We start from the raw sequence: 57,112 nt of genomic DNA on the forward strand, positions 1-57,112 counted from the left end.
TGAATCTCGCCATGGCGGATGTGCAGTTGCTTGCAAGGGCGCTGAAGGATTATTATGCCGCCGGCAATACAGAGCGGCTGACGCGATATTCAGCCGCATGTCTCCGCCGCGTTTGGAAAGCGGAGCGCTTTTCCTGGTATATGACTTCTCTGCTTCACCGCCGCCATGAAGACACGCCTTTTGATTACCAAATCCAGCTGGCGGAACTGGATCATGTGACGACATCAAAAGCGGCCGCACAAAGTCTGGCGGAAAATTATGTCGGACTGCCGCTGGAATTTGAAGAGCCGTCTAAAGGAACGCTTTTCGTATAAGAAGTTTTTGCGTGCGGAAAATGTCCGCATCGCTTTTCTCAAAATGGTATAATGGGTACTTGAGATGTATGACGAAAGGGTTTGCAATTAAAATGGCAAAGCAACTGATAGATCTACTGATCCAGCCGAAATGGAGAATCATTGACCAATCCAGTCTCGGCCCGTATTTTGACGCAAAACAATCATTTGCGATCGATGACACACTGTGCGCCTCTGTCGGAAAGGAAAAGTCTCCGGCGACGGCCCGTTCCTGGGTGCACCATGACACGATCGTGCTCGGAATTCAGGATACGAGGCTTCCGTATGTAGAGGAGGGCATTTCGTTTCTTGAGCAAGAGGGTTTCAAAGTCATCGTCCGCAATTCAGGCGGACTCGCCGTCGTTCTGGACAGCGGGGTATTAAATGTATCGCTGATTTTCCGGGACAAGAAAAACGGCATCGACATCGACCGCGGCTATGAGGCAATGTATGAGCTGATCAAAAGAATGCTGGCGCCTTACGATGCGGAAATCAAAGCCTATGAAATCGAAGGCTCCTATTGTCCGGGCAGCTATGATTTGAGCATAGGCGGAAGGAAATTCGCCGGCATTTCACAAAGGCGTTTGAGAGGCGGAGTGGCGGTGCAGATTTATCTGTGTGCCGATGGAAGCGGAAGCGAGCGCGCAGAGCTTATCAGACGCTTTTACAATATTGCTTTAAAAGAACAGCGCGGCCAGACGAAAGCCGTTTATCCGGATATCCGTCCGGAAACGATGGCGTCGCTCTCAGAGCTTCTCGCCCAAGAGGTCTCGGTACAGGACCTGATGCTTGCGCTTTTGACGGAGCTGAAAGAGCTCAGCGGAGATATTTTTCAGGCGCCGCTCTCCGCTGAAGAAGAGATCGAGTATGAGAAAAATCTGCTCCGCATGATCGAGCGGAATGAAAAGCTGGCACCGCGCTCTTAGCCGTTGAATAGAGCGGCAAGCGAACCGCTTCGGAGGGAATCCGAGGCGGTTTTATAGTGTGTGCAAAGACCTTTTTCGTTTGAGATATGTTTTGATGAGAAGATATGCTGCCAAGGCTGTGATATAAGCCAGGCTTACAGCCATTAAAATGATTGAGGCGGGCGCGTGTTTTGCCGCGTAAACGAAAAAATCAAGCTGTGAAATGTCGCTCGCGTCTTTGATCGAATCCGCTCCATGCAGCAGCTTTGTGAATCTTGCTGAATAATTCCATTCCCACCGGTCTCTTAAAAGCTCGCTGCCCTCATACCAGCTTGCCAATGCGGAAAATAAAAATAAAAGGGCTGCCGTTCCGAACTGGACGGCATATAAAACAAATCTCATCAGTCATACCGCCTTTAATGTTGGACTAGCTTTATTATGAAATTTTTCCCGGTTGAAATCAAGGTCTTAAAAAGGGGAAATCCCCCATTGAAAAGGGGGAGAATTCTGTTATTCAGCCATTTTTTCTAAATTCCCATTCCGGTCCATTTTGAATGCCGGAGCGGCGTGCTCGTCATCCTCGAATAAAACTAGTTTTCTTGCACGGTTCATGATTTTGACGAGCGTTTCGTAGTCTTCCTGGATGGTCGTTTGGTCTTTTTCCAGCTTTTTGACTTCCGCTTCAAGCTTTTCCACTTTTTTCGTCAATTCTTCATTTTCCCTTTTTAAACGCTCGTTTTCCATTTTTAATGCATCAGATTGTTCCTGGCTTCCCGTATATTGCTGCAAAAAGCGGATGACATCATCCATCGTCATCTTTGCGGCCGTTTCGGCAGGCTTGGCGGCCTGCGGCTGATTTGGCGATAGCAGGTGAGACAAACTAGCTAACTCTTCTTTAAAGCTTTCATCAACATAAGGCAGATTTTCGCTTGAGATCGGAGCTTGTTCTTTGCTTGCTTCCTCCTCTTTCGGCTTCTCTTGAACAACAGCTGTTTCGGCAGCCTCAATCGCCTCTGTTTCGACAGGCGGTTTGTAGAGCAGGCGCTTCTTCGCCGGCTGGCCTTTTCCGAGGGCGCGCATTCTCTGCTTGCGCTGTTTTTTCGCCAGCTGCAAGGCTTTTTCATATTGGTGGCGGACAACCGCGTTCCATCTAAAACCGCAGGCGGCTGAAGTCCGGTTCAGTCTGTCTCCGACTTCTTCAAAGGCGTTCAGCTGTGTGCTCCCTTCTCTGACATGCCGCAAAACGGTTTCAGCCAGCAATAAATCATTTTCCTCAGACCAGGCGTCTTGTCTTTGTTTCATCACTTCTCAACTCCCAATGTAAGTTTGGTATTAGATTGTCCAATTTGGAAAATATTTATACAAGTTTGCTAAAAGAATAGGAAGTGATTTTTTTAGCGCGCTTCTTGCAGGAATGAAAGAATCCTTGTAAAATGAAGGATGGTGTCATTTTTAAAGCTCGGCAAAATTGAATGCCTTCCATAGAGACAGATGAACAAAACGAAAGGAAGCGTATGAAATGGCTAATGAATTTCGAGTGTGCGACGATTGTCAGGCCACGAATTTAAAGACGCTTTTGCCCCGCCTGAAGGAAATTGATCCGGATGCGAAAGTGGAAATCGGCTGTCAGTCTTATTGCGGGCCGGGACGGAAAAAATCGTTTGCATTTGTCAATAATCGTCCGCTGTCAGCTCCTACCGAAGATGAGCTGATCGAAAAAGTGAAAAAGAAAGTCAAAAAATAACCGCCTCCCGCATGGGTCAGGCGTTTTTGCATTTTGGAACAAATTCGCCGGCAAATTCAAGAATGTTTTCAAAAAACAGACCCGATATAATAGAAACAGACCTTAAAGAAAACAGAAGATCGGGCAATACTTCCAATATAGAGATGCAGTTTTCCGAAAAAGAGACGTATTGGCAGCAATCTGTTTGCCTCACGTTTAAAAAAAGAGGGACAAAAATGGCGTATCCAAACGGAAAATTATCAGAAGAAAAAGTGTTTAAAGACCCTGTTCACCGCTATGTCCATGTGCGGGACAAGCTGATATGGGATTTGATCGGAACCCGTGAATTTCAAAGGCTTCGCAGAATCAAGCAGCTGGGAACGACCTATTTGACATTTCACGGAGCCGAACACAGCCGCTTCAACCATTCACTCGGTGTCTATGAGATTGTCAGAAGAATGGTTGACGACGTTTTTAAAGGCAGGAAGGAGTGGGATGACAGCGAACGCGATTTGTGCCTGTGCGCTGCATTGCTGCACGATTTGGGACACGGTCCGTTTTCCCACTCGTTTGAGAAAGTGTTCCGGCTTGACCATGAAGATTTTACGAGAGCGATCATTCTAGGCGATACAGAGGTGAATAAGGTGCTGGGAAAAGTGGGCCCGGGATTTGCCAAGGACGTCGCAGAGGTCATCGCCAAAACCTATCCAAACAAACAGGTCGTCAGCCTTATTTCAAGTCAGATCGATGCTGACCGGATGGACTATCTCCAGCGCGATGCCTACTATACCGGCGTCAGCTACGGCCATTTTGATATGGAGCGGATTCTCCGCGTCATGCGTCCGCGCGAAGAGCAAATCGTCATCAAGCAGACCGGCATGCACGCTGTCGAAGATTATATTATGAGCCGCTACCAGATGTACTGGCAAGTCTACTTTCATCCGGTGACAAGAAGCGCGGAAGTCATTTTGACGAAGATCCTCCACCGCGCGAAACAGCTTCATCAGGAAGGCTATATTTTCGCGCACGCTCCTGTCCACTTCTATTCGATTTTTGAAGGAAGCGTCACACTGGAGGATTATTTGAGCCTTGATGAATCGATTATTCTCTATTACTTCCAGGCATGGGAGCATGAAGAGGATGAGATTTTGTCCGATTTGTGCCGCCGTTTTATCAACCGCAGATTGTTCCAGTATGCGGAATTTAATCCGAATGAGGAGATGGCGACCTATTTTGAACTCACCGCTTTGTTTCAAGAATCAGGAATCGATCCCGATTATTATCTTGTGGTGGATTCCTCTTCAGACCTACCGTATGACTTCTACAGGCCGGGAGAGGAAGAAGAGCGCCTCCCGATCCAATTGCTGACCCATAACGGCCAGATTAAGGAGCTGTCGCGGCAGTCCGACATTGTCGACGCGATTTCCGGCAAGCGGAGAACGGACCATAAATTGTATTTCCCGCTTGACCTGATTGAAGAACTGCCGGACGGATTGAAAGCAAAAAGAATGAAAGAACTGCTCGGACTGACATAGATAGAAAAGGATGAAGGAGATGTCGGGGATTTGTTAAAAGAACACGCAAAACTGATGAAGGTCTTCTCAGATTCGGGAGAAATTATCGGGCGAAAAAAGCTGCAGAAAATCATTTATATTTTGAAGAAATTGGAGCTCCCCTTTTATGAGAAGTATGATTTTCATTTTTACGGGCCGTACTCAGAGGAACTGACGCTTCAGGTAGAAGAACTTTGCAATCTCGGATTTCTCCATGAAGTCAAAGAAAAAAAAGGCGGGTATTATCAATACCGTTATTCTCCAACTGAGGCGGGAAGTCAATTTCTTAAGCAATGCGAGCTGGACATGCGCGATATCAAACCGTATATAGAAGATGTCAACCGCCAATCTTCGCGGTTTCTGGAGCTGGTTTCCACCATTCTTTATTTTGAAGGATTGGACCAGAAAGAGATTAGGGAAAAAGTGTTTACGATCAAAAGCAAACAGCGGTATACAGACGAAGAATTTGATGAGGCTGTCGCCTACATAAAGAAACTTAGAGATCTTTGTTGAGAAGGCCTGTCCAAGGGACAGGTTTTTTGTTTTGCTTTTTTGTAAGAAAATTGGAATGGATAGGGGGATCGAAGGGCACGGGTAGAAAGAATATGTGTAATTTTTCCTCTTTTTGGATGAAATAAAGGGTTTTTTAGTTAACTAGAAGAATATTTATTTCGTTCATAAACAAGGAGGGGCTTCATATGAAAAAACGTTCTTTATTCTTAACTCTATTACTGTCTGCAAGTTTAATTCCCGGTGCGGCCGCCAGCGCTGTCGATAGCAGCGGCCATGAACACAGAGCAGCGGGAACGAAGGTCGAAGCATTGCCGAGAGCAAAAGGCTTCAAAGATCTAAAAGGAAGCGTTCAAATCGAAAGAACGACTAAAACTAAGATATTGGATGAAAAAGGAAATGTCACAGGGGCAAAAACCTTTAAAAAGAATACAAGTACATTTTCTACCCAAGCGAGCACAGGAACGCAAAAGATCAGCGTGCTTGCCGTGGCTGACAAGCAATACCGGAAAAAACATAAAGATTGGAAGACGAGAATCGTTCAAACCGTCGAGCAGGCCGATGTGATGTTCAATCGCGATCATCAAATTGATTTTGTTGTCGAAGCCGTCGGGCCGTGGACGTCATCAGGAAAAAACAGCGAACAGATTCTCGACAATTTGGCCGAGAAGTACAGTGATGCAGATTATCAATTCGTTGTCGGCTTTACGGACAATCAAAACTTTGAAGCCGGAGGCATCGCATTCCAATACGGCAGCAAGCCGGCTGGCCCCGCGTTCAGCGTGACCTTTGATATGGGAACCGAATATACCGCACAAGCGGCTACACACGAATTATCCCATAATTTCGGGCTGGAGCACGATCCGCAGGGGAGCGGGATCCGCTGCATTATGAACTATGATTTCGCATACACCGTCGATGTTTGGGATGAAGAGCATAATCAACAGATCGAGAGAAACAAAGCTTGGTATCAATAATTGAAAAAGGCGTCCCCAGACGCCTTTTTTATTACATGTCGCTGATTCGTTTGCCTGCGACGCCATAGTGTTCTTTTTTCATTTCTTCAATCATGACCGCGATTTTTTCCGCCGGTGCCCCTGTCGTCTCAGAGACGGCTTCCGTTACTTTTTTCACAAGGTTTCTTTTCTGCTCGTCGGTGCGGCCTTCCAGCATTTTTACGGTTACGTATGGCATGTTGGTTCCTCCTTTTAAAAAATACTTGCTCACTTTAGGATCGGTTGCTCTTATAGTATACTGAAGTTAGTAAATCTTTGTATATGAGAAAGAGGGAAATTCCAATTTTAGAACGGTTTCTAATTTATCCGCTGGACATGATTCCATATGTTGTGTTGACGCTTGCCGCTGCGTTTACGGTGCATGAGGTCGCCCATGCGTATGTGGCGTACAAATTCGGTGATGAGACGGCCAAACGCCAGGGACGGCTGACTTTGAATCCTCTCAAACACCTTGATCCGTTTGGGACGATTTTAATTTTTTTGATGGGATTTGGCTGGGCGAAGCCTGTCCCCGTCAACCGCTTTTATTTTAAAAAGCCGAGGCTTGCCGGGTTTCTCGTTTCGATAGCCGGCCCGATCAGCAACCTGATTCTTGCTTTGCTCGGTTTTATTTTGTTACTGTTATCTGCAAAGCTGTCATCAGTGCTGCCCTTGAGTTTTTATACGGGGCTGCTTCAATTCTTTACGCTTTGGGTCAATTTAAATCTGCTTTTATTTCTTTTTAATCTGATGCCGTTTCCGCCGCTTGACGGATTTCGGATCATCCAGGACGTTGTCGCGCCTGATGTCCGGGCGAAGCTGACGAAGTATGAAGCTTACGGTGCGCTCGTTTTTCTGATTATCGTCATCACGCCGCTCGGTCAATACGTATTCTGGCCTTTTCTGAATGAGGGGCGGGAATTCATCATATTGATATTCAACAGCGTTTTCCGGCCGCTGATGTAGGAGGTATTTTTGATGGAACAAGGGAAAAAGAAGAAAACAATCGGTTTCAACATCATTAAAAAAACCGATCCGACGGACGGACACGGGGGATTTGGCGCAGGGGCTTTGAGCCTTGACAACATCTCTCCGGTCATCGTCGATGTTGAGGAGAAAGAAGCATTCGTCGATATCGGTGCCATGCACGCCCGCAGCACCGTGGAAAAAGGGATTAAATTTCTCCCGAATAAAGACGAAGTGCCAAACGGAAAGCCTTACTGGCTCGTCTGGGTGACGATCGACCGCAGGGAAGAAGGCCCTTATTATGCGGGTGTGACGGCTTGTGAAATGACCGTTGACAGAAGCATCCGCCGCGGTTATAAATCGCTTCCGGAGCATGTCAATTTAATGGATAAGTCGATGAAGCGGAAGATTATCGTCGAGCATATGGATGATGGCTCAAAGCGGGTCCTGGCCGACTTTCTGAAACATCATGATCAAGCGCTGTGGGAGCGTTCCTCAGAAGAACTGAAAAAAGGATTGCTGCAGGAATAGAAGAAATCCCCCGGACATATCGGTCCGGGGGATTTCAGCGTGTCGACAAACCCTCGCATTCGTTGTCAGGCCTGCTAAGTCGGTGCTCATGCAGAAAGTAAGACGGCGGCTAACTGCTCAGGCGTCCTGCCTGAACGCCGCCGTCATCACATCCTGTGAAAGTCCGCTCCGATGCTCGGCCTTCCTAGACTGCAAGGGTTGAGGGTCACGCTGAAAAGATGACAAAATCCCAAAACTAAAAGCTGTTTTGGGATTTTTGCTTCCGCCGTCTTTATTCTACTTTTTTAAGCCACTTTTCCCACCATTTCATCCGCTTGTGGGGTTTGGCCGGCTTTTCCGGTTCTTTCTTGTCTTGATAGGTTTCCTTTCCATAGCATACCTGGTCAGGCTCGGTTCCGTCGACAAAATAAGCGACATGTTTGGCCGGACAGCCGGGAGCGGCGGCATAGCCTGTAGCCGGGTCAATATTTATGGCTGTCACACCTTCAGGCGGCATCAGCGCCGCGTGAGGCTGGCCTTCAAGCGCTTTTTCCATAAATTTGGCCCAGATTTGTTTGGCGTAGTTTTTTTCGGCCACGGCGTCAATGGTCCGTGCTTTATCGTATCCGGTCCAAACACCTGAAGCAAGGCCCGGATAAAAGCCGATCATCCAGCTGTCTGTGCTGGTCGTCCCTGATTTTCCGGCATATGTGCGCGTCAGTTGATCGGCGATCGTCCGGCCGGTAACCGATGTATAGCCGTTAAGCGACTTGTCAAACATGCCGGTCATCATGTCTGCCGTAATAAAAGCGGCTTTTGGATCGAGCGCCTGCTTGTGCCGCTTCGGTTTTTCATAAAGCACTTTGCCGCTTGGGTCCGTGATTTTCGTAATGAAAGACGGTTCGATTTTTTTCCCGCCGTTGGCAAACATCGCGTATCCGTTCACCATTTCAATCGGTTTGACGGGAGACGTTCCGAGAGCGAGTGACGGCACTTTTTGCAGCGGGCTTTTGATGCCGAACTGTTTTGCCGCATCAATTAGTTTGTCCATGCCGAGAAAGAGGTGTGTTTTCACCGCGTAAATATTGTCGGACAGGGCCAAGGCCTGCAAAAGGGTAATGGGGCCGTCAGCGTAATAGCCGTGGTAATTGCCCGGGGAATAGGCGTTTCCCTGTCCAAGCTCAAATGTCGTTTCCGCGCTCCTCAGCCGTGTTGCCGGTGTAAAGCCGTTTTGTATGGCCGAATAGTAAAGGAAAGGCTTCATCGTTGAACCCGGCTGCCGCCTTGCTTGTGTGACGCGGTTGAATGGGCTTTTTTGATAGTCGCGTCCGCCTACAAGGGCAAGAACGCTGCCGTCATAAGGGTCGACCGCGGCAAACCCGATCTGGATGCCTGACTTTGAGTCGATCGTTTTCTTGATTGTGTTTTCGGCGATTTTTTGCAGGCGGGGGTTGAGCGTCGTGTAGACCTTGAAGCCGCCGGTTTCCGCCTCCTCCGGTGTCAGGTGCAGCAGCCGAGCCATTTCTTTTACGGCTTCGTCATAAAAGTATGGGGCTTTCTTTTCCGCTTCCTGCTCCGCTTGTTTTCGATATGTCAAAGGCTCCTTTTTCAAAGTTTCCGCCTGCTTTTTCGTCAGCTTTTGTTCTTTGGCCATCATCGTCAGGATCATTTCCTGCCGCTCTTTTGCTTTTTTTTCATTCACTAAAGGAGAATAAACAGACGGCCCCTTGGGGATGCCGGCGAGCATGGCGGCTTCCGCCGTGTTTAAATCTTTGGCCCGCTTGCCGAAATACAAGCGGGAAGCGGCCTCAATCCCGTAAGCTCCGTGTCCGTAATAAATGGTATTTAAATAGCCTTCCAGGATTTCTTTTTTTGAATAGTTTTGCTCGAGGCGTATCGTATAAAAAGCTTCATTCCACTTTCTTTTCCACGTTTTATCATGGCCGAGATAAAGGTTTCTTGCGTACTGCTGGGTAATGGTGCTCGCTCCCTGAACCTTGGACATCGCTTTCAGATCGGCGATGACGGCTCCGGCCATTCGCACAAAGTCAAAACCGTGATGTCGGAAGAAATTCCGGTCTTCAACAGTAAGCGTCGCATCAATGACTGCTGGATTTATATTGTCGAGTGAAACCCAATACCGTTTTTGCCCATAATGGGTTTCGCCCATCTGTTTTCCATTTCCGTCGTAAAGCACAGTGGATCTTGGCACCTGAACGGAAGGAGCCCCTTGCCATTTAGCGGCCAGTACCACCGTCATGACGATGATTGAAAGGAAGATCAGCAACAATGCTCCCATGAACAAAAAAGCCCGTATCGTCTTGATGGTTAAACGGACCCGCTTGTCCGTCATCATGTCCATGCCTAAATCTCCTCCCGGAAAAATAAAATGTTCTTATCATTATGAGGAAAAAGAGGAGGATTTAAACAAACGAAAAAAGAAAAAACGCATGAAATACATGCGTCTCAGCGTTCCCAGGCAGAAACTACGGTTTTAGTGCACGGCCGTCCTGTTTCCGCGCGCAATGACCGCGTATAATAGGCACCACAAGATCAAAACCGCGCCTTCATTTACTGACGTGATCAAGAAAGGCGAAGCCCCGTTTGCATGGACGGACAGCAGCATGCCTTCCGCAGGCAGCAGCCCTTTGAAGGAGATGTTGAATGTAGACAGGACGATTAAGCCGATCGTCCAGATCAGCGGCAGCCATACAAAGGCTCGGCTTTTTTTGACGGCCGCTGCCGCCGCCAGTCCCAGAAAGATCAGAAAACAAAGCGACCACCAGTCAATAAACAAGCGCGCAGCAACAAATAAAGAAGGAGAGTCTGCCAGTTCAAAAAAGGGATGAATATGTTCCGGACCATATCCGTTAAATTTAAACCAGCCGATGATCACGCTCCACAGCAAGATGCTGACCATAACAAAAGCGGCGACGGCCGTTCCGAGGATGATATAAGCAAAAAAGACGCCGCGCTCAGGAAGCGCAAACCCGGATGTCGACAGCCATTGGATGGCGCCAAAACATAAAAACATCGCAGCTGAAACGGCAATCACATGGTTCAAAAAGAGAGAGCCGCTGACTTCCAGCAGCCAATCGGGCAATGACGGGGCAGCTGAATCCCGGATATAGACCGGGCGAAAAAAACAAATGCTTGCGCCGATCAGCAGAAAGGCGATGAAAAACCTTTTGCGCCGGCCGGCTATGTACTGGGTTAACATTCGATTGATCATGAAAGCAATACCTCCAAGGCGCACGCGAATATAAGCTTAGCCATTATAATAGAAATGCCGACCTATGGGAATATTTTTATCTCAGAAACGGCACTTTTAAAATGGATCGATCTGTCTTTACAATTACCCTCAATTCCTCTATACTTTTTCCTTAGGCAAAAGCCGATTTTAACGGGCAGAATAATCGTCGCAACAGGCGAGAAAAATAGATGGGAATACAGCTCATAATGAAAGGAAGATGACGCTTTGAGCGGACTTTGGTATACAGAGAAGCAAACGAAAAATTTCGGCATTACAATGAAAATCAATAAGACTTTACATACAGAGCAGACAGATTTCCAAAAACTAGAAATGGCGGAAACCGAAGAATTCGGCAACATGCTGTTTTTGGACGGCATGGTGATGACATCTGAAAAAGATGAATTCGTTTACCACGAAATGGTGGCGCACGTGCCCCTGTTTACACATCCGAATCCTGAGCGGGTGCTCGTTGTCGGCGGCGGTGACGGCGGCGTCATCAGAGAAATTTTAAAACATCCAAGCGTAAAAAAGGCGACGCTTGTCGATATCGACGGCAAGGTCATTGAATACTCCAAAAAGTATTTGCCTTCCATTGCCGGCAAGCTTGACGATCCGCGCGTCGAAGTGAAGGTTGATGACGGCTTCATGCACATCGCCAAATCGGAAAACGAATACGATGTGATCATGGTTGATTCAACAGAGCCGGTAGGGCCTGCTGTTAACCTGTTTACAAAAGGATTTTACGCGGGGATTGCAAAAGCGCTGAAAGAAGACGGCATTTTCGTCGCTCAGACGGACAACCCTTGGTTTACACCGGAGCTGATCACAAACGTTCAGCGCGATGTAAAGGAAATCTTCCCGATCACCAAGCTGTATTTGGCCAACATTCCGACATACCCAAGCGGACTGTGGACGTTTACGATCGGTTCGAAAAAATACGATCCTCTCGAAGTGGAGGAGAGCCGTTTCTTTGATATCGAGACGAAATACTATACAAAAGAGATTCATAAAGCGGCATTTGTCCTTCCGAAATTCGTCAGCGATTTAATCAAATAAAACAGTTTGGCGCAGGATGAGATTCTGCGCTTTTTTTCAGGGAGGTTTTTGAAGATGAGATTTGATGAAGCATATTCCGGAAAAGTATTTATTGCAAGCCGTCCCGACTGGGAAAAGGCGGACGCCATTCTTTACGGCATGCCGATGGATTGGACGGTCAGCTACCGCCCCGGCTCCCGCTTCGGTCCGGCAAGAATCCGCGAGGTATCCATCGGACTTGAAGAATACAGTCCATATTTGGACAGGGAACTTGACGAGGTTCATTTCTTTGACGCAGGCGACATTCCCCTGCCTTTTGGAAATCCGCAGAAGAGCCTCGATATGATTGAACAATATGTGGACGGCATTTTGGAAAAAGGAAAATTTCCGCTCGGTATGGGTGGAGAGCACCTTGTTTCCTGGCCGGTCATAAAAGCGATGTACAAAAAATATCCGGACCTGGCCATCATCCATATGGATGCGCACACAGATCTGCGCGTCGAATACGAAGGTGAGCCGCTTTCCCATTCAACTCCGATTCGCAAGGCGGCGGAATTGATCGGGCCGGAAAATGTGTTTTCATTCGGAATCCGCTCCGGGATGAAAGAGGAATTTGAATGGGCAAAAGAAAACGGCATGCACATTTCCAAGTTCGAAGTGCTTGAGCCGCTCAAAACAATCCTTCCAAAGCTCGCCGGACGTCCGGTCTATGTAACGATTGACATCGATGTGTTGGATCCGGCCCATGCGCCTGGAACGGGAACGGTGGACGCCGGAGGCATCACTTCCAAAGAGCTGCTTGCTTCGATTCACGAAATCGCCCGTTCGGATGTTAAGGTCGCCGGCGCGGACCTGGTGGAAGTGGCGCCGATCTATGACCATTCGGAGCAAACGGCCAATACGGCAAGCAAGCTGATCCGCGAAATGCTGCTCGGCTGGGTAAAATAAGGCAGGCCCAGCGCGTCGACAAACCCTCGCATTCGTTATCAGGCCTCACCAAAGGCGGAGCTTGCGAATAGAAAAAGGAACGGCGGCTAATGGCTCAGGCGTCCTGCCTGAACGCACGCCTATCACATGGAACGACGGTTAAACGCGACCGGACGTCCTGTCCGAACACCGTCGTCATCACATCCTGTGAAAGTCCGCTGCTCGGCCTTCCCAGACTGCAAGGGGGTTCGGGTCTGCTAAAGGCTGACAAAAAACTTTGTCAACAATCTGAGCTGTCCCATAATGGGACGGCTTTTTTCTTAGAAAAATTGTTTATCTTCCGTGCCGTTCTGTTAAGATGGTATAAAGGGGCTGCGGTTGAACTTTTTTCTTTGAATGATTATACTAATCAAGTCAAATCGGATCAAAAAAGGAAGTGTCGGAATGGATCAGGAGACACCCGTAGACATTCATGTGAAATCTGTAATCCGCGAAGGATCGGAAACCGAAACGATTGAATTCCGGACAACGGGATTTTATTATACGAAAAAAGATAAAATCTATCTTTCCTATCATGAAGAGCATGAGGCGGGAAAGGTGAAAACGATTGTCAAAGCAAGCGACAGCGAAGTTCTGGTCATGCGTTCCGGCGCCATTGAAATGAAGCAGCGCTTCAGGCCGGGCAGACGAACCGTCACCCATTATAAAATGCCTTTCGGAGAGCTCGAGCTGGGTGTTGACACAAAGGAGATATCAGTCAATCACGAGTCCCGGGAAGGAAAGATCAGCATAGAGTACGATATGATTGTAAGAGATGATCAAAAGCATTTACATAAGATGTCGATTTCGTATAGAGGAGGACAAGAGTCATGAACATAGTCGAACAGATGAAAGATGTGCTGAAGCAGGAAATCAAAGAGGCCGTCATCAAAGCAGGGCTCGCTGAGGAAAAGGATATTCCTGAAGTCGTTTTGGAACTGCCGAAAGATAAAGCTCACGGGGACTATTCCACTAACATGGCGATGCAGCTGGCGCGAATCGCGAAAAAGGCGCCGCGCATGATTGCCGAGGATATTGTCTCATCATTCGATAAAGGAAAAGCATCGATTGATAAACTTGATATTGCGGGCCCTGGCTTCATCAATTTTTATATGGATAATCAATATTTAACAAAGCTGATTCCCGCTGTCATTAAAGCGGGGGAGGCTTATGGCGAAACGAATACCGGCGGCGGAGAACGCGTTCAGGTCGAATTCGTCTCTGCAAACCCGACGGGGAACCTCCATCTCGGTCACGCCCGCGGTGCGGCGGTCGGCGACTCCCTTTGCAATGTGCTTGAAAAAGCCGGCTATGAAGTAAGCCGCGAATATTACATTAATGATGCCGGCAATCAAATCAACAACCTTGCCTTATCTGTCGAAGCCCGCTATTTTGAAGCGCTCGGTCAGGAAAAGCCGATGCCTGAAGATGGATACCGCGGCGAGGATATTAAAGAAATCGGCAAAAAGCTCGCCGAAGAGTACGGCGACCGTTTTATCCATGATGAAGAGAGCGAACGCCTTGCATTTTTCCGTGAGTATGGTTTGAAATACGAGCTGGGGAAACTCCGCGAGGATCTGGAAAACTTCCGTGTACCGTTTGATGTATGGTATTCGGAGACATCGCTTTATCAAAACGGCAAAATCGATCAGGCGCTTGAAACCCTCCGGGAAAAAGGGCACATCTATGAAGAGGACGGTGCGACATGGTTCCGTTCGACTGCATTCGGCGATGACAAAGACCGCGTGCTGATCAAAAAAGACGGATCATATACCTATCTTCTGCCTGATATCGCCTATCACAAAGACAAGCTTGACCGCGGCTTTGATAAATTGATCAACGTGTGGGGAGCCGATCACCACGGCTATATCCCGCGGATGAAAGCGGCCATTGAAGCGCTCGGCTATGACAAGGAAACGCTTGAGGTCGAGATCATCCAGCTCGTCCATCTTTATAAAAACGGCGAAAAAATGAAGATGAGCAAACGTACCGGAAAAGCCGTCACCATGCGCGATCTCATTGATGAGGTCGGCCTTGACGCGGTTCGCTATTTCTTTGCGATGCGCAGCGCCGACACACACATGGACTTTGACCTTGACCTTGCCGTTTCGACATCAAATGAAAACCCGGTTTACTACGCGCAATACGCCCATGCGAGAATTTGCAGCATGCTCCGCCAAGGCGAAGAAAAAGGCATTTCATTTGAAGGCAGCCTTGATCTGACGAAAATCGGATCTGAGAAAGAGTATGACCTGCTGAAAGTGATCGGCGCGTTCCCTGAAGCTGTCGCCGATGCTGCGGAGAAGCGGATTCCGCACCGCATCACAAACTATATCTTCGAGCTGGCATCCGTGCTCCACAGCTTTTACAATGCTGAGAAAGTTCTCGACCCGGCGGATGAAGAAAAAAGCCGCGCGCGTTTATCATTGATGAAGGCAACACAAATTACGCTAAATAACGCGCTGAAGCTGATCGGTGTTTCCGCCCCTGAAAAAATGTAAAAAGCAAAATCCCTCATCCAAGATGGGGGATTTTTGTTTTTTTCGGGGGAGACTGAATGGCTTATGGTTGGATATGAGTCTCCGAGAGAATCGACTTTGCTTTCTTGATCAGCGCTTGCGCTTCTTTTCCCTCGATGACAACAAGGCATTCTTTTTCTCTGTTGGCCATTCTGAACATTTCCAGTTCGATCAAATCTTTCATTGTGCACATCGTTTTTTTCGTGCAGATATAAAGCTGATGTCTTGCTGAGCGGCAGAGGCGGTACAGTTCAATCAGGTTTTTCAAGGTTAAGGACTGCGCGCTCAGTTTGATGGATTCTGCTTGATTCATATGGCATCCCCTCCGATATGTAAATATTCATTTTGATGAATTGTTACCCCAGATGTTGATCCAGTAAACGCGAATTCACAAAAAATAGGCGACCGATTTTGCCAGCCATTCCAAGGGGCGCTGGATCACAGGCCGCTTCGCGTACCGTTCCTTCGTCAGCAGCTCTGACTGTTCAATGCTTTCTTGAACAACGGAGAGAAACTGTTTGGACCATTCTTTATCATGGATGACGACACTGACTTCATCATTGAAAAACAAGCTGCGAAAATCAAAATTTGCTGTCCCGATCATGACGTGCTTGTTATCCACAATCACTGCTTTGGCATGGTAAAACCCCTTGTAATATCTGTAAATGAAGCAGCCGGCCTCCAAAAGCGCGGAAAAATGCACAAAGGCGGCTTCTTTGACCAGCGGGTGATCGGCTTTCATCGGGATGAGAATCGAAACGATCACGCCCCGTTTTCTTGCTGAGAGCACAGCCTGCTCTAAAGCGGGGCTCGGGATGTAATAAGGTGTGCAGATCATGATTCGTTCTTTTGCCTGGTCAATCAGTGACACGTAGCGTTTTTCGAGCGAAAATCCCTTGGTAGCGTGCATCGTATGGGTGACGGCTCCTTTGTGCAGGGCGGGAAATGGATTGCTTTTCAGTTTTATCAAAGGCGCATTTCTTTTTAAGTCTGTTAAAAAAATGTGCTGCAGATCAGCAACGCCTTCTCCCGTCATTCGCAAATGATAATCTTTCCACGGACCGAATTTTTCTTCCTTCCCGAGGTATTCCATTCCGATATTAAAGCCGCCCACATAACCGATTTTTCCGTCAATGATCGTGATTTTCCGGTGATTTCTCGCATTCAGCCGATAAAGGAAAAAAGGAAAAGCCGGGAGATTTGTAAAATGGACATGCGCCCCGCTTTCCTCCAGCATTCGCATCGTTTTTCTCTTCACTTTTATGGAGCCGATCCGGTCGATCAGTAAATATACGGGAACTCCTGCTTCCGCTTTATCCTTCAGCAGCCGGAAAAATTCGAGGCTGATAGCGTCGTGCTTCATCATATAAAACATGACATGGACCGATGATGCAGCTTGCCGTATATCGTGCATCAGCCGCTCGCACAGGTCTTCTCCGTTGTGAATCAGTTCAATGTCGCTTCTTTTCTCCGAAAATACAGGTTCATAAGCCCTTTTTTTCAATGCTTTTCGGCCGAAATAAAAGTCGAACACCGCCAGCAGAATGAGCAGAAACAAAATCATCATGAACGGAATCACGAAAGAGGACACTCCTTTAAGACATGTAGAGAATTAGTGTACCCTTATTTTCCGGATTTATGAAAAAATATTGACTGAACACTCATTCATTATTTAAGATAAAGGTAGTTCGGAAGGGGATTGGGACATGAAAGGGGGAGCTGCAGTTGAATGATTTGTTATGGTTGAATTTCCTTGCATTTTTAGGTGTAACCGCTTACGCCGTTTATCTGTTCATTTACCTGGTTAAAACGAGAGTCAGCTACATCAGGCTCGGGCAAAAAGAGGTTTTTGATAAAAGGATAAAGGAACGGCTTCAAAAGATATGGGTGAATGTGTTCGGCCAAAAAAAACTGCTCAAGGATAAAAAAAGCGGCATCATTCATGTGATGTTTTTTTACGGATTTATTCTCGTCCAGTTTGGCGCGATTGATTTTATTGTGAAAGGGCTTTTGCCGGACAGGGGGCTGCCGCTCGGCAAAGCGTACCCGGCGTTTACTTTCTTTCAGGAAATTGTGACGCTGTTGATTTTGATCGCGGTCGTCTGGGCTTTTTACAGACGGTATATCGAAAAGCTCGTCAGGCTGAAGCGGAATGTAAAGTCCGGGATCGTGCTCATCTTGATCGGCGGTTTAATGTTTACCGTATTGCTCGGAAACGGGATGAACATCATCTGGCACGGTCATTCGCCGTCATGGCATGAACCGATGGCGTCTGCCGCAGCCTTCATTTTCGGCTTTATCGGTGAAACCGCGGCCGCCGTTGTGTTCTATGCTGCCTGGTGGGCCCACCTTTTGATTTTGCTGACGTTTTTGGTCTATGTTCCGCAGTCCAAGCATGCCCACTTGCTGGCCGGTCCGGCGAACGTGTTTTTCAGCCGTCTGACAAATCCGGGCAAGCTTGAAAAAATCGATTTTGAAGATGAATCAAAAGAAACGTTTGGGGTCGGGCGCATTGAGGAATTCAGACAGTCCCAGCTGATCGATCTTTATGCATGTGTGGAATGCGGCCGCTGTACAAATATGTGTCCGGCGACAGGGACCGGGAAAATGCTGTCGCCGATGGATTTGATTTTGCGTCTCAGAGACCATTTGACAGAGAAGGGCGCCGCTGTCACTTCAAAAACCCCGTGGGTTCCCGCGGCGTTTTTTAAACATACAAAGGGCAATCAGCTTGCCATGGCCGCCGGCGGTGAAGGATCGCGGGAAGCCGCTGCAGCAGAGCTTTACAATCCAAGTCTGATCGGCGACATCATCACCGAAGAAGAAATCTGGGCCTGCACAACATGCCGGAACTGTGAAGACCAATGTCCGGTCATGAATGAACATGTCGACAAAATCATCGATCTCCGCCGTTATCTCGTGCTCACAGAAGGCAAGATGGATGCCGATGCCCAGCGGGCCATGACCAGTATTGAAAGGCAGGGCAACCCTTGGGGGCTGAACAGGAAAGAACGGGAAAACTGGCGCGATGCGAGAGAAGACGTTGAGATTCCGACAGTCAAGGAAATGAAGAAAAAAGGAGAGGCGTTTGAATACCTGTTTTGGGTCGGATCGATGGGGTCGTATGACAGGAGAAGCCAAAAGATCGCGCTGGCTTTCGCGCGCCTCCTCAACCAAGCGGGTGTTTCCTTTGCGATATTAGGCAATAAAGAAAAGAATTCCGGCGATACGCCGAGACGGCTCGGCAACGAGTTTTTATTTCAGGAGCTTGCCGTTAAGAATATCGAGGAATTTGCGAAAAACAATGTTCAAAAAATTGTAACCATCGACCCTCATGCATACAATGTTTTTAAAAATGAGTATCCTGATTTCGGCTTGGAAGCAAAGGTTTATCATCATACAGAATTACTCGCCACCCTCATTAAAGAAGGCAGGCTCAAGCCGGAGTTCCCGGTCCATGAAACGGTCACCTTCCATGATTCCTGCTATTTGGGCCGTTACAACGAAGTATATGACCCGCCGCGGGAGATTCTGCGCTCGATCTCAGGAATCCGCCTGGTGGAAATGGAACGCAGCCGTGAAAACGGGATGTGCTGCGGAGCCGGGGGCGGCCTCATGTGGATGGAGGAGGAGACGGGCGCGAGAATCAATGTGGCCAGAACAGAGCAGGCTCTCAGCACCTCACCTTCGGTCATCAGTTCGGGATGCCCGTATTGCTTAACAATGCTCGGCGACGGGACGAAGGCAAAGGAAATCGAGGATCAAGTCGGCACATATGATGTTTGTGAGCTGCTCGAACGCGCTGTATTTGGATCAGAAGAGAAAGAACATGCTTCCTAGAAAGGTTGAATAAAAGAAGGTGTGAGCTTTATCTCCGCCTTCTTTTATCGTCAATATTCAAAAGACAAAGCGGGGGGAGTATAAATGGTCAGAACGGTTATTGCAGGCGGTGCTCGGACGCCATTTGGAAAGCTGGGGGGCGCGCTTCAGACAAAAACGGCCGCCGAACTCGGAGGTATTGCCATCAAAGAAGCGTTACAGCGGTCCGGGGTAAGACCGGAGGATATTGATGAAGTCATCATGGGGTCCGTTCTGCAGGGAGGGCAGGGACAGCTGCCGTCAAGGCAGGCGGCCCGGCATGCAGGACTTCCGTGGGAGGTTAAAACAGAAACGGTCAATAAAGTATGCGCATCCGGTTTACGAAGCGTCACCATGGCCGATCAAATCATCCGTGCCGGCGATGCGGAAGTCATTGCCGCCGGCGGGATGGAATCGATGTCAAACGCACCCTATATGCTGGACAAAGCGAGATGGGGCCTGCGGATGGGAAATGGAACTGTTCGGGATTCAATGATCACAGACGGCTTGACATGTTCATTTACGGGTGTGCACATGGGCACATACGGGAATGCCGCGGCAAAAGAATTAGAGATTACAAGGGAAGAACAGGATCGGTGGGCGCTGCGAAGCCATATGCGGGCTGTACGGGCGGCCTCATCAGGTATCTTTGGAGAAGAGATCGTTCCGGTCAGGATTCAAGAAAAGCGGGGAAGGGAAATAACGGTTGACCAGGATGAAGCTCCCCGGGCTGATACATCGCTGGAACGTCTCGGGAAGCTGTCGCCCGTCTTTGATATGGACGGCACGATCACAGCGGGCAATGCGCCAGGTGTAAATGACGGGGCCTGTTCTTTCGTCATGATGAGCGAAGAAAAAGCGAAAGCCTTGAAGCTGTCGCCCGCCGCCGTCATAACTGCGCATACATCGATTGCTGTCGAAGCCAAAGACTTTCCAAAAACGCCGGGCCTTGTCATTCAGGAGCTCTTGAAAAAAACGGGGGCTGAGCTTGCCGACATCAGCCTGTTTGAAATCAATGAGGCCTTTGCCGCGGTCGCTTTGGCCAGCGCACGGATCGCCCGGCTTGATACGGAAAAAATCAATGTCAACGGCGGCGCCATTGCCCTCGGCCATCCGATCGGTGCAAGCGGAGCCAGAATCATTTTGACGCTGATGTACGAATTAAAACGGCGCGGCGGCGGTACGGGCATTGCGGCGATTTGCAGCGGAGGCGGCCAGGGAGATGCCGTTATGATTGAAGTTTAAAAAGGGGGATTTTGATATGAGAAATGACACGGTCATGGTCATCGGCGCAGGTCAGATGGGGTCCGGAATCGCCCAGGTGTGCGCCCAGGCCGGCTATAATGTGGATATGCATGACGTATCAGAAGAACAAATTCAAAAAGGAATGAAGCGAATTTCCGACCAGCTTGTCAAACAGGCGGAAAAGGGGAAAATGCCGCACCAAGATGTGAAACAAATCTATCAGCGTTTATCCCCCGCAGCGTCGCTTGAAGATGCCGCGGACGCTTTCCTTGTCATCGAAGCCGCCGTCGAGCAAATGGACGTCAAAAAAGAGATTTTCAAGCGCTTGGACGATATAACCGGAGATTCAGCGATATTGGCCAGCAATACATCGTCCCTGTCGATTACAGAGCTTGCGTCGGTCACGCAAAAACCGCAGAACGTCATCGGCATGCATTTTATGAATCCCGTGCCGATCATGCAGCTCATCGAGGTGATCAGAGGCTTGGAGACGAGCGACGAGACCTATCAAACCGTTGTCACATGCGCAAAGAAGCTGAACAAAGTGCCAATTGAAGTCCATGATTTTCCAGGGTTTATCTCCAACCGGATTTTAATGCCGATGATCAATGAAGCGGTGTTTGCCCTTTATGAGGGAATCGCGGAAAAGGAAAGCATTGACGGAATCATGAAGCTCGGCATGAACCATCCAATGGGGCCGCTGGCCCTTGCCGACCTGATCGGTCTCGACACTTGCCTGTATATTATGGAGACGCTGCACAAAGGCTTCGGAGATGATAAATACAGGCCGTGCCCCCTCCTGAAGCAATATGTCAGTGCCGGACGCCTTGGCAAGAAAACGGGCAAAGGCTTTTATACGTACAGAGAAGCCTAAAGGAGGGACGGATATTGAACCTTCGTTTTACAGAGGAACAAAGCCGCATGCAGACATTCATCAGGCAGTTTGTCCAACAGGAGGTCGCTCCCTTTGTGCCGGAAATGGAAAAGGGCCGTTTCCCCGGAGAAATTTTAAGAAAAATGGCGGAACGCGGCTTGATGGGGCTTCCGGTTCCGGAAAAGTACAACGGAGCGGGCAAAGACTTTGTTTCGTACATCATGACGATTCATGAACTGTCAAAGGTAAGCGCCGTTTTGGGCGCGGTTTTATCTGTCCATACATCGATTGTCACGATTCCCATTCTTTTATACGGCACTGATGAGCAAAAAGGGCAATACGTCAAAAAACTCGCTTCCGGGCAATATTTGGGGGCATTTTGTTTAACAGAGTCAAGCGCCGGATCTGATGCCGGAAGCTTAAAAACAAGGGCGGAAAAGCGCGGAGACAGCTATGTGCTGAACGGATCCAAGGTATTTATTACCAACGGCGGCCGGGCGGATGTGTACCTCGTATTTGCCTCAACAAATCCGGAGGCTAAGACAAAGGGTATTTCCGCCTTTATCGTAGAAAAAGGCACACCTGGCTTTCAGATCGGAAAAAATGAAGACAAAATGGGCCTGCACGGGTCGAAAACCGTCACTTTGAATTTTGATAACGCTGTCATCCCGGCCCGCCAGCTGCTTGGCGAGGAAGGCAAAGGGTTTAAAATGGCCTTGGCAAATCTGGACACCGGCAGGATCGGCATCGCCGCGCAGGCTCTTGGGATTGCCGAAGGAGCGCTTGCTTATGCCATCGACTTTTTGAAAACGCGCTATCCGGACGGAGAGCTGCATCAAAAGCGGCAGGGAGCGGCTTTTAAGCTGGCCGATATGGCGACGAGGACGGAGGCCGCGAAGCTTCTCGTTTACCGGGCCGCTTGGCTGAAGGAACAAGGGATGAAAACCGGGCAGGCGGCGTCAATGGCCAAACTGTTCGCCTCAGAAACGGCGCTGTATGTCGCCGATGAAGCGGTGCAGCTGCTCGGCGATTATGGCTATACAAAGGATTTCGACGCTGAACGGTATTTCAGAGATGCAAAAGTATGCGAAATCTACGAGGGAACGAGCGAGATTCAGAGAATCGTCATCAGCAAGCATTTATAAGGTGTCAGAGGAGGAAAGAGCGATGATCTTTACGCTGTCAGAAGAGCATCAAATGATACAGAAAATGGTGCGTGACTTTGCAAAGCATGAGGTGGAGCCGACAGCAAAGGAGCGGGATGAGGAAGAAAGGTTTGACAGAGGGCTGTTTCAAAAGATGGCAGAACTGGGGCTGACGGGCATTCCGTGGCCTGAGGAATACGGGGGAATCGGCAGCGATTATTTGGCATATGTTATGGCGGTTGAAGAGCTTTCCAAAGTCTGTGCATCAACCGGCGTCACTTTGTCCGCTCATACGTCGCTTGCCGGCTGGCCTATCTATGCTTTTGGAACGGAAGAGCAAAAGCAGGCGTACTTAAAACCGATGGCGCGCGGCGAAAAGATCGGGGCATATGGATTGACGGAGCCCGGTTCAGGATCCGATGCCGGCGCGATGAAAACGACCGCCTTCAAAAACGGTGATGAATACGTTTTAAACGGGACGAAGATTTTTATCACCAACGGGGGAATCGCCGACTGCTACATTGTGTTTGCTGCGCTGGATCCGGAAGCTAAGCACAAAGGGACCACCGCTTTTATCGTTGAAAAGGATTTTCCGGGCTTTTCCGTCGGGAAAAAAGAAAAGAAGCTTGGGATTCGTTCCTCTCCGACAACGGAAATTATCTTTGAAGACTGCCGCGTTCCTTTAAAAAACCGCCTCGGTGAAGAGGGAGAAGGCTTTAAAATTGCGATGATGACGCTTGACGGAGGCAGAAATGGAATCGCGGCCCAGGCCGTCGGCATCGCACAAGGTGCGTTAGAGGCGGCTAAAGCGTATGCGAAGGAACGAAAGCAGTTTGGCCGGCCGATTGCCGAACAGCAGGGCATCGCCTTTAAGCTCGCTGATATGGCGACGGCGATCGAGGCTTCAAGGCTCCTAACCTATCAGGCGGCCTGGCTGGAATCGGAAGGACTTCCTTACGGGAAAGCATCCGCGATGTCAAAGCTTTTTGCCGGGGATACGGCGATGAAAGCGGCGACGGAGGCCGTGCAGATTTTCGGCGGGTACGGCTACACAAAGGATTATCCGGTTGAGCGCTATATGCGGGATGCGAAAATCACGCAAATTTATGAAGGGACGCAGGAAATTCAGAGAATCGTGATTTCGAGGATGCTGATGAAGTGAATCTTCTCTAAACCGTGCCGGCGGACATGCTGCCGGCATGGTTTTTTCAACGAGCTTTCGCGCTCTCGCGGCCGCCCTGTTTCCAGGCTTCGTCTCCCCGGTCTTCCTTTTCCCGCCCGTGCGGTAAAAATTAATGAATTAACGGGAATAAAGGTGGCATAAAGTGTTTTCTTTTGTTTATAATGAGAGGTATGGTTTGTCGTAAAGACAGAAATTACATGCTTATTTTCTATGACAAAGATAGTAGATACATACATGAAGCTAGAAAGGGAGTGTCCTGCGATGAGTTTGAAACAATACTCAGAAGAGCAGCTAAAGGAAATGGCTTTAGTTGAAATCGCATACGAAATTTTCTCTGAACAAAAGAAACCAATGACTTTCCAGGAGCTTACAGACCAAGTGGTTTCATTGCTTGGATTGGGGAAAGAAGAACTGGAAAACCGCATTGCCCAGTTTTACACGGATTTAAATATTGACGGCCGCTTTTTGGCGCTGTCAGACCAAACGTGGGGTCTGCGCAGCTGGTATCCGTATGATCAGCTCGATGAAGAAACACAGCCGACCGTAAAAGCGAAGAAGAAAAAAGCGAAAAAAGTTGTTGAAGAGGACCTCGCTCTTGATGAATTCGAAGAAATTGACGAGGATGATATCATCCTTGACGATGTTGAAGAAGATCTTGACCTTGACGACGAGGAATACGACGATATCGATGAGGCGGATGATGACGAGCTTGATGATCTTGAAGACGAGATCTTGGATGACGATTATGAAGACGAGGATGACGAAGATTAATGATATGTCTTAAACGGCATATACATTTTTAAATCGATCTTGACTTTCACAGGCGAACTATGTAGTATGTATTTTGGGCTCTTCAAAAAGAAGAGATTCAAGTGATACGAACTAACAGCTCCCTTTCAAGAAATTGAAAGGGAGCTTTCTTGTTTTTCCGCCTCCTAATCATTTAAATCATTTAGAAAAGATCTAAATGATTTTCCATAAACGGAGCATTTTAAGGAATAAGTGTTAATTGAAGAGAGGGGTACAGAAATGACAAAATATATCTTTGTAACCGGAGGAGTTGTATCCTCGCTTGGAAAAGGAATCACAGCATCTTCACTCGGGCGCCTTCTGAAAAACAGAGGCTTGAACGTCACCATTCAAAAGTTTGATCCGTATATCAACGTGGATCCCGGCACGATGAGTCCGTATCAGCACGGAGAAGTATTCGTAACCGACGACGGTGCGGAAACCGACCTTGACCTGGGACACTATGAGCGCTTCATCGACATCAATTTAAATAAATACAGCAATGTGACAACGGGAAAAATCTATTCCACAGTGCTGAAAAAGGAACGCAGAGGAGACTACCTGGGCGGCACCGTTCAGGTCATTCCCCATATCACAAATGAAATCAAGGACCGCGTGTTCCGCGCCGGGAAAGAAACGAACGCTGACGTCGTGATTACGGAAATCGGCGGCACCGTCGGGGATATCGAGTCACTGCCGTTTCTCGAAGCGATCCGCCAAATCAAGAGCGATGTCGGCCGCGACAATGTGATGTACATTCACTGTACGCTTGTTCCATATCTGAAAGCGGCGGGAGAAATGAAAACAAAACCGACACAGCACAGCGTAAAAGAGCTGCGCAGCCTCGGCATTCAGCCAAACGTCATCGTCGTCAGAACGGAAATGCCGATTTCTCAAGATATGAAAGATAAAATTGCGCTGTTTTGCGACATCGATCCTAAAGCGGTGATTGAAGCCGGGGATGCCGAAACATTGTATTCCATTCCGCTTGATCTGCAAAATCAAGGGCTTGACGACCTTGTCTGCAGCCATTTGAAGTTGGAATGCAAAGAAGCTGATATGGAAGAATGGAAAGAGCTTGTCAATAGAGTGCAAAACCTTTCTAAATCGGCGACAATCGCTTTAGTCGGCAAATACGTCGAGCTGCCGGACGCCTACATTTCAGTCGTTGAATCGCTTCGCCACGCTGGATATGCGTTCGACTCCGACATTCAGATTAAATGGATCAACGCCGAAGAAGTAACGGAAGAAAACGTGGCCGGACTGGTCCATGATGTAGACGGAATTCTTGTTCCGGGCGGATTCGGGGACCGCGGTGTCGAAGGGAAAATCGCCGCCGTCAAATACGCGCGCGAGCAAAAGATTCCGTTCTTGGGAATTTGCCTCGGCATGCAAGTGGCATCGATCGAATATGCAAGAAACGTTCTCGGCCTTGAAGGTGCGCATTCGGCTGAAATTGATCCTTCTACACCACATCCGATCATCGATCTGCTTCCTGAACAAAAGGATATTGAAGATCTCGGCGGAACACTTCGCCTCGGCCTTTATCCGTGTAAGCTCCAGGAAGGTTCAAAAGCTTATGAGGCTTATCGGAATGAAGTGGTTTACGAACGCCACCGCCATCGCTACGAATTTAACAATGAGTACAGACAGCAGATGGAAGAAGCCGGATTTGTCTTCTCAGGGACAAGCCCTGACGGCCGCCTTGTAGAGATTGTCGAGCTGAAAGACCATCCGTGGTTTGTCGCGTCACAGTTCCATCCGGAATTCACTTCAAGACCGACAAGACCGCAAGCATTGTTCAGAGACTTCGTTCAAGCTTCATTAAAAGCGTCAGAAAAGCTGTAAACATCATAAAAAGCCTGTCAGCGGTTCAACTGCTGGCAGGCTTTTTTTCCTTGCGGCGAGGCCGGACCGGTATGAAATTCATAAGGCGGGCCTCATCCGCAACTTATTTCCTTCAGGCAAGCTTTTTTTATTGGTATTCCTGAAGAATTTCCTTTAATGTAAAGGACAGGGCATGATAAATATAGAGGCTGACCATAAGCGACGGAAAGCCGAATCTCGTCCCGTCATCATCGGGAAGAAGCGGCATTTTAAGCTTTGAATCAATGTGTACATCGGCCGATGCTGCAATCGGGGCGCCTTCCTTGCCGACAGGGGACACGACAACGAGATCGATTCCTTTTTCTTTCAGATTTTCCGCCATTTTCAGCTCTTCATCGTCTGAGGAATGCGCGCAGAACATCAGCACTTTGTCTGCCGGTTGAAAATCCGGCCAGTCTTCCTCATACCGCGGCAGCGGTTTGGCGGAAGGAAACGGCTCAGAACTATAGAGCGCTTCTTTCAGAATGCCCTCCAATTCATTTTTTCCATATACATAAACCGAGTGATCGCTGATAACCGCCTGGGCCAACAGACGGGCGCCGTCTTCGATCGGCTCGGATTCACCGTCCTGAATCCGGTTGAAGATTCCCGACAATTGTGTGGTAAAGATTTTAAGCAAGCTGACTCCTCCTTTTTTACTGACTATCATTATATAACAAAAGAGAATCTTGGGAAAAATCCTCTAAATATGTCGCAAACTTAAATATTTTAATTAAAGGAAAAGAGAAAATCAAAACAGAATAGATAAACTACTGCTTAATTTTGGCGAAAATTATAATTATAGAGGTGTAGAAAAATGAATGAGAAGATTTTAATCGTAGATGATCAGTACGGTATCCGGGTTTTGCTGAATGAAGTTTTCAATAAAGAAGGGTACAAAACCTTCCAGGCCGCCAACGGCATTCAAGCGCTCGACATTGTCAAAAAGGAACGGCCCGACCTTGTTTTGCTTGATATGAAAATCCCTGGAATGGATGGAATCGAAATTTTAAAAAGGATGAAAGTCATAGATGAGGAGATCCGCGTCATTATCATGACCGCCTACGGCGAACTGGACATGATCCAGGAGTCGAAGGAGCTTGGCGCCCTGACTCACTTTGCCAAGCCTTTTGATATCGATGAAATCCGCGAGGCGGTCAAAACATACCTCCCGATCAAGTCAAACGGTTAGCAGATCCAAAAAGTTTTTGATGTTGTCACAAGCGATGATGTTGCCGATTTGTCGATAAATTGTTATTCTATATAAGTAGAGAAAAGCTATCTAAAGTTTAATAAACAAAACATTTTACATATGGCAGGTTTTTCTGGTCATGCTAGGTAGGTGTGGAGAGCTTTTTTCGCAAAAGAGCAAATCAGGCTACATAAGGAGGACTTTCGACATGCCTTTAGTATCAATGACGGAAATGTTGAATAACGCAAAAGAAAACGGATATGCTGTCGGACAATTTAACTTAAACAACCTTGAGTTTACTCAAGCGATTTTACAGGCTGCTGAAGAAGAAAAATCTCCAGTGATCCTCGGTGTTTCTGAAGGTGCGGGACGCTACATGGGCGGCTTCAAAACAGTCGTTGCCATGGTAAAAGCACTGATGGAAGAATACAATGTGACAGTTCCTGTCGCCATTCACTTAGATCACGGTTCAAGCTTCGAATCTTGCGCGAAAGCGATTCATGCAGGCTTCACATCTGTGATGATCGACGCTTCCCACCATCCATTTGAAGAAAACGTCGCAACAACTTCCAAAGTTGTTGAGCTCGCTCACTTCCATGGAGTATCAGTAGAAGCAGAGCTTGGAACAGTCGGCGGACAGGAAGACGATGTTATCGCTGAAGGCGTCATCTACGCTGACCCTAAAGAGTGTCAGGAGCTTGTTGAGCGCACAGGCATCGATTGCCTTGCACCAGCACTAGGTTCTGTTCACGGCCCTTACAAAGGGGAACCAAATCTTGGATTCAAAGAGATGGAGGAAATCGGAAAAACAACCGGTCTTCCGCTTGTTCTTCACGGCGGTACTGGTATCCCGACTGCTGACATCCAAAAAGCGATCTCTCTTGGAACAGCTAAAATCAATGTTAACACTGAAAACCAGATTTCATCTGCGAAAGCTGTTCGTGAAACATTGGCAGCCAAGCCTGATGAATACGATCCTCGTAAATACCTCGGACCTGCTCGCGAAGCGATCAAAGCAACAGTTATCGGCAAAATGCGCGAATTCGGTTCTTCAAACAAAGCTTAATGACGGTTGGAAAAACACGCCTGTTTCCCTTTCGGGGGAAATAGGATGTTTTTTCCGGCGTTTTTGGGAAGCGCTGTTCACACATGCTGTATTGGCATGAGGCTCTTTTGCTTCCCGTTCAGTCAAAAAAGCCGCCTGATAGAAGACAGGCGGTTTTATCCATATCATCTCGGAAAGCGCAAACAAGTTCCATAGTTCAGACATTTTTCATGACAGGAGGTTTTATCAATATGTTGTTTTTTATTGATACTGCAAACATAGACGAGATTAAAGAGGCTCATTCTCTGGGGGTTCTTGCGGGAGTAACGACAAATCCCAGCTTAGTTGCAAAAGAAAACATTTCGTTTCATGATCGTCTGCGCGAGATTACAGAGGTGGTTTCAGGGTCTGTCAGCGCCGAGGTTATTTCTCTAAAGGCGGAAGAGATGATTGAAGAAGGAAAAGAGCTTGCGAAAATCGCGCCAAACATCACCGTGAAAATTCCGATGACCTCTGACGGTCTCAAAGCTGTTAAAGCGCTGACTGATCTCGGTATCAAGACGAATGTCACGCTCATCTTCAACGCAAACCAGGCGCTTTTGGCAGCGAGAGCCGGAGCGACATATGTTTCCCCGTTCTTGGGACGCCTGGATGATATCGGCCATAACGGCCTGGAATTGATCAGCGAAGTGAGGCAGATTTTTGATGTTCATGGTTTGGATACGCAAATCATCGCCGCATCAATCCGCCATCCGCAGCATGTCACAGAAGCTGCTCTGAGAGGGGCTCATATCGGTACAATGCCGCTGAAAGTCATTCACCAGCTGACGAAGCACCCGCTGACTGATAAAGGCATTGAACAGTTTTTAGCAGACTGGAACAAATAAGGCGAAAAGGCTAATTGTGAGTGGCAAGTGGAGGCGCCCCCTCTGTTTGTCACCATTTTGTCTTGTGAAGAGAAATGAATGTTTTGGAAATGCCGCAGACAGCTTCGCTATTTTCTTCCTGATAAATTTTGAAATGTGTTGTATTCTTTCTCTTTTAATTGGATAGATTTTGATATGAACCGTTTATTTTGAGTTCTCTTTTTTTACGCTCCATTAGCTATCTTCTTTAAGGAAGGAGACGATCATGGAAAAGTTAAATATAGCTGGCGGCGATCCTCTCAACGGGACAGTACATATAAGCGGAGCTAAAAACAGTGCTGTCGCTTTGATACCTGCAACGATTTTGGCTGAATCGACGGTTACTCTTGAAGGTCTTCCCGATATTTCGGACATTTTGACGCTGCGCGACCTGCTGAGGGAGATCGGCGGAAATGTTCATTTTGAAAATGGAGAAATGGTCGTTGATCCTGCGCCGATGATCAGCATGCCTTTGCCGAATGGAAAAGTGAAGCAGCTCCGGGCTTCTTACTATTTAATGGGAGCCATGCTCGGCCGCTTTAAAAAAGCGGTTATTGGACTTCCAGGCGGCTGCCACCTCGGTCCGAGACCGATTGACCAGCATATCAAAGGTTTTGAAGCGCTGGGAGCCGAAGTGACAAATGAACAGGGTGCGATTTATCTGCGTGCAGAGGAATTAAAAGGGGCACGCATTTATCTTGATGTCGTCAGTGTTGGAGCAACGATCAACATTATGCTTGCCGCCGTACTCGCAAAAGGCAGAACCGTAATTGAAAACGCTGCGAAGGAACCGGAAATCATCGATGTCGCCACACTTTTAACGAGCATGGGTGCGAAAATCAAAGGCGCGGGCACTGACGTCATCCGCATCGAAGGCGTTGAGTCCCTGCACGGCTGCAGACACTCGATTATTCCAGACCGGATTGAAGCCGGAACCTTCATGATCGCAGCGGCCTCCATGGGTCAGGAAGTCCTGATCGACAACGTGATACCGACACACTTAGAATCGCTGATAGCCAAGCTGCGCGAGATGGGAATTCGGATCGAAGAAAGCAGCGACCAAATTTTGATGATCGGCGGACAGAAGGAGCTGAAGCCGGTCGACCTCAAGACGCTTGTATATCCGGGTTTTCCAACTGATCTGCAGCAGCCGATGACCTCGCTTCTCACAAAGGCAAACGGGACGAGCGTTGTCACGGACACGATCTATTCCGCCCGCTTTAAACATATCGATGAGCTGCGGCGCATGGGTGCATCGATGAAAGTCGAAGGGAGAGCGGCAATCATCACCGGACCTGTTCAACTTCAAGGCGCCAAAGTGAAAGCGAGCGATTTGAGAGCGGGAGCCTGCCTCGTTGTTGCCGGGCTCATGGCGGAAGGAGTTACGGAAATTACCGGTCTTGAACATCTTGACAGAGGATACAGCAAGCTTGAAGACAAGCTCACAAACCTCGGCGCCACCGTCTGGCGTGAAAAATTGACAGACCAGGAAATGGAACAGCTGCAAAATTCCTAGTGAACAAGCTTTTCAATATCAATCATAAAACCGATTTGCAAATGGGGAGAGGAGATTAGGATAGGAATGGAAAGAAGTTTATCAATGGAACTCGTACGTGTGACAGAGGCGGCTGCGCTTAAGTCGGCACGCTGGATGGGAAGAGGAAAAAAAGACGAAGCGGATGACGCGGCGACAAGCGCTATGCGGGATGTGTTCGACACCATACCGATGAAGGGAACAGTTGTGATCGGGGAAGGTGAGATGGATGAAGCTCCGATGCTCTATATCGGAGAAAAGCTTGGAAACGGTTATGGTCCGCGGGTAGATGTGGCAGTCGATCCTCTTGAAGGTACAAACATCGTCGCAAGCGGCGGCTGGAATGCACTTGCCGTTATCGCTGTGGCGGATCACGGAAACCTGCTGAATGCGCCTGACATGTATATGGATAAAATCGCCGTCGGTCCGGAAGCTGTCGGATGCATCGATATTGAGGCGCCTGTGATCGACAACTTGAAAGCCGTGGCCAAAGCAAAAAATAAAGATGTCGAAGATGTCGTCGCAACCGTTTTGAACCGTTCCAGACATGAGCGCATCATCCACGAACTCCGGGAAGCGGGCGCAAGGATCAAGCTGATCAATGATGGTGATGTAGCCGGAGCAATCAATACAGCCTTCGACCACACAGGAGTCGATATTTTATTCGGATCAGGCGGAGCCCCGGAGGGTGTTTTGTCCGCTGTGGCGCTGAAAGCGCTTGGGGGGGAAATTCATGGCAAGCTGCTTCCGCAGAGCGAAGAAGAGTTGAAGCGCTGTGAAAAAATGGGTCTTGATACCGGGAAAGTGCTGCGGATGGAAGACCTCGTCAAAGGGGACGACGCGATTTTCGCCGCCACCGGTGTGACGGACGGAGAACTGCTTCGCGGCGTTCAATTTAAAGGTTCTGTCGGGACAACACACAGTATTGTCATGAGGGCGAAGTCCGGTACGGTCCGATTTGTTGACGGAAGACACAGCCTTAAGAAAAAACCAAACTTAGTGATTCGGCCTTAAAGGAAAGAAAAAGCGGGGATGACCCGCTTTTCCCCTGTATGTAACAGCCTTATGAATTGAACAGATGGCATGACTCTGGTACAATTGCAGACGGCTTGCTTCTCCATGACATGCTCCAGGCGCGCTTTTCAAAACAAAGTCATCTCTATCAATTTTATGTCAAATCACAAATGAAGTTGAATATGAATGTCAAATGAGGTAAAAATAAAGAGTGCTGCGAAATTTTTCAGCTCAATCCCGGTTTCTTAAAGGAGAGCCTGAATTCCTGCCGCATCCATCAGATATGCGATTATCTTCTCTTGTTAAGTCCTCGCTTCTTTCTCGACTTGCTTATAATCCTTTTCAATACGTCGATATATATTGGGTGGAAGCGTAGCCGATAAAAGCTGAATCGGCGGTACCAATCCGTTTACATTATTTGATTAGAAAAGAGTGGTGTTCTTAGTGAAAGATGTATCCATTTCATCTTTGGAAAATATGAAATTAAAAGAGCTGTATGAGCTTGCACGTCACTATAAAGTCTCGTATTACAGCAAACTGACAAAAAAGGAACTGATCTTTGCCATTCTGAAAGCGAATGCCGAACAAGAGGATCTTCTCTTTATGGAAGGTGTTTTGGAAATCATCCAGTCCGAAGGATTCGGCTTTCTTAGACCGATTAACTATTCCCCAAGTTCAGAGGATATCTATATTTCTGCTTCCCAAATCCGCCGTTTTGATTTGAGAAACGGTGATAAAGTTTCCGGAAAGGTCCGGCCTCCAAAGGAAAACGAACGGTATTACGGTCTGCTTCATGTGGAAGCAGTGAACGGAGATGACCCGGAATCGGCAAAAGAACGTGTGCACTTTCCGGCTTTAACGCCTCTTTATCCAGACCGCCAAATGGTGCTTGAAACGAAGCCAAATTACTTGTCGACACGGATCATGGACATGATGGCGCCGGTTGGCTTTGGACAGCGCGGTTTGATTGTCGCCCCTCCAAAAGCAGGTAAAACGATGCTTCTCAAAGAGATCGCCAACAGCATTACAGCCAATCACCCGGAAGCGGAGCTGATCGTCCTTCTGATCGATGAGCGTCCTGAAGAAGTGACGGACATCGAACGATCTGTAGCTGGAGACGTCGTCAGCTCGACTTTTGATGAAGTGCCTGAGAACCATATAAAAGTGGCCGAGCTTGTGCTGGAGCGGGCGATGAGGCTCGTCGAGCATAAAAAAGACGTCATCATTTTAATGGACAGCATCACAAGGCTGGCCCGCGCCTATAACCTGGTCATTCCGCCAAGCGGCAGAACATTGTCCGGAGGGATCGATCCCGGCGCATTCCACCGTCCGAAACGGTTCTTTGGAGCGGCCCGAAACATTGAAGAGGGCGGAAGTTTGACGATATTGGCAACCGCTCTTGTCGATACGGGGTCCCGCATGGACGATGTAATCTATGAAGAGTTTAAAGGAACCGGCAACATGGAGCTGCATCTTGACCGTTCTCTTGCGGAAAGAAGAATTTTTCCTGCCATTGATATTCGCCGTTCGGGTACGAGAAAAGAAGAGCTCCTTGTTCCGAAAGAACATCTTGACCGCCTCTGGTCCATCCGCAAAACAATGTCCGACACACCGGATTTTGTTGAGAAATTTATGAGAAAGATGAAGAAGACGAAAACAAATCAGGAATTCTTCGATATGTTGATCCAGGAATGGAAGCAGTCCAACGTGTCGGCTGCGAGACGGTAATTTAACTTTGGTTTGCAAAACGTCCGGATCACTGTTATAATTCTATCATGTGCGTTCCGGAGGTTTTGTCCCGGAATAATAACTCTGTTTCCGAAACGGATTCAGGGCGGAAGGAGATGACAGACATGAAAACAGGAATTCATCCTGAGTTCAAAAAAGCAACAGTCAAATGCGCTTGTGGAAACGAATTTGAAACAGGCTCAGTCAAAGAAGAGGTACGCGTTGAGATTTGCTCTGAATGCCATCCGTTCTACACTGGACGCCAAAAATTCGCTTCTGCTGATGGTCGTGTTGATCGCTTTAACAAAAAATACGGTCTTAAGTAATAATAGATATGATAAACAGGCAGGAATCGTTCTTGCCTGTTTTTTACATGCAATCAATTGCTGGAGAGGGGTTATAGATGATGTACGTCATGAAGCAAAGCGGCTGGCTTGAACTCATATGCGGGAGCATGTTTTCGGGAAAATCGGAAGAGCTGATCCGCCGGGTGAAAAGGGCGACATTCGCCAAACAGGAAGTCAAAGTGTTTAAGCCGGCCATAGATAATCGTTACAGCAATGATTCTGTCGTATCCCATAATGGGACATCCATTGTGTGCCATGCGATCACATCTCCGGCTGAAATTTATCAGTACATAAGCGTTAACACGGATGTGATCGGCGTTGATGAAGTGCAGTTTTTTGACGAAACGATCGTCCGCACGCTAACCGCTCTGGCTGATCAGGGATATCGGGTCATTGCCGCAGGGCTTGACCAGGATTTTCGCGGGGAACCGTTCGGCGTCGTTCCGGATCTGATGGCTTTAGCGGAAACGGTGACCAAGCTGCAAGCGGTATGTTCTGTCTGCGGTTCCCCGGCCAGCCGGACGCAGAGGCTGATCAACGGAAAACCGGCCTCATATGATGATCCGGTCATTTTGGTAGGCGCATCAGAAACGTATGAAGCACGCTGCCGTCATCACCATGAGGTGCCTGGAAAACCTGAATAAAATGAAGCAAAAACACTTGGTAAAAACAAGTGTTTTTTTATTGGATTCTTTTTGTGGAAATAATTGTAATTAAAAAACTTAATTAAGGATACGAAAAAATTATCTAATTTTCATTGCTTGAATTTTGGCAAGAGCAGGCATAAAATGACTTACTGTAGTCAGAAAAAATGTAAATAGGTTTTGGGTATTGTTCAGATTTTTGTCAAAAACGCGCGTACATATTTGACAAAGTTAAAAGAAAGAAAACAATGTTTCATCATTAATCGTAATTATTTCACCTTATTAACATTTTAGAAAGAAGGTAATTAGTGTGAATAACATGAAAAAAACGAAGGAAGGATATCTGGAAACTTCTTTAAGAGGAAAAGATGTTTTATCGATTCCTGCTTTAAATAAAGGGGTGGCATTTTCTCTTGAAGAGAGAAAGAATCTCGGACTTGAAGGGCTTCTGCCGCCGACCGTTTTAAGCCTCGATCAGCAGGCAGAACGTGCATATGAACAATTTTCCGCCCAGCCTGACCGTCTTCGTCAAAACGTATATTTAAACGATCTGCAAAACAGAAACGAAGTGCTTTTTTATAAATTGCTGCAAAATCATCTTCGTGAAATGCTTCCTGTTGTTTACACGCCGACTGTCGGTGAAGCGATTCAGGAATACAGCCACGAGTACCGCAGACCGCATGGGATCTACTTATCTATTGATGATATCGCGGGAATCGAAACAGCGTTTCAAAATCTCCAGGCATCAGCAGACGACATTGATCTGATCGTTGCTACCGATTCCGAAAGCATTCTGGGAATCGGTGACTGGGGTGTCGGGGGCATCAACATCGCGATTGGAAAGCTGGCAGTTTATACGGCCGCAGCAGGCATTGACCCAAGCCGCGTGATTCCGGTTGTCCTGGATGTCGGAACAAACAATGAAAAGCTTCTGAATGATCCGCTTTACATCGGAAACCGTCATCCTCGTGTTCAAGGCGAGCGCTATGATGCATTCATCGACGCTTATGTTGAGACGGCATTGAAATATTTCCCTAAAGCGCTTCTTCACTGGGAGGATTTTGGGAATAAAAACGCCCGTAACATTATGGGTAAATATAACCATAAAATTGCAACGTTTAATGATGATATCCAAGGAACAGGAGCGATCACGCTTGCGGCGATTTTAGCAGCTGTTAAAAAGACAGGAACATCGTTAAAAGATCACCGCGTCGTTATCTTCGGCCCTGGTTCAGCGGGAATTGGCATCGCCGATCAAATCCGCGACACGATGGTTCTTGAAGGGCTGTCTGAAGAAGAAGCAAACAAAGCGTTCTGGACAGTCGATTACAGAGGTTTGCTGATGGAAGGCATGGAAAATATTCTCGATTTCCAAACACCTTATCTGCGCGGTACAGAAGAAGTGAAAGACTGGAACCGCAATGAAAAAGGGGAGATTTCTTTCGAAGAAGTCGTCCGCCAAGTGAAACCTTCTATTTTAATCGGAACATCAGGTGTCTCCGGCGCCTTTACAGAAGAAATCGTCAAAGAGATGGCGGCTCACACGGAACGCCCGGTTATTTTACCGATGTCCAACCCGACTACATTAGCTGAAGCCGTCCCTGAAGACTTGTTTAAATGGACGGATGGAAAAGCCTTAGTCGCGACGGGAAGTCCGTTCGAACCTGTTGTCTACAATGGAGTAGAGCATGAAATCGGACAATCCAACAACGCTTTCGTCTTCCCGGGATTGGGACTTGGCACAATCGTTTCACAAGCAAAAGTGATCACAAACGGAATGTTTGCTGCCTCTGCAAACGCGGTTGCCGATATGGTTGACCATGATCAGCCGGGTGCAGGGCTCCTTCCGAAAATCGATGATCTTCAAGCCGTGTCTGTACAAGTCGCAATTGATGTAGTCAAAGCAGCGATTAAAGACGGTGTCGCCCGCGTTCAGCCGGATGATGTCGAAAAAGCGGTGCGTGAAGCGATGTGGCGTCCGGAATACCAAACCGTTGTCGCAAAACGCGACTAATCTTGAAGACTGGGAAAATAATAAAAAAACGTCTGTGGCCGCACTCAGAGGCGGCCGTCACTAACCGGAATTTTGGGATCGGCGGCTTGATTTGAACGATCCGTCAAAGCCGCCGTTATTATGTCCTGAAAATAGGACGACATAGAGGAGGAAACAGCTTTGAGCTTTTTAAATATTTTAATCCTCCTTGCGCCAATATTTTTTGTTATTGCGCTGGGATGGTTTGCAGGTCATTTTGGTAGTTATGATGCTAAATCAGCAAAAGGGGTAAGCACACTCGTTACAAAATACGCGCTTCCGGCTCACTTTGTGTCCAGCATCTTGTCAACACCCAAGGATAAGTTTTATAGTCAAATTCCGCTAATGGTATCGTTGATTCTCGGAATTGTAGGGTTTTACGTTATTATTTTACTTCTTTTAAGATTTTTATTTAAATACGATCTAACAAATGCATCCATGTTTTCATTAAACTCTGCACAGCCGACTTTTGCGTTTATGGGGATTCCGGTGCTCGGAAGCTTGTTCGGTGCCCAGGAAATTGCGATTCCGATTGCGATTACAGGAATCGTCGTCAATGCGATGCTCGATCCTTTGGCCATCATTGTAGGTACTGTCGGCCGCTCATCTAAAAAGGAATCCGAAAACAGCGACAGCCTGTGGAAAGTAACGGGAAAATCCATTTTACACGGCTTGTCTGAGCCGCTTGCTTTTGCGCCGCTCGCAAGTATTATCCTTGTGCTATTCGGTTTGCAAATCCCTGAACTTCCGCAGAAAATGCTTGATATGATTGGTAACACGACATCTGGAATCGCTCTTTTCGCGGTCGGGGTGACCGTCGGAATCCGCCAAATCAAATTCAGCATGCCGGCTTTAAGCATCGCCCTTCTCAAGGTTGCGGCACAGCCAGCATTAATGTTTGTGATCGCCATGGCGGTCGGCCTGTCTTCTGCCGACTTGACAATAGCGGTTCTGCTTGTTGCCTTCCCAGGCTCTGCAGTGGCGGCCATGATCGCTACGAACTTTGAAAGCCAGGAAGCGGAAACGGCGTCTGCGTTTGTCATCAGTGCGGTGCTGTCCATCGTGACACTGCCGATATTAATTGCCATCACCGCATAGAAAAAAAGCTTGCAAGTGCTCATTCGTGCACCTTGCAAGCTTTTTTCATTTAAAAAGAAAAGATCGATTTAAATTTTCTTTTCGATTTTTCTTCCCTTCTGACCGTTGACTCTGTGTCGCTTTTTCTGCTTTCCAACTCGCTGATTTTTTGCTCAAGGTGTTTAATTTGCTGCCGTTCTTCTTCCAGTTCGCGTCTTTGCTGAAGGAGCTGGTAGGAGACGACTTCGTCCGCTTTTTGTTCGAGCTTCCTTTCCAGATCGGCAATTTTTTTCTGAAGCAGCTCGCGTTCCAGCTGTTCATGGTGCAGCAGCTGCTGCACTCTTTTCTCAATCCATGCGTTCAAATGGTCCGGCGCTTTCGGTTGAACCGTTTCGTTTTTCTTGATCACATAGGCTTTTTTCTGCCGTTCAACCGTGACCTCTTTTATAGGTGTTCCGTTTTGCAGCTGTTCCTTGACTTCTTTTAAAATGGCGAAGTCGTCATCTGTGAAAAAGTAGTGGCCGAGTTCGTTCCGGGAAGCGGGCAATTGCAGCTGCTTCACCCAGCGCTGCACCGTTTTAGTGGAGACGCCGAGCTTGTTTGCTGCATCAGTTGTATTCATTTTAGCTACCTCCTTTTAACGATTATCAGTTCATGTAAAAGGGATATTCGACCCGGATCAAAAGCTTCCTTCCTGTTAGACAAAAGAAGAAGGGATTCGCCAAAGAAAGCGATATTTCTCCAGGCTATCCTTCATACAGCTCCAAAGGCAGGCCGTCGGGATCAAAGAAAAAGGTAAAGCGTTTTCCGGTGCCGGGATCGATGCGAACCGGCTCCAGCCGGATGCCTTTTTCCTGAAGCTTGCCGACGGTTTGCTCCAGGTTGTTAACTTTAAAAGCCAAATGGCGGAGGCCGGCTGCTTCCGGCCTTGTGACGCGCTTCGGCGGGTTTGGGAACGAAAACAGCTCAATGACGTAGCGGCCGTGAAGCGAGAGATCGAGTTTATACGAATCCCGGTCTTCCCTGTAGGTTTCGGAGATGATCTCAAGGCCGAGCTTGTCGACATAGAATGTTTTGGATGCTTTATAATCTGAACAGATGATCGCAATGTGGTGGATCGCTTCAAGCATGGCGGCAGACTCCTTTTTTCTTAAAAGTATACCAAAAATCGCCATCTCTCAAGTTGTTTTGACTGGGAACAGTCCCTATACTATAATTAGAATGTTACGCACAGCAAACAGAGGTGAAGACCGTGTTAGACCGTTTAAAATCGATAGAAGATCGGTACGAAAAATTAAATGAGCTTTTAAGTGATCCTGAGGTGGTCAACGATCCGAAAAAGCTCAGAGAATATTCCAAAGAGCAATCTGATATACAGGAAACAGTTGAAGTATATAGACGTTACCGGAGCGCTTCGGAGCAGTTGAATGATGCAAAGGCGATGCTGGATGAAAAGCTTGATGCCGATATGCGCGAAATGGTCAAAGAGGAGATTTCTGAACTGCAGGAAGAAATCGAGTCGCTGACAGAGCAGCTGAAGATCTTGCTGATACCAAAAGATCCGAACGACGATAAAAACGTCATTATGGAAATCCGCGGGGCTGCCGGCGGTGAAGAGGCGGCTTTGTTCGCCGGAAACCTTTACCGGATGTACAGCCGCTATGCTGAGCTGCAGGGCTGGAAAACAGAAGTGATGGAAGCCAGTACAACGGGTACGGGCGGCTATAAAGAGATCATTTTTATGATCACTGGAAACGGTGCATATTCAAGGATGAAATACGAGAACGGTGCGCACCGCGTGCAGCGCGTGCCTGAGACGGAATCAGGCGGGCGCATCCATACGTCGACGGCGACGGTCGCCTGTCTTCCTGAAGCCGAAGAAGTCGAAATCGACATCCATGAGAAAGATATTCGCGTCGATACGTTCGCCTCAAGCGGTCCGGGGGGGCAAAGCGTCAACACGACGATGTCCGCCGTACGTCTGACTCACCTTCCGACAGGTGTTGTCGTGTCATGCCAGGATGAGAAATCGCAGATTAAAAACAAAGAAAAAGCCATGAAGGTTTTGCGGGCGAGGATTTATGATAAGTTTCAGCAGGAAGCACAGGCTGAATATGATCAAAACCGGAAATCAGCCGTCGGTACAGGTGACCGCTCTGAACGAATCCGGACGTATAACTTTCCGCAAAACCGCGTGACAGATCACCGGATCGGCTTAACGATCCAAAAGCTCGACCAAATACTTGAGGGCAAGCTTGACGAGGTCATTGACGCGCTGATTGTCGAAGATCAGGCAAGCAAGCTTCAGCAGGCGGAGAGCTAAAATGAAAACGATTTTCGAAGCCCTTCACTGGGCTTCTTCTTATTTAGCCGAAGCGGGAAGAGACCGAAACGCCGCTGAAATCTTGCTGATGAACCAGCTTAAAATCGAACGGAGCAAGCTGTTGGCAAGCTTCCATGATCCGATGTCCGACACCGATTTTCAAGCATTTAAAAAGTCTGTTGAGCTGCATCATTCCGGTGTTCCTGTTCAATATATCACAGGAAAGGAATGGTTTTACGGACGGGAATTTTCGGTTAATGAACATGTACTGATTCCGCGCCCTGAAACCGAAGAAGTCGTGGAAACCGTCCTGGTCATGGCGAATGACGTCTTTCCCGGAAAGAACAGCCTTGAAGCGGTCGATGTCGGTACGGGGAGCGGAGCGATCGCCGTCACCCTTGCGCTTGAGAGTGAGCGGTTTTCCGTTACGGCCACAGATATTTCTGAACAAGCGTTGAAAACAGCGGCGAATAATGCAGACAGGCTTGGAGCGAAAGTGGATTTCATCAGCGGTGATTTGCTGAAACCGCTGATTGCGCAAAACAAAAAAGCCGATGTTATTGTTTCGAATCCTCCTTATATATCAGAAGAAGAAATGCGGACGCTGTCTGAAGTTGTCCGGCTAAACGAGCCTGTCGGCGCCTTGACGGACGGAGCTGACGGCTTGCGGTTTTATCATCGTTTTATGAAGGAGCTGCCAGAGGTGATGGCGGATAAAGCGCTGATTGTGTTCGAAATCGGCTGGTCTCAAGGGAACGCCGTCCGGGATATGTTCCATCAGTTTTTTCCGCAAGCGGAGGTTCAGGTCAAAAAGGATCTGAATGGAAAAGACCGCATCGTCTCCGCAGTTGTCGAATACGGCGGCCGGTAAGAACAGCCTGGGTTTCAGGCTGTTCTTTTTGTTTATCCGTTTAGATTAAAAGCTTAATAGATTTTTTTGCATGAATCCGTTTAAACCGTTTCGTCTTTGACCATAATGTGGCTAGAAAAGGATGAAGAACGGAGAGGAACGGTGGGAAAAATGAAGAAATCATCTATGGCTTGTTTATATATATTTCTGTTAATGATAGGCGCGATTGCCAACCTGACGACAGAGGAGACGGCTAAATCGTCCAACGGTGAGCCGGCGGTTATTCCGGATGAAGCGATTCGCTTGCGGATCTTGGCGAACAGCGATAGCGAGAGCGACCAAAACCTCAAACGGCAAATCAGAGACGAGGTCAATCAAGAAATCACAAACTGGGTGGAAGATCTGACTTCAATTCAGCAAGCGAGACAAGTGATTCGATCAAAACTCCCTGAAATTAAAGACATCGCAAACGATGTCATGAAACGGGAGAATGCCGAACAGTCCGTAGCCGTCCGTTTTGACAAAGTCTCCTTCCCGACAAAGCTTTACGGAAACATGGTGTATCCAGCTGGAGAATATGAGGCTGTGTTGATTACATTGGGAGATGGAGAGGGAGCCAATTGGTGGTGTGTTCTGTTTCCGCCGCTTTGCTTTTTGGACTTTTCGAACGGGGAAGCGGTTCAATCGCCTGAAGAAGACGAGCAGACAAAGGAAAAACCAGCTGAAACCGATGAAGTCGCTTCTTCAGACGAACAAAAAGAAGAAGACAAAGAAGTGAAATTCTTTCTCGTAGAATGGTTTACAGGACTGTTCTCATGAGCGGCCAAGCGGGTATTTGCAATGCTGCTCGTCATCCGATGTTTTAATAGGTTTGGCGGGTGGTTATTCATGTGTGTGCAATATGATATAATTTTCCAAAACGGCGGGTAGCACCATTTGTAAGACGCGACAGAAGCGTATGAACGAATGCTAGAAAAATATGAACAACAGCGGATATCTTGATGTGGATATTCCGATGGTTCTGCTAATCGAAATGGAAATAGGGGTAGCCGGGTTTCTTCCAAATCAAAAGGTATATTTTACTGTCGCCCTCATAGATTGAAGAGAGAAGCTAAAAACGGGGTGAAAAGATGTTCTACCAATTGAGGTTAGCGGAAGCAAAAGACATACATGCCATTGAAGCGTTTTTAAGAGAAGCTGGGACAAGCCATAAAGGAATTGACGAAAAGAAAAGTCAGTTTATTATGATGGAGAATCCTCCAAACAAAATCGTCGCCTGCCTTGGGATGGAGGAAATGGAAAATGAAAAAGGGCTTTTGCGTTCGCTCGTCGTATCTGACAAGCTCAATCAAGGCCATATCGTCTCTCTGTTTCAGGGCATGCAGGTGTTGTGTGAAAAACGGGGGATTCATACATTATATTTAGTCGCTAACAATCGAAAATCGATGGATTTTCTTGAAGTCATGGGATTCAAGCAAGCAGAAGTCGTCCCGGAAGAACTTTGTCAATCGGAACACATCTCAGATTCACTCAAAGTAAATGGAGCCGTTTTAATGGTGAAAACGCCGATTTCTTAATTGATTTATACACAGAGATATCCACGTTTTCAAAAGCGTTATCCACAAAATGTGGACAACGCTTGTTTTCTTTTCTCTCATCTTTTATACTTTCAACAGGATTTACATGTATTTTTAACGTTTTTAGTGTTTTGTTAAGGGAGTTTTGATGTTGATGAATACAATGTTATGGACTGTGGATGCAAAAGGGGATTTGTCCACAAACTATCCACAAATTACACAAGCTGCCCGGCTGCTCCAGCAGAATGAAACGGTCGCTTTTCCGACGGAGACCGTTTACGGGCTTGGCGCAAACGCGAAAAGCACCGAGGCTGTCGCTAAAATATATGAAGCAAAAGGGCGTCCGAGCGACAATCCCCTTATTGTCCACATTGCGGATATCCAGCAGCTTGAAGAATTTGCAAAGGTGGATTCTTCTCAGGCTTCAGCCCTTATGGAGCGTTATTGGCCTGGTCCGCTGACGCTCGTTTTGCCATGCAAACAAGGCGTGTTATCCACAAGGGTGACAGCAGGGCTTGACACGGTGGCGGTCAGAATGCCCGATCATCCGGTGGCGCTTGCGTTGATTAAAGAAGCGGGCGTTCCTGTCGCTGCTCCGAGTGCGAATGTATCCGGCAAACCGAGTCCGACGAAAGCCGCGCATGTCATCCACGATTTGAACGGACGGATTGCGGGGATTGTCGACGGCGGGCCCACCGGTGTAGGGGTGGAATCAACCGTCGTGTCCTGTACAGGAGACATTCCGGTTATTTTAAGACCGGGCGGTGTAACAAAAGAACAGCTCGAAGCCGCGGCCGGCACCGTACTCATTGATCAGGGGATCACAGATGAAGAAAAGGCACCATTGTCTCCCGGGATGAAGTACACTCATTATGCTCCGGAAGCACCGCTTGCGATCGTAAACGGCACTTCGGAAGAGATCCAGCGGCTGATCGGGCAATATCAGAAAGACGGAATGAAGGTCGGGGTTCTCACCACAGAAGAACGGGCAGGCGCTTACCGGGCGGATGCCGTCCGCATCTGCGGCAGAAGAGACCGCTTGGAAACCGTTGCTGCCGGTCTGTATGATGCTCTCCGAAGCTTCGATGAAGAAAAACTCGATTACATTTTCGCGGAGTCTTTTCCTGAGGAAGGCGTGGGACGAGCGGTGATGAATCGACTGCTAAAAGCGGCGGGACATCGCGTGATCGAGGTGTAAGAAGCCCTTTCTAAACTGTTCTATCCCGCTTTGGACGTGCATAAGCTAGAAAAGCTGGCTTTGTCCAAGGGGGAATCTCATGAATGTAGACGTGTTGATCGGCGAAATCCTGACGCTGAGTATCATGGCCTTTGCACTTGGCATGGATGCTTTTTCAGTGGGACTTGGAATGGGGATGGCCAAGCTGAGAAGAAGTCAAATTTTCCAAATAGGCGTGATCATTGGGCTGTTTCATGTCATTATGCCGCTTGGCGGAATGATTGCAGGGCAGTTTCTGTCCGATGCGCTAGGTGTGCTTGCGGGATATATCGGCGGAGCGCTTTTATTGGTGCTCGGCATTCAGATGATTGCTGCATCCTTTCATAAAGACGGAGGGCAGATGATGTCTCCGCAAGGTTTCGGCTTATTCATTTTTGCCGTCGGCGTCAGTCTTGACAGCTTTTCGGTCGGCCTCAGCCTCGGACTCTACGGGTCAAAACCGTTTTTAACCATTTGCTTGTTCGGGTTGTTCAGCATGGTTTTAACATGGGCGGGGCTTTTGCTCGGAAAAAAAGTTCAATCATGGCTCGGTGCTTACAGCGAAGCGCTTGGCGGCGCGATTTTACTTAGTTTTGGGCTGAAACTGATCCTGCCTATTTAAGTCGGAGATGTGCAAGGTGTCTTTCGTGATGCCATAGAATAATGAAAACACGGAAAAAAAGAGGGGGTATCCCCTCTTTTTGATTTCTGAAGCGGATTTTATTATTTTTCGGGCAAATCCTTTATAATAAAAGAAAGGAGTGAACGACATTGAATATTTTATTTGTCTGTACAGGAAACACATGCCGCAGTCCGATGGCTGAAGCGCTCTTTAAATCTGCGGCTTCCCAAAAAAACCTGGACGTCTCCGTCAAATCTGCCGGACTGTTTGCTCCTGAAAACGGAAAAGCTTCTTTATATGCAGTCGAAGCCCTGTTTGAAAAGAATATCGCCCTGAACCATTCATCGGCTAGGCTGTCGCGGGAAAAGGTCGAATGGGCTGATCTTGTGCTGACGATGACAGAGCAGCATAAGCTTTTGGCAAGGCAGGAATATTCCGGGAGCAAAGATAAAATCTTCACGCTGAAGGAGTATATAAAAGGGGAAACCGGCGATATCGCCGATCCGTTTGGCGGCTCGCTCAGCGACTATCAAAAAACAAGGGATGAACTAGAGGGGTTATTGAAAAAACTGGCGGAAAAGCTGTCCGCAGGAGAACAGTAGAAAGCTGCTGAAGCGGTTGCAATCGAAGCGGCAGCGGGTACAATAGACTTGACCTGAAAAAGTAGTCAGAGATGCTATCAAAAAGACTCTTGGCGACACACAATACAAGGAGGAGTCATTCCATGAAAGTAATCATTGCTTCAGATCACGGCGGAGTCAACATCAGACAGGAAATTATCTCTTTAATGGACGAATTGAACATTGAATATGAAGATTTAGGGTGTGAATGCGGTTCAGGATCTGTGGATTATCCGGATTATGCTTTTCCGGTCGCGCAAAAAGTCGCAAACGGGGAAGCGGACAGAGGCATTCTAATTTGCGGAACCGGAATCGGCATGAGCATTTCAGCCAATAAAGTGAAAGGGATTCGCTGCGCTCTTGTGCACGATGTGTTCAGTGCGAAAATGACGAGAGAGCACAATGACGCAAATGTTTTGGCGATGGGTGAAAGGGTGATCGGACCGGGACTGGCCCGCGAGATTGCGAAGGTTTGGCTGACGACGGAGTTTTCGGCGGGGCGCCATGCCGTTCGCATCGGGAAAATCGCCGACTATGAAAACACACATGAATAAAGGAAGTCATGTATCATGAAAAATCTTGAACAGACGTGGCGTTCTATGTTGGAAGAGTTTCATCAAGAAGCGGGTTTGCATGACGGCCAAATGGTCGTCATCGGATGCAGCACAAGCGAGGTGGCCGGCAGACATATCGGCACTTCCGGAAGCGAGGACATCGCTAGGGTGATTTACAATGGCCTTGAAGAGCTAAAGAAAAAAACGGGCGCGGTGCTCGCTTTTCAGTGCTGTGAACATTTGAACAGGGCATTGGTCGTTGAAGAAGAGACCGCCGCCGCCCATCGCCTGCCGATTGTTTTTGCCGTACCTGTTCCGAAAGCGGGAGGCTCGATGGCTTCATATGCTTATAAACATATGAAGGCTCCGGTGCTCGTTGAACAAATAGAGGCTGACGCGGGGATCGATATAGGAGACACGTTCATCGGCATGCATTTAAAGCCTGTGGCCGTTCCCGTCCGCGTCTCGGAGAAGCAGCTCGGCGAGGCGCATGTGACGCTTGCGCGAACAAGGCCAAAATTGATTGGCGGAGTGCGGGCCGTGTATGAAGCAGATTAGAGGAGAAAGCCGGCAATCCGGCTTTTTCTTTTTTGAAATAATATTTTCAAAAAGTGATATATCGAATAATACGAATCGATTAATCTTTTAATATTCGGATTTGGTAAAAATAAAAAACGATTTTTAAAAATAATCCCTTACATTTGCATGAAAAACCGTGTACAATGAGATGGTATAATTAACGAAATGGAAACAGATAGGAGAGGATCTCGCTGATGAAACATTTACCTGCGCAAGATGAACAAGTTTTTCGCGCCATTCAAGATGAGCGGAAACGTCAACAGTCGAAGATTGAGCTGATTGCTTCCGAAAACTTTGTAAGCGAAGCTGTGATGGAAGCGCAAGGCTCCGTCTTAACAAATAAATATGCAGAAGGTTATCCCGGAAAACGCTACTATGGCGGCTGCGAATATGTAGATGTCGCCGAGGACATCGCAAGAGACCGTGCAAAGCAAATTTTCGGCGCAGAGCATGTGAATGTTCAGCCTCATTCCGGTGCGCAAGCGAACATGGCCGTGTATTTCACCATTTTGGAGCACGGAGACACCGTGCTGGGAATGAACCTTGCCCACGGCGGACATTTGACGCACGGAAGCCCTGTTAACTTCAGCGGTGTTCAATACAACTTTGTGGAATACGGCGTTGATAGAGAAACGCAATATATCGACTATGAAGATGTCCGCGAAAAAGCGCTTAAACATAAGCCGAAGCTCATCGTAGCCGGAGCGAGCGCATACCCGCGCACAATCGATTTTAAAAAGTTCCGTGAAATCGCTGACGAAGTCGGCGCGTATGTGATGGTCGACATGGCGCATATCGCCGGTCTTGTGGCTGCAGGTCTTCACCCGAATCCTGTTCCTTATTCTGACTTTGTGACAACGACTACCCATAAAACTCTGCGCGGACCGCGCGGCGGTATGATTCTTTGCCGTGAAGAGTTTGCGAAGAAAATCGATAAATCGATCTTCCCGGGTATTCAAGGAGGCCCGCTGATGCACGTCATCGCGGCAAAAGCTGTTTCCTTCGGTGAAGCTTTAAAAGACGAGTTCAAGACATATGCACAAAACGTGATCGACAACGCGAAACGCCTGGCTGAAACGCTGGCTAAAGAAGGCATTCAGCTTGTCTCAGGCGGAACAGACAACCACCTTGTACTTGTTGATTTGCGCTCTCTCGGCATCACTGGAAAAATCGCCGAAAATGTACTTGACGAAGTCGGAATCACCGTCAACAAAAACGCGATTCCGTATGATCCGGAAAAACCGTTCGTAACAAGCGGAATCCGCGTTGGTACAGCGGCGGTCACAAGCCGGGGCTTTGATCTGGAAGCGATCGAAGAAGTAGGAGCGATCATCGCGCTTGCTCTGAAAAACCATGAAGATCAGGCGAAGCTTGAAGAAGCGAAACAGCGCGTAGAAGCTTTGACAGACCGATTCCCTCTATATACTGAATTGGATTACTAAGATAAACCAGGCCGCTCCTCTGAAGGGAGCGGTTTTTTGTCATTAATTTGTAGCGGGATTTTTGTTGAAACCTGTTGAGATTTTATGTAGAATCAATAGAAGTGTGAAAAAAAGACCGTCTAAAAGGAGCTGAAACCGGATATGGGAAAAGTGTATGTGTTTGACCACCCTCTTATACAGCATAAGCTTACATATATCAGGGACGTAAAGACCGGAACGAAGGAGTTCAGGGAGCTTGTCGACGAGGTTGCAACGCTGATGGCTTTTGAAATCACGCGCGATCTTCCGCTTATGGAAGTCGATGTGGAAACGCCTGTTCAAATGGCGAAATCAAGCGTGATCGCCGGTAAAAAACTGGGGGTCGTTCCGATTCTCAGAGCAGGGCTTGGCATGGTGGACGGCATTTTGAAGCTGATCCCTGCGGCAAAAGTCGGCCATGTCGGACTTTACCGTGATCCTGAAACACTGAAGCCTGTTGAGTACTATGTCAAGCTGCCGTCCGATGTGGAAGAACGCGAATTTATCGTTGTCGATCCGATGCTGGCAACAGGGGGTTCGGCGGTTGAGGCGCTGAACAGCTTGAAGAAGCGCGGTGCGAGGAATATCCGTTTCATGTGCCTGATTGCCGCTCCGGAAGGCGTTGACGAAGTTCAGAAGCACCATCCGGACGTTGACATTTACATCGCAGCATTAGATGAAAAACTAAATGAAAAGGGATATATCGTTCCCGGTTTGGGTGATGCCGGTGACCGGATGTTCGGCACGAAATAATCAAAAGAAAATCCTTGAAAAGGGTTTTCTTTTTTTGTGATTTATTCCATAATTAAACATGTGCGTGTCTTAAATAAGGCATAATTGTGAACATTTTGTGAGAAGCTTCCTGATTATGAATAGTTTTTTAACTTTAAACAGATTGACACCTAAAGGGGGCTATTGTATGCTAAAATAGGCTATTATGATAAGGTTTTCATAGCGGTTATCATAATGACCAGTCCTCTGTTAAAATCCTTTGAAAACCCCATGTTGGCAGGCGAAAGACGGAAAACATCCCGCGTGTTTCGGGATGTGTGAAGTCTTGAGCAGAACACATTGTTCTGTGAACTGGTCAAGCCGCCTAGTTTACCGTAATCGTAAGATAGATTTCAAAATTTTTACATCAGGAGAGTATTTGATGACCGATGCGAGTCTTTCATTCCGTAGGCAACAAAAATATATGCTGTATATTTTAGCAGTCTGCGTGTTAGGCTACGGATTTTTGCCATATCAGGCGATTTTTTTAGGCTTGATTACCGGCACTGTGTTCAGCTATCTCAATCTCTGGCTGCTGACAAGAAGAATGCAGGCCTTTGACAAAGCGGTCGCGAAAGGCAAGATGATCCGCTCTCTCGGGACTGCCTCCAGATTGTGCAACGCCATCATCGCGGCGGCCATTGCTTATAAATTTCCTGAATATATTCATTTGGCAGGCGTCATTGTGGGGTTGATGACAATTTACCCTGTCATTATGATAGATTCCTTTATCCAACTAAAACGTTCATCAATGGAAGAGAGGTGAAGACCCTTTGAATCACGAATCTAGAATTGTAGAATTTTTAGGCCTCAATTTTGATTTAACAAGTATTCTAATGATTACTGTGACATGTGTCATCGTCTTTCTGATAGCGGTGCTGACCACAAGAACACTCGCGATCCGTCCGACGAAAGCCCAGAATTTTATGGAATGGATTGTCGATTTTGTTCGCAATATTATCGGCAGCACAATGGACCTTAAGGTTGGCAGAGATTTTCTCGCTCTTGGCGTGACGCTCTTGATGTACATATTTGTCGCAAATATGCTCGGCCTGCCGTTCTCCATTACAGTAGGCCATGAATTATGGTGGAAATCCCCGACAGCCGATCCGGCGGTTACATTAACTCTCGCCGTCATGGTTGTGGCCCTCACTCACTATTACGGAGTGAAAAGAAAAGGGTTGGGGGAGTATACCAAAGATTTCTTCAGACCGATTCCATATCTGGTGCCGCTTAAAATAATAGAAGAGTTTGCGAACACATTGACATTGGGATTGCGTCTTTACGGTAATATTTTCGCCGGCGAAATTTTGCTTGGCCTGCTTGCCGGACTGGCCACAAACTTCTATTCTCAAAACATTTTCCTGGGGCTTGTGGGAACCGTAGGTGCGATTGTGCCGATGATGGTATGGCAGGCGTTCAGCCTGTTCGTAGGTACAATCCAGGCATTCATTTTCACAATGCTGACAATGGTTTACATGTCCCACAAAGTGAGTCATGATCATTAAAAAAAGACATATCCAAATGGATAACAATTAAAGGAGGAACTTTTTCATGAGTTTAATAGCAGCTGCAATCGCAATTGGATTAGGTGCACTTGGTGCAGGTATTGGTAACGGATTGATCGTATCCCGTACGGTGGAAGGAATCGCTCGTCAGCCTGAGGCTGGAAAAGAATTGAGAACCCTTATGTTCATCGGGGTTGCGTTGGTTGAGGCCCTTCCGATTATCGCTGTTGTAATTGCGTTCTTAGCGTTCTTCAGCTAAAAGCGAATATAAAACTGGTAAATGGCGAAGATCACTGCAAGAGGCCTTCGCCATTGCTTTATGATTGCTTGAACTGTCATAATGGCCGGAAGTGCCCCCGTCTGCTATAGAGGGAAGTGTGCTGCCGGTCCCGGATAGATAATCTGCAAGAAGGGAGTTGGCGTATTCGATGTCTTTTATTCCACAGGTTTTGGGAGCAGGAGTCGGTTTTAACGCGGGAACGATGCTGTTCCAGCTTGTTGCCATGTTGATTTTATTAGCGCTCTTGAAGAAATACGCTTTAGGACCGCTGTTAAATATAATGAAAGAACGTGAAGACTACATCACAGGGGAAATCTCCTCTGCCGAGAAAAAGAATGAAGAAGCGAAAAAGCTCATTGAAGAGCAGCAGGCGCTTTTGAAAGAAGCACGCGAAGAATCCCATTCGCTGATTGAAAATGCGAAAAAGTTGGGTGAACAGCAAAAAGAAGAAATCATCAAGGCTGCGCGTCAGGAAGCGGAACGTATGAAAGAATCTGCAAGAAGCGAGATCGTCAAGGAAAGAGATCAGGCCGTCAGCGCGCTGCGCGAGCAGGTCGCTTCACTTTCTGTCATGATCGCTTCAAAAGTGATCGAAAAAGAACTGGACGAACAAGCCCAGGAAAAATTGATCCAGGATTACCTTAAAGAAGTAGGAGAAAGCCGATGAGTGAATCAGCTGTCTCAAAACGATACGCAGCCGCTCTGTTTGACATTGCGCTTGAATCCAAGCTGGTCGATGAAATAGAAGAAGAGCTGACCGTCATCAGGAAAATCTTTATCGATCATAAAGAACTGAATGCGGTGCTGAGTCATCCGAAAGTGCCGACGGAAAAGAAAAAGCAGGTTTTAAAAGGTGCATTCGGGTCTGTCTCGACTGCAGTGCTGCATACACTTTATCTTCTGGTCGACCGGGCGCGGACGAAGATCATCCCCGAACTCGCGGATGAGTATGTTAAAATGGCAAACCGTTCACGCCAGACGGAAGATGCCATCGTGTATTCTGTAAAACCGCTCAGTGAAGAGGAGATTGCCTCTTTTTCTGAAGTGTTTGCAAAGAAAGCCGGAGCCGCTTCATTGCGCGTCAGAAATGAAGTGAACCCGGATTTGATAGGCGGAGTGAAAATCCGCATTGGAAACCGCATATTTGACGGCAGTGTAAGCGGAAAGCTTGCCCGGATCGAGCGTCAATTAGCGGGTGAAAATCGAAAGAAGGGGTGAAACCTAAGTGAGCATCAAAGCTGAAGAAATTAGCACTCTTATTAAACAGCAAATTGAAAATTATCAGTCTGAAATAGAAGTTCACGACGTAGGTACGGTGATTCAGGTTGGTGACGGTATCGCACGCGTACACGGCCTTGATAACTGTATGGCAGGTGAGCTTGTTGAATTTTCAAACGGTGTTCTGGGCCTTGCCCAAAACCTGGAAGAATCAAACGTGGGTATCGTTATTTTGGGGCCTTTCAAAGACATCCGCGAAGGCGATGAAGTAAAAAGAACGGGCCGGATCATGGAAGTTCCCGTCGGAGAAGAGCTGCTTGGACGCGTTGTCAATCCGCTCGGCCAGCCTGTCGACGGACTCGGCCCTGTATTAACAAGCAAAACCCGTCCGATCGAAAGTCCGGCACCTGGGGTTATGGATCGTAAATCCGTTCACGAGCCGCTGCAAACGGGAATTAAACCGATCGATGCCTTGATTCCGATCGGCCGCGGCCAGCGTGAGCTGATCATCGGCGACCGTCAAACGGGGAAAACGTCGATTGCGATCGACACGATCCTGAATCAAAAAGATCAGGACATGATTTGTATTTATGTTGCGATCGGTCAGAAAGAATCAACGGTCCGCGGTGTTGTTGAAACGCTTCGCAAACACGGCGCCCTTGACTATACGATCGTTGTGACGGCTTCCGCTTCACAGCCTGCTCCTTTATTGTATCTTGCGCCATATGCAGGGGTTTCGATGGGAGAAGAATTCATGTACAACGGAAAACATGTTTTGGTTGTATATGATGACCTTTCAAAACAGGCTACGGCATATCGTGAACTGTCCTTGCTTCTTCGCCGCCCTCCAGGCCGTGAAGCATTCCCTGGAGATGTATTCTATCTTCACTCCCGTCTGCTTGAACGCGCCGCAAAACTGAGCGACGCCAAAGGCGGAGGCTCTTTAACGGCATTGCCGTTCGTAGAAACGCAAGCGGGCGACATTTCGGCGTACATTCCGACAAACGTCATCTCGATCACGGACGGTCAAATCTTCCTGCAGTCTGATCTGTTCTTCTCAGGCGTGCGTCCGGCGGTCAACCCAGGATTGTCTGTATCCCGTGTCGGAGGATCTGCGCAGATCAAAGCGATGAAGAAAGTATCAGGTACGCTTCGTCTTGATCTGGCTTCATACCGCGAGCTGGAAGCATTCGCACAGTTCGGATCGGATTTGGATAAAGCGACACAGGCGAAGCTGAACCGCGGAGCCCGTACAGTTGAAGTTCTGAAGCAGGATCTGCATAAACCGCTTCGCGTTGAAAAGCAGGTTGCGATTCTTTATGCCCTCACGAGAGGATTCCTTGATGATATTCCTGTTGAGGACATCAGACGCTTTGAAGAAGAGTTCTTTATGTACCTTGACCAAAACCATAAAGACCTTCTCGATTCAATCGCACAGTCAGGCAACCTTCCTGCAGACGAGGACATGAAGGTTGCAATCGAAGGCTTTAAACGCACGTTTGCACCAAGCAATTAAACAATAAAAGGTGAGAAAAAGAGTGTCTTTTTCTCTCTTTTTCACGTATTTCGAAGCGAATTTGAAAACAAAAAGGTGGTGAAACCTTTTGGCCTCATTACGGGATATTAAATCCAGGATTACTTCAAATAAAAAGACGAGTCAAATCACCAAAGCCCAGCAAATGGTTTCCGCTTCAAAGCTGAACCGGGCTGAGAACAATGCAAAATCGTTCGTTCCTTACATGGAGAAAATGCAGGAAGTCGTTGCGGACATTGCGCTTGGCTACTCCGGGACGCATCCGATGATGACCAGCCGTCCTGTGAAGCGGACCGGCTATCTGGTCATTACATCTGACAGGGGCTTGGCAGGAGCTTTTAATGCAAACGTTCTTCGCAAAGTGTACCAAAGGATTCAGGAGCACCATCAGTCAAAAGATGAGTATGCCGTCATCGCCATCGGCAGGATGGGACGCGATTTCTTTAAAAAACGCGGAATCCCCGTCATCTCTGAAACGACAGGGGTCAAGGATGAAGTTACATTTCCGGAAATCAGGGATTTGGCGAACAGCACGGTACAAATGTTTATCGACGAAACCTTTGATGAACTTTATATGTTCTACAATCACTATGTCAGCGCCATCTCTCAGGAGGTAACAGAGAAGAAGCTGCTGCCTTTAACAGATATTGCGCCAAACAAGAAAAGGACGTCGTTTGAATTTGAACCGGACGAAGAAGAGATTTTGGAAGTGCTCCTTCCTCAATACGCTGAAAGCTTGATTTTTGGTGCGATTCTTGACAGTAAAGCGAGTGAGCATGCCGCAAGAATGACGGCGATGAAAAATGCGACCGACAATGCGAAGGAGCTTATCGCTGATCTTGAACTGTCATACAACCGTGCCCGTCAGGCCGCGATCACACAGGAAATCACGGAAATTGTCGGCGGTGCTGCTGCCTTAGAATAGAAAAAGTTTGTCAGGAGGGATAAAGATGAAAAAAGGACGCGTTAGCCAAGTATTGGGACCGGTCGTAGACGTTCGTTTTGAAGACGGTCACTTACCTGAGATTTATAATGCGATTAAAGTTTCACATAAAGCGCAGAACGAAAATGAAGTAGATATCGAGCTCACCCTTGAAGTTGCGCTTCATTTGGGTGATGATTCCGTTCGGACGATTGCAATGGCTTCTACAGATGGTGTGACCCGCGGGATGGAAGCCATCGATCTGGGAGAGCCGATCTCTGTTCCAGTCGGAAACGCAACACTCGGACGCGTGTTTAACGTACTCGGAGAAAAGATTGATTTGGATGAGCCGATGGCGCCTGATACTCCGAAGGATCCGATTCATAGAGAGGCTCCTAAATTTGACCAGCTGTCAACAGAAGTCGAGATTTTGGAAACGGGTATCAAAGTTGTCGACTTGCTTGCACCATATATTAAAGGCGGAAAGATCGGTCTTTTTGGAGGTGCGGGAGTTGGTAAAACCGTATTGATTCAGGAGCTTATTAACAACATCGCTCAAGAGCACGGCGGTATCTCAGTGTTCGCGGGTGTTGGAGAGCGTACGCGTGAAGGTAATGACCTTTACTATGAAATGAAAGATTCCGGTGTTATCGGGAAAACAGCGATGGTATTCGGACAGATGAACGAGCCGCCTGGCGCGCGGATGCGTGTCGCGCTGACAGGTCTTACAATGGCTGAGCATTTCCGTGATAAAGAAGGCCAGGACGTATTGTTCTTTATCGATAATATCTTCCGGTTCACTCAAGCCGGTTCTGAAGTATCCGCCCTGCTTGGCCGCATGCCGTCAGCGGTTGGTTATCAGCCGACACTGGCGACAGAAATGGGTCAGCTTCAGGAACGGATTACATCAACAAATGTCGGATCTGTTACATCGATTCAGGCGATTTACGTTCCTGCGGATGACTATACTGACCCGGCTCCGGCTACAACGTTCGCTCACTTGGATGCGACGACAAACCTCGAGCGTAAGCTGTCAGAAATGGGGATTTATCCAGCGGTTGACCCGTTGGCTTCGACTTCCCGTGCGCTTGCTCCTGAAATCGTCGGAGAAGAACATTATGAAGTGGCTCGAAGCGTACAGCAAATTTTGCAGCGCTATAAAGAGCTTCAGGATATCATCGCGATTCTCGGAATGGATGAGCTTTCAGACGAGGATAAACTTGTCGTAAGCCGTGCGCGCCGCGTACAATTCTTCCTTTCGCAAAACTTCCACGTAGCTGAACAGTTTACGGGCCAAAAAGGTTCTTACGTTCCTGTCAAGGAAACGGTAAAAGGCTTTAAAGAAATCCTTGAAGGTAAGTATGATCACCTTCCAGAGGACGCTTTCCGTCTTGTCGGCCGAATTGAAGAAGTTGTCGAAAAAGCGAAAGAAATGGGTGTAGAAGTCTAATCTGGTCCTAGGAGGGTAAAAGCATGAAGACCTTAAAAGTCAATATCGTTACTCCCGACGGCCCAGTGTACGATGCGGATATCGAAATGGTAAGCGTTCGAGCAGAGAGCGGTGAGCTTGGTATTTTGCCCGGCCATATTCCGACGGTTGCTCCGCTAAAAATTGCTGCAGTCCGTCTTAAAAAAGACGGTCAAACTGAGCTGGTTGCCGTCAGCGGAGGGATAGTGGAAGTTCGCCCTGACCATGTCACCATTCTGGCCCAGACGGCAGAAACATCTGAACACATTGATAAAGAACGTGCCTTGGCTGCAAAACGGCGTGCCGAGGAACGCTTGCAAAAACAATCTCCAGATGTTGACATTCTTCGGGCAGAGCTAGCTTTAAAACGCGCGATTAATCGGTTGGAAGTAGCAAAATAAAATCCGGACCCTTCCCATATTGAAGTGTGGGACGGGTCCTTTTTTTGCTCAGGAAGCCAGAATAAATGTTGAAAAAAGTTCACAAATTGTTCATCTTTTTGGTTCGAATCTCTCTATAATCAAAATAGTAAGCTATTTTCTCTTCCAGCAAATGAGGAAGTGAGATGCATCCACTGAATCTATTCACTCCTAAAACAAACACCTCAGGCAATAGGGGATCACTACATCTGTGGAAAAAAGTACTATGCACCACCGTATTAACATCAAACATGAAAATTGGTAAAATGATTTGAAATGATCAGCATGATTCCTTATCCTTAAGCAGAAGAGACTAGGATGTGCCGGACGATTTCACCCGGCCCTCAACACAAGGAGGCGTCACCGATAATGGAAGGGATTGGACAACAGGCTGCTGTCAGTATTTTCGTTCATCTTGTTTTTATTGCGCTGACATGGTGGGCTCTTCTTTCGGTCAACATCGATCCGCTCATCAGGAAAGGGAAAATCATTCAGGCAAGGCTGTTCATGATCTTGATTACGATAGCCATCGGCTCCACTGTCAGCAACTTTTTCTTGGATTATCTTTATTATTCCAGACAGCTGCAAAATTTATTTTCCTAATCCGAACTTTTTAGGAATGGACAAAATGCGGGCTAAACCTTGAGCCTGGTCGTCCGCAATTCGTGCGGGTTGACCTTGTTTTTCCACGTATGCTTTTCCTGCGATCCGTCAACAATGGAGAGTAGGAGAGGATGATGGAAAATGAAGAAAAAACAAACGGTTTATGCCCTCATTTTTATTATGGTTTTATTTCTGATGGTTCATGTATTTCAATCGCTTCAAGCGGCGGGGAATTCGACGCTTGAGCAGCTGGCGGAAGGTTTAAACCGCCATGACGTTGTGCTTGAAGAATGGACGCTTCACACCAAAAAACAGCTGTCTTTGACTGAAGATGATTTTTTTGCAAAAGTGAAACATTTCAAACAACAATATCGACAGTATGAATGGACTGTAACAAAAGAAAGCAACACATTAAAAGCGACAGGTATTCATACCGACAGGAAAAACCGAATCAGATCGAAAATATATTTGACGGCTACCCACACAAAACAAAGACTAGTTTCGTATTTATTATATGAGCAAAAAGGCGCGGGATCACGGGAAAACTGGAATCATACATATAAGCAGTTTGAACGGAATGCATTCGACATAATGCGAGAAAAGACCGCAATTTTTACTTGTCTAAAGGGCTATTTAAATGGTATGATGAATGTTGTTTTGCAAAAAAAAGCAAAAGAACTTGTCAATGAATTTAACGCAAAGTCAGTTGAAGATTTAATTGAACCAAATTTCGTATCTGTTTCTGCCTATACTAACGAGTGGAAAGAATCCATCCAGACAGAAAAACATCAAATGAACTTGCAAGTCTCGCTTAGAAATGCGGGAATGGGCGAAAAACTTACC

General features: G+C 47.5%; 61 protein-coding genes (2 of these 61 cut by a window edge). 51 read left to right on the top strand and 10 right to left on the bottom strand.

Going from position 1 to position 57,112, the window contains the following annotated elements:
- Both ACINLD_RS11850 and ACINLD_RS11855 read left to right on the top strand, forming a co-directional pair.
- Positions 1-314, top strand: partial view of a 4-hydroxybenzoate 3-monooxygenase gene (locus ACINLD_RS11850; RefSeq protein WP_026589137.1) — the 3' portion only. The gene continues 898 nt to the left of window position 1, outside the view; only the last 314 of its 1,212 coding nucleotides appear in the window; its start codon lies beyond the left edge, outside the window; its stop codon occupies positions 312-314.
- Positions 315-406: 92 nt separating this feature from the next.
- Positions 407-1,258: a biotin/lipoate A/B protein ligase family protein gene (locus ACINLD_RS11855; RefSeq protein ID WP_026589136.1), complete on the top strand. Its 852-nt coding sequence runs from the start codon at positions 407-409 to the stop codon at positions 1,256-1,258.
- A 51-nt stretch (positions 1,259-1,309) separates the two neighbouring features.
- Here the strand turns inward: ACINLD_RS11855 and ACINLD_RS11860 are convergent, their stop codons facing one another.
- Together ACINLD_RS11860 and ACINLD_RS11865 are read right to left on the bottom strand one after the other, a co-directional pair.
- Positions 1,310-1,639 carry a YjdJ family protein gene (locus ACINLD_RS11860; protein ID WP_026589135.1) on the bottom strand — a complete coding sequence of 110 codons (330 nt, stop codon included), beginning with the start codon at positions 1,637-1,639 and terminating at the stop codon, positions 1,310-1,312.
- A gap of 108 nt (positions 1,640-1,747) precedes the next feature.
- Entirely contained in the window at positions 1,748-2,542 is a 795-nt protein-coding gene (locus tag ACINLD_RS11865) for an RsfA family transcriptional regulator (protein ID WP_026589134.1), read from the bottom strand.
- Between the two features lie 214 nt (positions 2,543-2,756).
- Here ACINLD_RS11865 and ACINLD_RS11870 point away from each other — a divergent pair, with 214 nt between their 5' ends.
- The 4 genes from ACINLD_RS11870 (at position 2,757) to ACINLD_RS11885 (ending at position 6,000) form a co-directional block, all read left to right on the top strand.
- Positions 2,757-2,981: a DUF1450 domain-containing protein gene (locus ACINLD_RS11870; RefSeq protein WP_026589133.1), complete on the top strand. Its 225-nt coding sequence runs from the start codon at positions 2,757-2,759 to the stop codon at positions 2,979-2,981.
- A gap of 215 nt (positions 2,982-3,196) precedes the next feature.
- A complete protein-coding gene (locus tag ACINLD_RS11875; RefSeq protein WP_077736145.1) occupies positions 3,197-4,495 on the top strand; it encodes an HD domain-containing protein in 1,299 nt (432 codons plus the stop codon).
- Between the two features lie 30 nt (positions 4,496-4,525).
- Positions 4,526-5,026: a YwgA family protein gene (locus ACINLD_RS11880; protein WP_026589131.1), complete on the top strand. Its 501-nt coding sequence runs from the start codon at positions 4,526-4,528 to the stop codon at positions 5,024-5,026.
- A 185-nt stretch (positions 5,027-5,211) separates the two neighbouring features.
- The gene (locus ACINLD_RS11885) at positions 5,212-6,000 is read left to right on the top strand and encodes a zinc-dependent metalloprotease (RefSeq protein WP_277691850.1); all 789 of its coding nucleotides are present in this window, start codon (positions 5,212-5,214) and stop codon (positions 5,998-6,000) included.
- 31 nt (positions 6,001-6,031) lie between these two features.
- Here the strand turns inward: ACINLD_RS11885 and ACINLD_RS11890 are convergent, their stop codons facing one another.
- Complete coding sequence (locus ACINLD_RS11890) at positions 6,032-6,217, bottom strand: 2-hydroxymuconate tautomerase (RefSeq protein ID WP_026589130.1); 186 nt, start codon at positions 6,215-6,217, stop codon at positions 6,032-6,034.
- An 83-nt stretch (positions 6,218-6,300) separates the two neighbouring features.
- On the opposite strand from ACINLD_RS11890, the gene ACINLD_RS11895 reads away from it, so the two are divergent.
- Positions 6,301-6,984: a site-2 protease family protein gene (locus ACINLD_RS11895; protein ID WP_035428675.1), complete on the top strand. Its 684-nt coding sequence runs from the start codon at positions 6,301-6,303 to the stop codon at positions 6,982-6,984.
- Positions 6,985-6,996: 12 nt separating this feature from the next.
- Complete coding sequence (locus ACINLD_RS11900; RefSeq protein WP_026589128.1) at positions 6,997-7,515, top strand: YwhD family protein; 519 nt, start codon at positions 6,997-6,999, stop codon at positions 7,513-7,515.
- A 271-nt stretch (positions 7,516-7,786) separates the two neighbouring features.
- Here the strand turns inward: ACINLD_RS11900 and ACINLD_RS11905 are convergent, their stop codons facing one another.
- On the bottom strand, positions 7,787-9,856 hold the full coding sequence (locus ACINLD_RS11905) for a transglycosylase domain-containing protein (RefSeq protein WP_026589127.1): 2,070 nt from the start codon (positions 9,854-9,856) through the stop codon (positions 7,787-7,789).
- A gap of 132 nt (positions 9,857-9,988) precedes the next feature.
- Positions 9,989-10,726 carry a hypothetical protein gene (locus ACINLD_RS11910; protein WP_256860286.1) on the bottom strand — a complete coding sequence of 246 codons (738 nt, stop codon included), beginning with the start codon at positions 10,724-10,726 and terminating at the stop codon, positions 9,989-9,991.
- 246 nt (positions 10,727-10,972) lie between these two features.
- Between ACINLD_RS11910 and speE the strand changes: the two genes are divergently transcribed.
- The 4 genes from speE (at position 10,973) to argS (ending at position 15,249) form a co-directional block, all read left to right on the top strand.
- Positions 10,973-11,803 carry a spermidine synthase gene (gene speE / locus ACINLD_RS11915; protein WP_026589126.1) on the top strand — a complete coding sequence of 277 codons (831 nt, stop codon included), beginning with the start codon at positions 10,973-10,975 and terminating at the stop codon, positions 11,801-11,803.
- A gap of 54 nt (positions 11,804-11,857) precedes the next feature.
- A complete protein-coding gene (gene speB / locus ACINLD_RS11920; RefSeq protein WP_026589125.1) occupies positions 11,858-12,730 on the top strand; it encodes an agmatinase in 873 nt (290 codons plus the stop codon).
- Between the two features lie 423 nt (positions 12,731-13,153).
- A complete protein-coding gene (locus ACINLD_RS11925) occupies positions 13,154-13,582 on the top strand; it encodes a DUF1934 domain-containing protein (RefSeq protein WP_410207002.1) in 429 nt (142 codons plus the stop codon).
- Positions 13,579-15,249: an arginine--tRNA ligase gene (gene argS, locus ACINLD_RS11930; protein WP_410207003.1), complete on the top strand. Its 1,671-nt coding sequence runs from the start codon at positions 13,579-13,581 to the stop codon at positions 15,247-15,249. Before ACINLD_RS11925 ends, argS begins: the two co-directional genes overlap by 4 nt.
- A 61-nt stretch (positions 15,250-15,310) precedes the next feature.
- Here argS and ACINLD_RS11935 read toward each other — a convergent pair whose 3' ends face one another.
- Together ACINLD_RS11935 and cls are read right to left on the bottom strand one after the other, a co-directional pair.
- Positions 15,311-15,580, bottom strand: a complete 270-nt coding sequence (locus tag ACINLD_RS11935; protein ID WP_026589122.1) for a hypothetical protein — start codon at positions 15,578-15,580, stop codon at positions 15,311-15,313.
- Positions 15,581-15,655: 75 nt separating this feature from the next.
- On the bottom strand, positions 15,656-16,834 hold the full coding sequence (gene cls, locus ACINLD_RS11940) for a cardiolipin synthase (RefSeq protein ID WP_409444453.1): 1,179 nt from the start codon (positions 16,832-16,834) through the stop codon (positions 15,656-15,658).
- Positions 16,835-16,992: 158 nt separating this feature from the next.
- Between cls and ACINLD_RS11945 the strand changes: the two genes are divergently transcribed.
- The 7 genes from ACINLD_RS11945 (at position 16,993) to ACINLD_RS11975 (ending at position 26,209) form a co-directional block, all read left to right on the top strand.
- Entirely contained in the window at positions 16,993-19,107 is a 2,115-nt protein-coding gene (locus tag ACINLD_RS11945) for a heterodisulfide reductase-related iron-sulfur binding cluster (RefSeq protein ID WP_077736027.1), read from the top strand.
- Positions 19,108-19,191: 84 nt separating this feature from the next.
- On the top strand, positions 19,192-20,370 hold the full coding sequence (locus ACINLD_RS11950; protein WP_077736028.1) for an acetyl-CoA C-acetyltransferase: 1,179 nt from the start codon (positions 19,192-19,194) through the stop codon (positions 20,368-20,370).
- A 16-nt stretch (positions 20,371-20,386) separates the two neighbouring features.
- The gene (locus ACINLD_RS11955) at positions 20,387-21,244 is read left to right on the top strand and encodes a 3-hydroxybutyryl-CoA dehydrogenase (RefSeq protein WP_409444372.1); all 858 of its coding nucleotides are present in this window, start codon (positions 20,387-20,389) and stop codon (positions 21,242-21,244) included.
- A 14-nt stretch (positions 21,245-21,258) separates the two neighbouring features.
- Positions 21,259-22,389 (top strand): acyl-CoA dehydrogenase family protein, encoded by a 1,131-nt coding sequence (locus tag ACINLD_RS11960; RefSeq protein WP_409444371.1) that lies wholly within the window; start codon positions 21,259-21,261, stop codon positions 22,387-22,389.
- A 22-nt stretch (positions 22,390-22,411) separates the two neighbouring features.
- The gene (locus tag ACINLD_RS11965; RefSeq protein WP_409444370.1) at positions 22,412-23,551 is read left to right on the top strand and encodes an acyl-CoA dehydrogenase; all 1,140 of its coding nucleotides are present in this window, start codon (positions 22,412-22,414) and stop codon (positions 23,549-23,551) included.
- Positions 23,552-23,833: 282 nt separating this feature from the next.
- On the top strand, positions 23,834-24,343 hold the full coding sequence (gene rpoE / locus ACINLD_RS11970; RefSeq protein WP_409444369.1) for a DNA-directed RNA polymerase subunit delta: 510 nt from the start codon (positions 23,834-23,836) through the stop codon (positions 24,341-24,343).
- Between the two features lie 258 nt (positions 24,344-24,601).
- Positions 24,602-26,209, top strand: coding sequence for a CTP synthase (locus ACINLD_RS11975; RefSeq protein ID WP_026589114.1), 1,608 nt, complete (start codon positions 24,602-24,604; stop codon positions 26,207-26,209).
- Between the two features lie 127 nt (positions 26,210-26,336).
- Here the strand turns inward: ACINLD_RS11975 and ACINLD_RS11980 are convergent, their stop codons facing one another.
- Entirely contained in the window at positions 26,337-26,867 is a 531-nt protein-coding gene (locus ACINLD_RS11980; protein ID WP_026589113.1) for a DUF2529 domain-containing protein, read from the bottom strand.
- Between the two features lie 177 nt (positions 26,868-27,044).
- Between ACINLD_RS11980 and ACINLD_RS11985 the strand changes: the two genes are divergently transcribed.
- From ACINLD_RS11985 to ACINLD_RS12030, 10 genes are all read left to right on the top strand, one after another.
- Positions 27,045-27,419 carry a response regulator gene (locus tag ACINLD_RS11985; protein WP_026589112.1) on the top strand — a complete coding sequence of 125 codons (375 nt, stop codon included), beginning with the start codon at positions 27,045-27,047 and terminating at the stop codon, positions 27,417-27,419.
- 208 nt (positions 27,420-27,627) lie between these two features.
- Positions 27,628-28,485, top strand: a complete 858-nt coding sequence (locus ACINLD_RS11990; RefSeq protein ID WP_077736031.1) for a class II fructose-bisphosphate aldolase — start codon at positions 27,628-27,630, stop codon at positions 28,483-28,485.
- Positions 28,486-28,715: 230 nt separating this feature from the next.
- Positions 28,716-29,351, top strand: a complete 636-nt coding sequence (gene fsa, locus ACINLD_RS11995) for a fructose-6-phosphate aldolase (RefSeq protein ID WP_026589109.1) — start codon at positions 28,716-28,718, stop codon at positions 29,349-29,351.
- A 244-nt stretch (positions 29,352-29,595) separates the two neighbouring features.
- Complete coding sequence (locus ACINLD_RS12000; protein ID WP_409444368.1) at positions 29,596-30,885, top strand: UDP-N-acetylglucosamine 1-carboxyvinyltransferase; 1,290 nt, start codon at positions 29,596-29,598, stop codon at positions 30,883-30,885.
- Between the two features lie 66 nt (positions 30,886-30,951).
- Positions 30,952-31,917 (top strand): class II fructose-bisphosphatase, encoded by a 966-nt coding sequence (gene glpX, locus ACINLD_RS12005; protein WP_026589107.1) that lies wholly within the window; start codon positions 30,952-30,954, stop codon positions 31,915-31,917.
- Between the two features lie 444 nt (positions 31,918-32,361).
- The gene (gene rho / locus ACINLD_RS12010; RefSeq protein WP_026589106.1) at positions 32,362-33,645 is read left to right on the top strand and encodes a transcription termination factor Rho; all 1,284 of its coding nucleotides are present in this window, start codon (positions 32,362-32,364) and stop codon (positions 33,643-33,645) included.
- Positions 33,646-33,770: 125 nt separating this feature from the next.
- A complete protein-coding gene (rpmE, locus tag ACINLD_RS12015; protein ID WP_026589105.1) occupies positions 33,771-33,971 on the top strand; it encodes a 50S ribosomal protein L31 in 201 nt (66 codons plus the stop codon).
- 80 nt (positions 33,972-34,051) lie between these two features.
- Positions 34,052-34,636 (top strand): thymidine kinase, encoded by a 585-nt coding sequence (locus ACINLD_RS12020; protein ID WP_026589104.1) that lies wholly within the window; start codon positions 34,052-34,054, stop codon positions 34,634-34,636.
- Positions 34,637-34,946: 310 nt separating this feature from the next.
- The gene (gene malS / locus ACINLD_RS12025) at positions 34,947-36,650 is read left to right on the top strand and encodes an oxaloacetate-decarboxylating malate dehydrogenase (RefSeq protein ID WP_026589103.1); all 1,704 of its coding nucleotides are present in this window, start codon (positions 34,947-34,949) and stop codon (positions 36,648-36,650) included.
- Positions 36,651-36,809: 159 nt separating this feature from the next.
- The gene (locus tag ACINLD_RS12030) at positions 36,810-37,766 is read left to right on the top strand and encodes an AEC family transporter (RefSeq protein WP_026589102.1); all 957 of its coding nucleotides are present in this window, start codon (positions 36,810-36,812) and stop codon (positions 37,764-37,766) included.
- 49 nt (positions 37,767-37,815) lie between these two features.
- Here the strand turns inward: ACINLD_RS12030 and racA are convergent, their stop codons facing one another.
- Positions 37,816-38,367, bottom strand: coding sequence for a chromosome-anchoring protein RacA (racA, locus tag ACINLD_RS12035; RefSeq protein WP_410207004.1), 552 nt, complete (start codon positions 38,365-38,367; stop codon positions 37,816-37,818).
- Between the two features lie 124 nt (positions 38,368-38,491).
- Complete coding sequence (locus ACINLD_RS12040) at positions 38,492-38,875, bottom strand: VOC family protein (protein ID WP_409444366.1); 384 nt, start codon at positions 38,873-38,875, stop codon at positions 38,492-38,494.
- Positions 38,876-38,997: 122 nt separating this feature from the next.
- Here ACINLD_RS12040 and prfA point away from each other — a divergent pair, with 122 nt between their 5' ends.
- The 22 genes from prfA to ACINLD_RS12150 form a co-directional block, all read left to right on the top strand.
- A complete protein-coding gene (gene prfA, locus ACINLD_RS12045) occupies positions 38,998-40,068 on the top strand; it encodes a peptide chain release factor 1 (RefSeq protein ID WP_026589099.1) in 1,071 nt (356 codons plus the stop codon).
- A gap of 1 nt (position 40,069) precedes the next feature.
- Positions 40,070-40,939 carry a peptide chain release factor N(5)-glutamine methyltransferase gene (prmC, locus tag ACINLD_RS12050; protein WP_077736037.1) on the top strand — a complete coding sequence of 290 codons (870 nt, stop codon included), beginning with the start codon at positions 40,070-40,072 and terminating at the stop codon, positions 40,937-40,939.
- 150 nt (positions 40,940-41,089) lie between these two features.
- Positions 41,090-41,737 (top strand): stage II sporulation protein R, encoded by a 648-nt coding sequence (spoIIR, locus tag ACINLD_RS12055; RefSeq protein ID WP_026589097.1) that lies wholly within the window; start codon positions 41,090-41,092, stop codon positions 41,735-41,737.
- A 311-nt stretch (positions 41,738-42,048) separates the two neighbouring features.
- Complete coding sequence (locus ACINLD_RS12060) at positions 42,049-42,495, top strand: GNAT family N-acetyltransferase (protein WP_026589096.1); 447 nt, start codon at positions 42,049-42,051, stop codon at positions 42,493-42,495.
- A 154-nt stretch (positions 42,496-42,649) separates the two neighbouring features.
- Positions 42,650-43,693 carry an L-threonylcarbamoyladenylate synthase gene (locus ACINLD_RS12065; RefSeq protein ID WP_410207005.1) on the top strand — a complete coding sequence of 348 codons (1,044 nt, stop codon included), beginning with the start codon at positions 42,650-42,652 and terminating at the stop codon, positions 43,691-43,693.
- A 79-nt stretch (positions 43,694-43,772) separates the two neighbouring features.
- Positions 43,773-44,333: a manganese efflux pump MntP family protein gene (locus ACINLD_RS12070; RefSeq protein WP_410207006.1), complete on the top strand. Its 561-nt coding sequence runs from the start codon at positions 43,773-43,775 to the stop codon at positions 44,331-44,333.
- 149 nt (positions 44,334-44,482) lie between these two features.
- A complete protein-coding gene (locus tag ACINLD_RS12075) occupies positions 44,483-44,935 on the top strand; it encodes a low molecular weight protein arginine phosphatase (RefSeq protein ID WP_026589093.1) in 453 nt (150 codons plus the stop codon).
- Between the two features lie 122 nt (positions 44,936-45,057).
- Positions 45,058-45,507, top strand: a complete 450-nt coding sequence (gene rpiB, locus ACINLD_RS12080; RefSeq protein WP_026589092.1) for a ribose 5-phosphate isomerase B — start codon at positions 45,058-45,060, stop codon at positions 45,505-45,507.
- 15 nt (positions 45,508-45,522) lie between these two features.
- Positions 45,523-46,065: a TIGR01440 family protein gene (locus tag ACINLD_RS12085; RefSeq protein ID WP_077736038.1), complete on the top strand. Its 543-nt coding sequence runs from the start codon at positions 45,523-45,525 to the stop codon at positions 46,063-46,065.
- 215 nt (positions 46,066-46,280) lie between these two features.
- Positions 46,281-47,528: a serine hydroxymethyltransferase gene (gene glyA / locus ACINLD_RS12090; RefSeq protein ID WP_026589090.1), complete on the top strand. Its 1,248-nt coding sequence runs from the start codon at positions 46,281-46,283 to the stop codon at positions 47,526-47,528.
- Between the two features lie 141 nt (positions 47,529-47,669).
- Positions 47,670-48,299, top strand: coding sequence for a uracil phosphoribosyltransferase (gene upp / locus ACINLD_RS12095; protein ID WP_026589089.1), 630 nt, complete (start codon positions 47,670-47,672; stop codon positions 48,297-48,299).
- A gap of 400 nt (positions 48,300-48,699) precedes the next feature.
- Positions 48,700-49,083 carry an ATP synthase subunit I gene (locus ACINLD_RS12100; protein ID WP_077736147.1) on the top strand — a complete coding sequence of 128 codons (384 nt, stop codon included), beginning with the start codon at positions 48,700-48,702 and terminating at the stop codon, positions 49,081-49,083.
- A gap of 7 nt (positions 49,084-49,090) precedes the next feature.
- A complete protein-coding gene (atpB, locus tag ACINLD_RS12105) occupies positions 49,091-49,825 on the top strand; it encodes a F0F1 ATP synthase subunit A (RefSeq protein WP_026589087.1) in 735 nt (244 codons plus the stop codon).
- A 46-nt stretch (positions 49,826-49,871) separates the two neighbouring features.
- Positions 49,872-50,084, top strand: a complete 213-nt coding sequence (gene atpE / locus ACINLD_RS12110) for a F0F1 ATP synthase subunit C (protein WP_003186014.1) — start codon at positions 49,872-49,874, stop codon at positions 50,082-50,084.
- 169 nt (positions 50,085-50,253) lie between these two features.
- Positions 50,254-50,772 (top strand): F0F1 ATP synthase subunit B, encoded by a 519-nt coding sequence (gene atpF, locus ACINLD_RS12115; RefSeq protein ID WP_026589086.1) that lies wholly within the window; start codon positions 50,254-50,256, stop codon positions 50,770-50,772.
- Complete coding sequence (locus ACINLD_RS12120) at positions 50,769-51,323, top strand: F0F1 ATP synthase subunit delta (RefSeq protein WP_026589085.1); 555 nt, start codon at positions 50,769-50,771, stop codon at positions 51,321-51,323. Before atpF ends, ACINLD_RS12120 begins: the two co-directional genes overlap by 4 nt.
- Before the next feature lie 7 nt (positions 51,324-51,330).
- Entirely contained in the window at positions 51,331-52,839 is a 1,509-nt protein-coding gene (gene atpA, locus ACINLD_RS12125) for a F0F1 ATP synthase subunit alpha (protein ID WP_410207007.1), read from the top strand.
- A gap of 88 nt (positions 52,840-52,927) precedes the next feature.
- Positions 52,928-53,782: an ATP synthase F1 subunit gamma gene (gene atpG / locus ACINLD_RS12130; RefSeq protein ID WP_026589083.1), complete on the top strand. Its 855-nt coding sequence runs from the start codon at positions 52,928-52,930 to the stop codon at positions 53,780-53,782.
- Positions 53,783-53,807: 25 nt separating this feature from the next.
- Positions 53,808-55,229, top strand: coding sequence for a F0F1 ATP synthase subunit beta (gene atpD / locus ACINLD_RS12135; RefSeq protein WP_026589082.1), 1,422 nt, complete (start codon positions 53,808-53,810; stop codon positions 55,227-55,229).
- Positions 55,230-55,252: 23 nt separating this feature from the next.
- Positions 55,253-55,648: a F0F1 ATP synthase subunit epsilon gene (locus tag ACINLD_RS12140; RefSeq protein ID WP_026589081.1), complete on the top strand. Its 396-nt coding sequence runs from the start codon at positions 55,253-55,255 to the stop codon at positions 55,646-55,648.
- 387 nt (positions 55,649-56,035) lie between these two features.
- Entirely contained in the window at positions 56,036-56,269 is a 234-nt protein-coding gene (locus tag ACINLD_RS12145) for a DUF1146 family protein (protein ID WP_026589080.1), read from the top strand.
- Positions 56,270-56,410: 141 nt separating this feature from the next.
- Positions 56,411-57,112, top strand: partial view of a YwmB family TATA-box binding protein gene (locus ACINLD_RS12150; protein ID WP_026589079.1) — the 5' portion only. It continues 39 nt past the right edge of the window; the window shows 702 of its 741 coding nt (coding positions 1-702); the start codon lies at positions 56,411-56,413; its stop codon lies beyond the right edge, outside the window.

Source organism: Bacillus sp. z60-11 (assembly GCF_046464135.1).
Lineage (GTDB): Bacteria > Bacillota > Bacilli > Bacillales > Bacillaceae > Bacillus > Bacillus sonorensis_A.

Excerpts from the sequence above, each read along its gene's own strand:
- argS (WP_410207003.1), top strand. The coding sequence starts at position 13,579 with ATGAACATAGTCGAACAGATGAAAGATGTGCTGAAGCAGGAAATCAAA.
- fsa (WP_026589109.1), top strand. The coding sequence starts at position 28,716 with ATGTTGTTTTTTATTGATACTGCAAACATAGACGAGATTAAAGAGGCT.
- ACINLD_RS12140 (WP_026589081.1), top strand. The coding sequence starts at position 55,253 with ATGAAGACCTTAAAAGTCAATATCGTTACTCCCGACGGCCCAGTGTAC.
- ACINLD_RS11925 (WP_410207002.1), top strand. The coding sequence starts at position 13,154 with ATGGATCAGGAGACACCCGTAGACATTCATGTGAAATCTGTAATCCGC.
- racA (WP_410207004.1), bottom strand. The coding sequence starts at position 38,367 with ATGAATACAACTGATGCAGCAAACAAGCTCGGCGTCTCCACTAAAACG.
- ACINLD_RS12065 (WP_410207005.1), top strand. The coding sequence starts at position 42,650 with ATGAATACAATGTTATGGACTGTGGATGCAAAAGGGGATTTGTCCACA.
- ACINLD_RS12000 (WP_409444368.1), top strand. The coding sequence starts at position 29,596 with ATGGAAAAGTTAAATATAGCTGGCGGCGATCCTCTCAACGGGACAGTA.
- ACINLD_RS11965 (WP_409444370.1), top strand. The coding sequence starts at position 22,412 with ATGATCTTTACGCTGTCAGAAGAGCATCAAATGATACAGAAAATGGTG.
- ACINLD_RS11870 (WP_026589133.1), top strand. The coding sequence starts at position 2,757 with ATGGCTAATGAATTTCGAGTGTGCGACGATTGTCAGGCCACGAATTTA.
- rpiB (WP_026589092.1), top strand. The coding sequence starts at position 45,058 with ATGAAAGTAATCATTGCTTCAGATCACGGCGGAGTCAACATCAGACAG.
- speB (WP_026589125.1), top strand. The coding sequence starts at position 11,858 with ATGAGATTTGATGAAGCATATTCCGGAAAAGTATTTATTGCAAGCCGT.
- ACINLD_RS11985 (WP_026589112.1), top strand. The coding sequence starts at position 27,045 with ATGAATGAGAAGATTTTAATCGTAGATGATCAGTACGGTATCCGGGTT.
- ACINLD_RS12060 (WP_026589096.1), top strand. The coding sequence starts at position 42,049 with ATGTTCTACCAATTGAGGTTAGCGGAAGCAAAAGACATACATGCCATT.
- upp (WP_026589089.1), top strand. The coding sequence starts at position 47,670 with ATGGGAAAAGTGTATGTGTTTGACCACCCTCTTATACAGCATAAGCTT.
- atpF (WP_026589086.1), top strand. The coding sequence starts at position 50,254 with ATGTCTTTTATTCCACAGGTTTTGGGAGCAGGAGTCGGTTTTAACGCG.
- ACINLD_RS12020 (WP_026589104.1), top strand. The coding sequence starts at position 34,052 with ATGTACGTCATGAAGCAAAGCGGCTGGCTTGAACTCATATGCGGGAGC.
- ACINLD_RS12120 (WP_026589085.1), top strand. The coding sequence starts at position 50,769 with ATGAGTGAATCAGCTGTCTCAAAACGATACGCAGCCGCTCTGTTTGAC.
- glpX (WP_026589107.1), top strand. The coding sequence starts at position 30,952 with ATGGAAAGAAGTTTATCAATGGAACTCGTACGTGTGACAGAGGCGGCT.
- ACINLD_RS11910 (WP_256860286.1), bottom strand. The coding sequence starts at position 10,726 with ATGATCAATCGAATGTTAACCCAGTACATAGCCGGCCGGCGCAAAAGG.
- prmC (WP_077736037.1), top strand. The coding sequence starts at position 40,070 with ATGAAAACGATTTTCGAAGCCCTTCACTGGGCTTCTTCTTATTTAGCC.
- atpD (WP_026589082.1), top strand. The coding sequence starts at position 53,808 with ATGAAAAAAGGACGCGTTAGCCAAGTATTGGGACCGGTCGTAGACGTT.
- glyA (WP_026589090.1), top strand. The coding sequence starts at position 46,281 with ATGAAACATTTACCTGCGCAAGATGAACAAGTTTTTCGCGCCATTCAA.
- ACINLD_RS12085 (WP_077736038.1), top strand. The coding sequence starts at position 45,523 with ATGAAAAATCTTGAACAGACGTGGCGTTCTATGTTGGAAGAGTTTCAT.
- rpmE (WP_026589105.1), top strand. The coding sequence starts at position 33,771 with ATGAAAACAGGAATTCATCCTGAGTTCAAAAAAGCAACAGTCAAATGC.
- cls (WP_409444453.1), bottom strand. The coding sequence starts at position 16,834 with ATGATGATTTTGTTTCTGCTCATTCTGCTGGCGGTGTTCGACTTTTAT.
- ACINLD_RS11950 (WP_077736028.1), top strand. The coding sequence starts at position 19,192 with ATGGTCAGAACGGTTATTGCAGGCGGTGCTCGGACGCCATTTGGAAAG.
- ACINLD_RS11890 (WP_026589130.1), bottom strand. The coding sequence starts at position 6,217 with ATGCCATACGTAACCGTAAAAATGCTGGAAGGCCGCACCGACGAGCAG.
- ACINLD_RS11905 (WP_026589127.1), bottom strand. The coding sequence starts at position 9,856 with ATGGACATGATGACGGACAAGCGGGTCCGTTTAACCATCAAGACGATA.
- rpoE (WP_409444369.1), top strand. The coding sequence starts at position 23,834 with ATGAGTTTGAAACAATACTCAGAAGAGCAGCTAAAGGAAATGGCTTTA.
- ACINLD_RS11955 (WP_409444372.1), top strand. The coding sequence starts at position 20,387 with ATGAGAAATGACACGGTCATGGTCATCGGCGCAGGTCAGATGGGGTCC.
- spoIIR (WP_026589097.1), top strand. The coding sequence starts at position 41,090 with ATGAAGAAATCATCTATGGCTTGTTTATATATATTTCTGTTAATGATA.
- ACINLD_RS11900 (WP_026589128.1), top strand. The coding sequence starts at position 6,997 with ATGGAACAAGGGAAAAAGAAGAAAACAATCGGTTTCAACATCATTAAA.
- ACINLD_RS11875 (WP_077736145.1), top strand. The coding sequence starts at position 3,197 with ATGGCGTATCCAAACGGAAAATTATCAGAAGAAAAAGTGTTTAAAGAC.
- ACINLD_RS11855 (WP_026589136.1), top strand. The coding sequence starts at position 407 with ATGGCAAAGCAACTGATAGATCTACTGATCCAGCCGAAATGGAGAATC.
- ACINLD_RS12040 (WP_409444366.1), bottom strand. The coding sequence starts at position 38,875 with ATGCTTGAAGCGATCCACCACATTGCGATCATCTGTTCAGATTATAAA.
- ACINLD_RS11935 (WP_026589122.1), bottom strand. The coding sequence starts at position 15,580 with ATGAATCAAGCAGAATCCATCAAACTGAGCGCGCAGTCCTTAACCTTG.
- ACINLD_RS11895 (WP_035428675.1), top strand. The coding sequence starts at position 6,301 with ATGAGAAAGAGGGAAATTCCAATTTTAGAACGGTTTCTAATTTATCCG.
- ACINLD_RS12100 (WP_077736147.1), top strand. The coding sequence starts at position 48,700 with ATGACCGATGCGAGTCTTTCATTCCGTAGGCAACAAAAATATATGCTG.
- ACINLD_RS11860 (WP_026589135.1), bottom strand. The coding sequence starts at position 1,639 with ATGAGATTTGTTTTATATGCCGTCCAGTTCGGAACGGCAGCCCTTTTA.
- ACINLD_RS11975 (WP_026589114.1), top strand. The coding sequence starts at position 24,602 with ATGACAAAATATATCTTTGTAACCGGAGGAGTTGTATCCTCGCTTGGA.
- ACINLD_RS11990 (WP_077736031.1), top strand. The coding sequence starts at position 27,628 with ATGCCTTTAGTATCAATGACGGAAATGTTGAATAACGCAAAAGAAAAC.
- ACINLD_RS11885 (WP_277691850.1), top strand. The coding sequence starts at position 5,212 with ATGAAAAAACGTTCTTTATTCTTAACTCTATTACTGTCTGCAAGTTTA.
- ACINLD_RS12145 (WP_026589080.1), top strand. The coding sequence starts at position 56,036 with ATGGAAGGGATTGGACAACAGGCTGCTGTCAGTATTTTCGTTCATCTT.
- atpE (WP_003186014.1), top strand. The coding sequence starts at position 49,872 with ATGAGTTTAATAGCAGCTGCAATCGCAATTGGATTAGGTGCACTTGGT.
- ACINLD_RS12070 (WP_410207006.1), top strand. The coding sequence starts at position 43,773 with ATGAATGTAGACGTGTTGATCGGCGAAATCCTGACGCTGAGTATCATG.